This window comes from Pseudomonas sp. JUb52 (assembly GCF_004341115.1).
In the GTDB taxonomy this organism is placed as follows: domain Bacteria; phylum Pseudomonadota; class Gammaproteobacteria; order Pseudomonadales; family Pseudomonadaceae; genus Chryseomonas; species Chryseomonas oryzihabitans.
Map to the genome: position 1 here is coordinate 1 of NZ_SLYS01000005.1, position 57671 is coordinate 57671.

Here is a 57671-nt window from a genome sequence, read left to right on the forward strand (position 1 = left end):
AGAAGTGAAACGATGCATCGCCGATGGTAGTGTGGGGCTTCCCCATGTGAGAGTAGGTCATCGTCAAGCGCCTAACACCCAGCACCCCCGCTCAGTTCATTCTGACGGGGGTGTTGTCTTTGGGGCGGGAAAAGTTTGGCTGAGGCAGGGCGCTGCTTTGATAGCCGATAGGCTGCGGAGTTGAGATTGCCCTCACCCTAGCCCTCTCCCGGGGGAGAGGGGACCAGGAGCGGTGCGGCTAGGGCTTGAGGATGCTTCCTAGATTTCAGGGGCTGCTTTGAGTCTGCAAAAGCACAAGAGCCATAACAGCCCGGCTGCGCCGGGCTGTTATGTTTTAAGCTGAGGACGTGTGATCGCACGTACGGATCAGGTCGTAGGTTGGCGCGAGTGCAGCGAAGCCCAACGAGGGAGATTCGCTCCAGGTATCAAGCGAACTGCGGAAGGATGCTGAGGGGCCGGGTTTGGATTTTGGATAGCGAGGCTCAGCCCAACCTACGACAGCGTTACGCGAGCAAGAAAAAGCCCGGCATGTGCCGGGCTTTTTGCGTTCTGGAGTGGGCTCAAGCGGGTTCGGGCAGGGCCAGGTCGCGTTTGGCTATGTACTTCCAGTCGGCTTCGTCGATGTAGATACCGCCGGGGCCGCTGCCGCCTTCGAGGTCGATGGCGACCTGGGCGCTGACCTGGGGTTTGACGCTGGCCAGGATGGGCACGAAGCCCAGTTGCTGGCTGGTCTCGATCAGCGCCTGCTGGTTGCGTTCGTCGATGTCGGCGGCTTCGTCCAGGTAGTAGGGCAGGCGGATCTTGGCGGCCTGCTCCCGGTCCATCAGGTGCAGCAACAGGTACATGTTGGTGAGCGCCTTGATGGTCATGGTGGTGCCGTTGGAGGCGGCGCCGTCGATATCGGTGTGCAGGATCGGCTGGCCGCCCTGCTTGGTGATCTCGAAGGCCAGCTCGAAGAGGTCCTTGAGGCCGAGCTGGTTGCCGTTGGCGGCTACCAGGCGTGCCAGGTATTCCTTGGCCTCCTCGTTCTTCTGGTCCTGGCTGCTGTCCTGGGTGAGATCGAAGACCGACAGGGTTTCGCCTTCCTCGTACTGACCGGCGCTGTGGATGATCTGGTCGATGTGCTTGAGCGCCTCCTTGTTCGGCGCCAGGACGATGCGGAAGCTCTCCAGGTTGGAGACCTGCTTGCGATTGATCTCGCGATTGAACAGCTGCAGCTGGTGTTCGAGGTTGTCGTAGTCGCTGCGGATGTTTCTCAGGGTCCGGGCGATGTCGGTGACGGCGGCGCGGCGGGCCTTGGCCAGGGTCAGGGCTTCGTCCTGGCGATGGGCGTAGGCGTTGACCAGCAGCTGCAGGCGGCGCTCGGGGTCTTCTTCGTTGTCGAACTTGGCGACGCCCTTAAGGCGGACTTGGGCATAGAGCGCCTCGATCTGGGTGTCGGCGCGCTGCAGGGCCTGCCAGGTGTCCTGGTAGTCGTTGAGCAGCGGCAGCAGGTTTTCCAGGGAATCGTCGACCGCTTCCATGAAGGGCGTGCCCTGGGGCAGGTCGGTAGGCAGCAGCTGGCGGCGGCGCAGGGCGTCGGCCAGGGTGCGGTCCTTGGCTTCCAGGTCGGCCAGCTGACGACCGATCAGCTGCAGCTTGGCGGAGAGTTGCTGGACGCGTTCGGTGAAGGCGTCGCCGGCGCGTCTCAGTTCATCCTGGGCGGCTTCCAGCTGGGCCAGTTGTTCGAGCTTCTCGTTTTCCTCGGCACCCAGGGTCTGGCAGCGACGGAAGTCTTCCAGGGCCTTCTGGGCATCCAGGACCTGCTGGTAGAGGGCCTCGGCCTGGGCCTTGCTGGCCTGGCGGTCGAGGCTGACGCCCTGCTGCGCCTTGAGTTGCTTGAGTTCGCGCTCCAGGCGGTCCTTCTGGTCACGCAGGGCGGCGCGATCGGCGAGGGCCTGCAGGGTCGGTGGCTCGATGCCCGACAGGTCGAGGGACAGACCCGGCAATTCGAGGCGATCGCCCTGGAAACGCGCCAGGATGCCTTCGAAGGTCTTTACCCAGTTGCCGTCTTCGCTCAGTTCGATGCCCTTGGGGCCGAGCGGCAGGCTGAACAGCTGGCCGTTGAACAGCCGCATCAGGCGGTCGACGTCGGCCTGGCTGAATTCCTCGCGCAGGCGGGCGTAGCTGTTGTTGTCGGCGTGGTCGAGTTGCTGGCGAATACCCTTGAGGCGCTGCTCCAGTTCGCGGACGCGCTGGTCGAGGTCTTCGCTGCTGAACTGACGCGCTTGGGACAGGGCGCCGGCCAGTTCGTCGTGGGCGTCCTTGGCGGCCAGCAGCTGGGCTTCGAGGGGCGCGGTGGACTCCACCAGGGCGAAGCGGTGCTTGAGCTGGGCCAGCTCGGCGAGCCAGCGCTGCAGGCCGCTGATCTCGCGCTCGCGGCGCATCAGTTCGCTGGTGCCGTCGCGCTGGCTTTGCTGCAGACCGTCCTGTTCCTGGCGGTAGTGTTCGGTCTGGGCCAGGAGTTCGTCACGGCGGTCGAGGGCGTAGTGCTGCCAGGTGCCGAGCAGACTGTCGAGCAGCGGCGAGAGGCGATGCAGCTTGCCCCTCAGGCGGTCGCGCTGCTCGACGCCATTGGCCAGGGCCTCCACCAGCGGGCCGGCGGCGACCAGCGACTGGTAGTCCTGCTCCATGCGGCGGACGTCGCGGAAGGCTTCCTCGCAGGCGGCAATGTAGTCGACGCTGCCGGATCTCAGGCTGTGCTCGAAGGCATCGAGAAACAGCTGCTTGAGCTTGGCCGCGGTGATCTCGCGCATGTGCAGCAGGTTGATGAACAGGGCGCGGAAGGTCTTGAGACTCTGTTCGCTGGTGGATCGCAGCGGGATCAGCGTCAGGTCCAGGGGAATGCTGGTATGGCCGCCGACCAGCAGGCGGCGTAATTCCTCGGGTTTGACCTCATAGGCCTTGAGGCCGGCACGCTCCAGGCTGGCGAAGAGTTCGCGCTGGCGCAGGCAGGCGCCGTCGCGCTGGTAGTGGGCCAGGTCCAGTTCGCCAGCATAGGCGAAGAACTGGTGGCCGAAGCCACCCCCCGGGCCGCGACCGGCCACGCCGATGACGTGGGGGCCGTGGGCCAGGCGCAGTTCGATGAGGATGTAGCTGGTGTCGGTGGCGAAGTAGAACTTGCGCGACTGCTCGTTGCTGTACTTGCCGAAGCTCATGTCGGAGAGCCGCGCCAGGATGGGGAATTGCAGGGCGTTGATCGAGGCGCTCTTGCCCAGGTTGTTGGCGCCGTAGACCGACAGCGGCTGTTCCAGCGGGAAGAGGCCGAGGCTGTAGCCGGCGGTGTTGAGCAGGGCGAAGCGGCTGATGCCGTAGCGGATCATAGGTCGAACTCCCGTTCTGCGGCGATGGCGCGGGCCAGGGCGGCCTCTTCGTCATCCTCGTCGGCGCCTTCCTGCTCGCTGCCGTCTTCGTCGCTGGCGAGGGTCGGGGCCGGCAGCGGCAGGTCGCTGGCATGCAGGCCGGCGGCCAGGTCGCGATCCTGCTGCACGGTCAGGCAGACATCGAGAAAGCGGTGCATGGGCGGCAGGAAGCGGTAGGTGCCGTTGCTGTCCAGGGCGAAGCCGAGCTGGGTCAGGCGGCGCAGGATCTTTTCCTCCAGCTCTTCCTGGGTGGTGACCTCGGCCTGCAGGAAGAGGTCGCGGTACTTGTCCAGCAGCGCCGGCAACTCGTGCCGGCCCAGGGTGCCGCCGTCGAGCACCGCCAGCGGGTCGCGGCCCTGGTCGGCCAGGTGCTCGACCAGGATGAAGGTGAACAGCGCCAGGCGCTGGGCGGTCTTGTTGACCTGGGCGCCCATCTGCTCGGGCACGAAGTAGTAGAAGCCGCGCGGATCGCAGACCAGTTCGAAGCCGAGGGCGCGGAACAGGGCGCGGTACTGGTCCTGCTGCTGGCTGAGCTGGGCGTAGCTCTCGGGCTCGCTGCGGGACAGGTGATAGCCCTTGAACAGCTCGCGAAAGATGGGCGCGAGCTGGGTCATTTCGTTGAGATCAAGTTGCATGGGCGTCGCTCGCGAGGGATCGGGCGGTCAGCGCGTAGGAGCACAGGCTGACGCGGTGTTCGAGGGTGTCGTAGTGGCGGCGGTCCAGGCGCTGGCGCTGGAAGCGCGTATCGCGGGACAGGCGCGAGAACCAGTAGAGCAACTCATCGGTGTCGCCGGCCGGTTCCTGCTCCAGCAGCCAGGCCATGAGATCGGACAGCGGCAGGGCGTCCTGGCAGAGGTCGAGCATCTCGCGGGCGGTGCGGGGCGCCGCCGGGCGCTCGCTGTCACGCGGGCGATTGCTCTGGCTGGGGAAGCGCGCCGGTTTGGGTTCGAAGCGCGCCAGGGCGTAGACATAGCTTTCCACCTGGGCGGTGGTGCCGAGAAAGACGCTCTGAGGCCGGCTGAACAGGGGCAGGGCGGCCTGGGGCACGGCGTCGAGGCCCTTGCGGCGGATGGTGGCCAGGGCCAGGGCGGCGCCGCGGGTCACGGCATTGTGCCGGCGCGCTTCCTCACGCAGCGGCAGCAGCAATTCGCGGGCACGTCTGAGCGCCAGCTGGGCGGCGTTGTGCATCTCCAGGATGCGCGCCTGGGTGCGCAGCAGCAGGTCATCGTCGACCAGCTGGCCGAGGCGCTGCTGTTCGCCCAGCAGGTGCAGGAGCACCTGCTCGACGCGGTGCACGCCGCGCTCGAAAGCGCCGTCGGCGGCCACCAGCTGGATCATCGGCTCGACGTATTCGTCCCAGGTGGCCAGCACCTCGGCATAGCGCTGGCGCAGGGGGATCTGGCGATCGCTGGTCTTGGCGCGCTCGGCGACGCCCTCTAGGGCATGGCCGTCGTTGGCCAGCTTCTTGAGGACATCGCGCACGCGCATGTCCAGCAGGCGCAGCTGGCGGACGAGGTCGGGGCCGTCGCGGTTGTCGAAGGCTTCGCGGATGTGGCCGGCGAGGCGCTCCAGGTGGCGCAGGTAGGCCTCGATCTCCAGGCACAGGCCCAGCCGGTGTTCGCGCCTGAGATAGCCGAGGAAATCGTGGATCTGGCCATTGAGTTCGAAGCGATTGGGACTTTTGGCCACCGGCACCAGGATGTCCAGGCGGATCCAGGTGTCGAGCAGGGCGGTGAGGTCGGCCGGCGTGCGCTCGGGCAGCTGCTCGGCCAGGCGGGCACGCAACTCGGCCAGGCCCAGGGTGCCGCTGTCGAAGTGGGCGCACAGCGGGTCGATGAGGTGCCAGTGTTCGGCGAGGGTACGCAGGACGCGTTTGGGGTCGATCATGGCGGGGACCGCACCAGACAAAAGTGCCATTGTACTCCAGACGCCAGAGCCTTCGATGTGACCGCGGTGGGACCGATGGGCAGGGCGGCCTTTCGATCCGGGGCGATCCGCGCGACAATGCCGCCCCGAATTATCCCGCCGCGTGTCCGAAGGATCCGCCCATGTCCGACCCCGTCACCGCCACCAGCCCCGCGCTTGCCGCCGAGGCGCGTCGTCGCGCCTATCTGCAGGCGTTGCAGCTGGATGTCTGGGTGCCGCGCACTGTGTTGCCCTTCGCTGCGCCTTCGCGGCCGGAAGCCCTGTGGGTCGAGGCGCCGGAAGAGGCGCCCGTCGCCGCCCGGGTGGTCCGCCCGGAGCCGGTGGCCAAGGCCGCGCCGGCCGCTGCGGCAGTCGAGGCACCGGCGGCGCATCGGCCGCGTATCGAGATCCCGCGACCCGCGGCGCTGAAGCCCGTTGCCACTCCGGTGGCCGAGCCGGAACCGGAGCGGGCGCCGCTGCCACCGCGGGAGCCGGCGCCGCGCTTCGCCCTGCAGCTGTTACAGGCCGGGCGTTGCCTGCTGCTGCTGGAGTTGCCCACCGGCGACACCCTGGGCTCGCGCGATCCGGCCTATCTGCTGCTGCGGGATCTGCTGCGCGCTGCCGGCCTGCCGGACACGCCACGGATCGTCAGCGAAGAGCCCATTCGCTGGCCGCTGCTCAACAGCGGCCAGCTCGACCAGGGCCCGGCGGCGGCGGCCGAATTCGTGCAGAGCTTCGTCTCGGGGCACCAGGAGCGCCTGGGCGAAGGCCTGGGCCTCTGGCTGATCGGCGGCGCCGCACGGCGCTGCAGCGGCGTCGCGGATGCGCAGCTCACGGGAGCGGAGCAGGACACCGCCCTGGGACCGGCCTGGCTGGTGCCGGGGCTGGATATCTTGATGGAAGAGCCGGCCGCCAAGGCCGCGCTCTGGCAAGCCATGCGCCCGTTGCGGCGCCGCTGGATGGAACAGCAATGAACGATGCGGTGAGCTTTCGGCGGATGACCGAAGCCGATCTGAACACGGTATTGAAGATCGAATATCAGGCCTTCAGCCATCCCTGGACCCGCGGCATCTTCAGCGATGCGCTCAAGTCCTACGACTGCTGGGTGATGACGGCCGGCGAGCAGCAGGTGGGGCACGGGGTGATCAATGTCATCCTCGACGAGGCCCATCTGCTCAACATCACCATCAAGCCGGAAAGCCAGGGACGCGGTCTCGGCCTGCGGCTGCTGGAACACCTGCTGCAGGAAGCACGCAAGGCCAAGGCCAACGAGTGCTTTCTGGAGGTGCGCGCCAGCAATCAGGCGGCTTACCGGCTGTATGAACGCTATGGCTTCAACGAGATCGGCCGCCGGCGGGATTATTATCCCGCGGTCGGCGGCCGGGAAGACGCGCTGGTGATGGCCTGTACGCTGCTCGACTAGGCCTTCAGCGGTTTCAGTGATCGGCGCGCTTTTCGTCCAGGTCCAGACCGATGTCCCCGGCGAGTTCTTCGTCGTTGGCGTCCAGATCGGCGTAGCGGGCGTCCCTTTGGGTCTCGGCTTCGTTGGGTTCGTCGGCTTCGCCGTCCCAGGCCTGGCCGTCCAGGGGATGACTGCGACCGAGTTCGGCTTCGTCCTGGCCGGAACCGCCGCCAATGTCGCTGTCCTCGACCACGCTCAGCTCCTTGTCGTTGGGCCAGGCATCGCCGTAGTCGGTCGGCGAGCGGGCGCCTGTCTCGTCCAGCAGGGTCTCGGGACTGGCGTCGTCCATGGTCGGCTGATGATCCAGGGTCTCGCCACCGGTCATGCCGGCCTGGCGCACGCGCTCTTCGGGAAACTGGCCTTCGTAGTCGCGTTCATCCATCTCGTCGCCGGCACGGCCCTGACGCTCGTCCTTGCGATCACTGAAGTCGAGTTCGCGCATGTCACCCATGCGGTCCTGGATGTCGTCGATCTCTTCGGGGGTCTTGGTGATTTCGGGCTTGTTCATGGTGGTCTCCAAAGGCAGGGCTGCTAGAGCATCTCCCTGAATCCGACTACGAGCCGGCAAGGGGAATTCCTCGCCACTGCCGGAAGGTGTGAACGAACCATACGGTGACCCGGCAGTCGTACCTACCATGATCGACCTCGACAGCCTCACCTCATCGGGCCAGCCGCTGGCCTTCTTCTTCGATCTGGATGGCACCCTGGCAGAACTGCAGCCACGTCCGGAACAGGTTTTCATTCCCGCCGAAACCCTCGCGGCGCTCGAGCAGCTGGCGCGCCACCATGGCGTCGCCGTGGTTTCCGGGCGACCGCTGGCGGAGATCGACGGATTCACCAAACCGTTGCAACTGCCGGCGGCTGGCGTACATGGCGCCGAATGGCGCGATCCCCAGGGCGAGATCCATCGGGTGACCCTGGACGCCACGGTGCTGGCGCAGGTCGGCACCCGCCTGGAAGCGGCCCTGGCCGACCATCCGGACCTGCTGCTGGAGCGCAAGAGCGTGGCCTTCGCCCTGCACTATCGCCAGGCGCCGGACAAGGAAGCCCTGGTGCGCGAACTGGCCGAAGGCATCGCCGCCGACCATCCCGAATTCAAGTTGCAACCGGGCAAGTGCGTCTTCGAACTCAAGCCCGCTGCGGCGAGCAAGGGCGAGGCCATCGTCCGTTTTCTCGAACTGGAACCCTTTGCCGGCTGCCTGCCGGTGTTTCTCGGTGACGATCGTACCGATGAAGAGGGGTTCACTGTCGTCAATGCGCGAGGCGGGCTGACCGTCAAGGTAGGAGAGGGGGAGACGGTCGCCAAGACCCGCCTGCCTTCGGTGGAAGCGGTAGCCCTCTGGCTGCAGCAGCTGAGCCGTGACCTCGCGCCACATTATAAGCAAGGAGATTAGGATGAGCCGTTTAGTGGTGGTATCGAATCGGGTGGCCCCGATCGAAGAAGGCAAGGCGACCGCGGGTGGTCTGGCAGTGGGCGTACTGGACGCCCTGCGCAAGTCGGGCGGCATCTGGTTCGGCTGGAACGGCGAGACGGTCAAGGAAAACGGGCCGGCCAAGACCCAGACCAAGGACAACATCGACTACGTGACCTTTGGCCTGACCAAGCGCGACTACGACCACTACTACCGCGGTTTCTCCAACGCCACCCTCTGGCCGATCTTCCACTACCGGATCGACCTGGCGCGTTACAACCGTGAAGAGTACGACGGCTATCGGCGTGTCAACATGGCCATGGCCGAGCGCCTGAAGCCCCTGCTCAAGCCCGATGACATCATCTGGGTGCACGACTATCACCTGATTCCCTTCGCCGAAGCCTGCCGCATGCTGGGCATCCGCAACCGCATCGGCTTCTTCCTGCACATTCCCTTTCCGGCGCCGGAGATCCTCACCGCGATCCCGCCGCACAACGAATTGCTCAAGACCCTGTGCTTCTATGACCTGATCGGCTTCCAGACCGACACCGACCAGCTGGCCTTCCAGGACTACATCACCCGCGAGGTGCGCGGCGTGCTGGAAAAGGACGGCAGCCTGACCGCCTACGGCCACAATTTCCGCGTGGGCGTCTATCCCATCGGCGTGATGCCGGACGTCATCCAGAAGCAGGCCGAGTCCTATCGCACGCGGCGCCAGTTCATCTCGCGTAGCATCGAGGGCGTGCCCTACAAAACCATCGTCAGCGTCGATCGGCTCGACTACTCGAAGGGGCTGGTGGAGCGCTTCCAGGCGTTCGAGAAGCTGCTGGAGCATTTCCCCGAGCATCACCGGGCGGTGCAGTTCGTGCAGATCGCGCCCTCGTCGCGGGCGGACGTGGTCTCCTACCAGAACATCCGCCGTCAGTTGGAGAGCCATGCCGGCCATATCAACGGCCATTTCTCCGAGCTGGACTGGACGCCGATCCGCTACCTGAACAAGAGCTATGACCGGCGCACGGTAATGGGGCTGTTCCGCTCCTCCGACGTGGGTCTGGTAACGCCGCTGCGCGATGGCATGAATCTGGTGGCCAAGGAATACGTGGCGGCCCAGGACCCGGAAAATCCGGGCGTGCTGGTGCTGTCGCGCTTCGCCGGGGCGGCGCGCGAACTCAATTCGGCGCTGATCGTGAATCCCTATGACCATGTCGGCATGGCCGAGGCGCTGGACCGGGCGCTGCGTATGCCGCTGGAAGAGCGCAAGTCGCGCTATGAGGACATGATGCGGGTGATCCGCCAGGCCGACTTGGCCTCCTGGCGCGACAACTTCCTGCGCGACCTGCGGGCCTTCAGCTCCAAGGCGCTGGTGCAGTCCATCGACACCCAGGACGCGGCGGCTGTGGAAAAGGTGGAGAGCAAGCAGAAGGTTGCCCTGTAAGCTGCTTGCGCGGTGATCGAGCCCGGCCTAGGCCGGGCTTTTTCATGGGCGGGGCTGAGGTCTGGCGTGACGGGGGCCCTCACCCTAGCCCTCTCCCGGGGGGAGAGGGGATCAAGAGCGGTGCCATCAGCTGGACTTTTTCGAGGGCAATAAAAAAGGGCCAGCTTACGCTGACCCTTGAAAATAGGTGGTGGCTACGCAGGGACTTGAACCCCGGACCCCAGCATTATGAATGCTATGCTCTAACCAGCTGAGCTACGTAGCCATCCGAGGCGCGCATTATTGGCAAGGCGCTGTTGCCTGTCAAGCCTTCTGCTCAAGAAATTTCTGTTTGTCGATCAAGCGTTTGCGCGGCGCCGTCTCAGCGTAGCCAATGCTTGTCTATGTACTTCTGAATCTCCTGACGCATGAAACGCCCCGACTCGTCGGCGCGTTCTTCCCAGCCGAACACGCAGGACGTGACGATGCCGTCAAAGCCCACCTTGGCCAGCGAAGAGAAGAAGAGGTCCCAATCGATTTCACCCTGGTACATGTTCATGTGCTGGTGCACGGTTACCTGGGCGCCCGGCGGATTGACGATATAGCGCAGGCCCGAGGAGGCCTTGTGGTTCCAGGTATCGGCGATGTGCACGTGGCCGATCAGGGAGCCGGCATCCGCGATCATCTGGGCCATGTCGTCGCCGAAATAGAAGGTGTGGGGCGCGCAGTAAAGAAATTTGACGTTGGCGGACCCGATGCTTTTGAGCATGTCGATGGCCGGATGCAACGTCTCGCACCAGTCTTCCGGATGCGGCTCCATGTTCAGGGTGATGCCTTCGCGCTCGAAGATAGGGACCAGCTCTTCCATCGAGCGCCACCAGGCAGCTTCACTGGATTCATGACTATGACTGCCGCCACAGCAACTGATCTTGTGACCGCGCTCGGGCGAGGGGCCACGACCGAATTCGGAATTCATGGTGTCGCAGCCTAGCTCCACCGCTACCTGGATGGCTTCCTTCCAGTAATTGACTGCGGCCTGGCGTTCGTCCTCGTGGGGACTGGCCCAGCGGTACATGGGCAGTAGCGAGGCGACTTGCAGGCCATGGTCCTTGAGCGCTTTCTTGAGTTCGGCGATGCGCTCCGAATGTGCCCGCGGACGCTTCCACCAGGGCAGGAAGTCTTCCCTGGGCGAGAGCTCCAGATATTCGAAGCCGGACTCCGCTACCCGCCGACAGGTCTCCGCGAGGCTCAGGTTGCGATACATGTAGGGATCAATGGCGATTTTCATGGCATGACTCCTGGATACGATGATCTTGAAGATGAATGGCGAGCAGTGGCGTCAGCCCAGCTTGCGAAAGTAGCGTTCGAGGGATTCCAGCGAGTGGCCGCGGGTCTCTGGCAGGTAGCGGAACACGAAGGTCAAGGCCACCAGCCCTAGCGCGAAGAACAGGAAGAAGGTGGTGGAGATGCTGAACCAGGCCACCAGTTGCAGGAAGAAGAAACCCACCAGGAAATTGACCAGCCACAGTACGAAGCCGGACATGCCCAGAGCGAAGCCGCGGATGCGCATGGGGAAGATCTCCGCCAGCATCAGCCAGGTCACTGGCGAGATGGCGCCTTGCTGGAAAGCCAGAAAGGCCACGGTCAGGGAGAGGATGGCGAAGCCGCGGGTAAGGCCCGGCTCGAGGATCAGGGACAGCACCCCGATCAGCAGCAGCGAGGAGGTGGTACCGAGCAGACCGATCAGCAACATGGGGCGGCGGTTGACCCGGCCCAACAGCCAGATGCCGACGAAGGTGGCCAGTACCGAGATGGCGCCATTGGCGACGTTGGCGATCAGAGCGCCCTTCGTTGCGAATCCGGAATCGGTGAGGATCTGGGTGCCGTAGTACATGATGGAATTGACCCCGGTGATCTGCTGGGTGACGGCGATGCCCAGGCCGATGAGAAAGACACGGCGGATCCAGGGGGTCTTGAGGTCGGCCCAGCCGCCTTCACCCTGGCGGGCATCGTCTTCGGCCTGCTGGCGAACTTCACGAGCCTCAGCTTGAGCGTGGTGCTCCTCGCGAATCTGTCGCAGGGTACGCAACATCTCGCCGAAGCGTCCCTTGGAGGCCAGCCAGCGTGGGCTCTCCGGCACGCTGAGCATGCCGATCCACAGCACGATGGCGGGAAGGGTGGCGATCACCAGCATCCAGCGCCAGGTGTGGTCGCCGTCGTAGAAATTGGCGATCAGGGCGTTGTTGGTGAAGGCCAGCAACTGACCGGTGACGATCATCAGCTCCTGACGGGTAACCAGCTGCCCGCGTAAGTGCTTGGGGGCCATCTCGGCCAGGTAGACCGGCACGGTGACCGAGGCGCCGCCCACGGCAAGACCAAGTACGAAGCGGGCGAGCACCATCGCGGCGGTGTTGGGCGCAAAGGTACAGCCCAGGGTGCCGAGCATGAAGATGAACGAGAGCAGCAGAATGATGCGTCGGCGGCCATGGGCGTCGGAAAAACGCCCGCTGACGATCGAACCCAGGGCTGCACCGAACACCAATGAGGAGACCACCAGGCTTTCGGTGAGAGGGGTCAGCTGCAGATCATTCTTGATGAAGGGCAGGGCGCCGTTGATGACGCCGGTGTCGTAGCCGAACAGCAGGCCACCAAAGGTGGCGATGGTGGTGATGACCTGAAGTTTGCGACTACTGGGGGTGGCACCGGCGGGCGATGCGGTGCCGGCCAGAGCGATCTTGCTGGTTTCCATGGGAAGAGCCTCGACGAGTCGTGAAAAGAGGGGGACTAGGCGAGGGCTGAGGGCGGTCGACCGAGCGGAAGGGCTTGGACTGACAGCGTGCAGTGAGGGGGCATGGGCATGAGGACTCCTTGTTGTTTTTGTCGACCGAGGCGCGGGAGTGATCGGCCATCGAAATGCTTGGCCTCATCCTAGGCACAGGTCGTCGCTCATGCAATTAAAATATCGTTTGTATACTTTTAGAAAATATTTTCCAAAAAAGTGGGTGGGGCTTCTTCACGGGCGCAAGGTCCGCTCTGGCCCGCCCTTATCAAGCTAGTCGTCCTCTTCCTGAGTCAGCTGAATCTCATCCATCTTCAACTCCAGGCGATAGCCTAGAGCCAGGAACAGCGCCTGACAGAGGCACAGGGTGGCACTCAACGAGCGGAAGGCGAAGGCACTGCCTTCATTGACCAGCAGCAGAGCGCTGGCGCGCTTGGCCAGGGGCGAGAGGTTGCTGTCGGTGATGATCAACGTCTTGGCCTTGTGGTGCTGGGCAATGCGCACGCATTGCTGACTTTCCTTGCCATAGGGGCTGAAGCTGATGGCGATCAGCAGGTCGCCCTGGGCGATGCTGCGCATCTGCTCGCGATAGCCGCCGCCCAGGCCGGTGATGAGGTGGATGCGCTTGTTGGTGTGCTGCAGGTTGTAGACCAAGTAATCGGCCACGGCGAAGGAGCGCCGCACCCCCACCACATAGATGTTTTCCGCATTTACCAGCAGATCGACGGCCTTGGCGAAGGCGGCGTCGTCTAGTTCCTCGGCCAGTCGATCCAGGCCCGAGCGGGTGGCATTGATGCACTCGCGAGCCAGATCGCCGCTACTGGCCCGCTGGCTCTTGTTGGCGATCATGTTGCGGATGCGCTGCTGGTAGTTCTGCACCGGCGTGGTCTTGTGGGTGTAGGCCTCGCGAAACAGTGCCTGCATCTCGCTGAAACCCTTGAAGCCGAAGCGCTGGGAGAACCGCACGATGGCTGAAGGATGGACTTCGCACTGGCTGGCAATGTCGCTGATGCGATCGACCATGACGCGATCGCTCTGCTGGCTGACATAGGCCGCGACGCGCTTGAGCTGGCGTGGCAGGGCGTCGTAATCGCGGGTGATACAGGCTAGCAGTTGCTCGACATTGCCAGGCGGATCGGCCAGCGGAGCGCTGCTGGTAACGTCGTCGGCCAGGGAATCAGAGGGCATGGGCAATCTCACGATGGGATTCTTATGTCGGCAACTTAACCCATTCGGCAGGTGGCGTCGAAGCCAGGTGCCGGTCTAGGTACCTTCCAGATATGGAAATTAAATTCCATAAAAACTCATGTGGAATTTTTGTTGATTTGTTGGTGGCGGCGTTCTAGCCTGAGCTCACTTCAAAACGTATTCGGCCCTCGGGTACGAACGGTCGGCCGATAACAATAAGCAGGAGCCACCAATGGGTGACAATTTCTTCGCCAGTGGACGCCAGTTCGACGTGATCTGCCTCGGGCGGCTGGGCGTCGACCTCTATGCGCAGCAGATCGGTGCGCCGCTGGAAGACGTCAGCAGCTTCGCCAAGTACCTGGGGGGATCCTCCGCCAACATCGCTTTCGGCACCGCGCGTCTGGGGCTGAAGTCGGCGATGCTGACCCGGGTCGGCGACGACCACATGGGTCGCTTCCTGACCCAGACGCTGGCGCAGGAAGGCTGCGATACCCGCGGCATCCAGGTGGATCGGGAGCGCCTCACCGCCATGGTGCTGCTGGGCATCAAAGACCGCGAAACCTTTCCCTTGGTGTTCTACCGCGAAAATTGCGCCGACATGGCGCTGGGCGTGGACGACATCGACGAGGCCTTCATCGCCAGCGCCAAGGCGCTGTTGATCACCGGTACCCACTTCTCCACCGAGGGCGTGTTCCAGGCCAGCAGCCGAGCCTTGGACTACGCCGAGCGCAATGGCGTGAAGCGGGTGTTGGACATCGATTACCGGCCGGTGCTCTGGGGCCTTACCGGCAAGGCTGACGGTGAGACCCGCTTCATCGCCAGCGCCGAGGTCAGCGCCCATGTGCAGCGCATCCTGCCGCGCTTCGACCTGGTGGTGGGCACCGAGGAGGAATTCCAGATCGCCGGGGGCAGCGAAGACCTGCTCACCGCCCTGCGGCGGGTACGCGAGGTGACGGCGGCGACCCTGGTGGTCAAGCTCGGCGCCCAGGGCTGCACGGTGCTCCACGGCGCCATCCCGGCGCGTCTCGAGGAGGGCGAGATCCATCGCGGCATCCGTGTCGATGTGCTCAATGTGCTGGGCGCCGGCGATGCCTTCATGTCCGGCTTCCTGCGCGGCTGGCTGACCGGCGGCGACGATGCCGAATGCTGCCGGCTGGCCAATGCCTGCGGCGGACTGGTGGTGTCGCGCCATGGCTGCGCCCCGGCCATGCCGACCCTGGCCGAACTGGACTACCTTCACCACAGCCCGGTGCCCATCACCCGGCCGGACCTCGATCCCGTGCTCACCCGGCTGCATCGGGTCAGTGTCCGCCGCCGCACCTGGCAGCCGCTGTTCATCTTCGCCTTCGATCACCGCTACCAACTGGTGGAAAGCGCCCAGCAGGTGGGCGCCGATCCGGCGCGCATTCCGCAACTCAAGCAGCTGTTCGTCCAGGCCATCGCCGAGGTTGAGCAGGCGCTGGCGCGCCAGGGCGTGGCGGCGGATGTCGGGCTGCTGGCCGACGAGCGCTTCGGCCAGGATGCGCTGAATGCCGCCAGCGGCCGTGGCTGGTGGGTGGCCCGGCCGGTGGAGCTGCAGAATTCGCGACCCCTGGCCTTCGAGCACGGGCGCTCGGTGGGCAGCACCCTGCTGAGCTGGCCGAACGAGCAGATCATCAAGTGCCTGGTGCAATTCCACCCCGATGACGAGCCGCTGCTGCGCCTTGAGCAGGAGGCCCAGCTCAAGGGGTTGTATCAGGCGGCCCAGGCCAGCGGTCATGAACTCCTGCTGGAGGTCATCCCACCGAAAAACCATACGTCCACCCGGCCCGACGTGCTCTACCGCGCCATCAAGCGGCTGTACAACCTGGGCATCTATCCCGAGTGGTGGAAGATCGAGGCGCAGCCGGCCGGTGTCTGGCAGCAACTCGATGCCCTGATCGCCGAACGCGATCCCCATTGCCAAGGCGTAGTGCTGCTGGGCCTCAACGCCCCGGCCGAGGAACTGGCCGAAGGCTTTCGGCAGGCCAGTGCCAGTACCCGCTGCCGCGGCTTTGCCGTGGGCCGGACCATCTTCGGCCAACCGAGTCGGGCCTGGCTCGCTGGTGAGATCGACGATGCCGGGCTGATCGCCCAGGTGCGCGCCACCTTCGAATTCCTGATCCAGGCCTGGCGCGCCGCTCGTGCCTGATCGCTATCCAATGAGTAAGGCTGACATGACTGCACAACAACAACTCAAGATCGGCATCAACCCCATCTCCTGGGCCAACGACGACCTGCCGGCCCTGGGCGGCGACACCCCGCTTGCGACCATCCTGCGCGAGGGCAAGGAAATCGGCTTCCAGGGCTTCGAGCTGGGCGGCAAGTTTCCCAGCGAGCCCAAGGCCCTGGGCGAGGTGCTGGGTCAGTATGACCTGGAGCTGGTGTCCGGCTGGTATTCCAGCGGCCTGGCGCACCGTGATGTCGAGGCCGAGATCGAGGCGATCCGTCCACACTGCCGGCTGCTGGCCGAGAACGGCGCCAAGGTGCTGGTCTATGGCGAGGTGGCCGGGTCGATTCAGAGTCAGCGGGTGCCGCTGATCGAACGGCCGCGCTTCCACAACGACGCCGCCTGGCAGGCCTATGCCGAGAAGCTCGATCGGCTGGCCGCCTTCACCCTGAGCCAGGGCGTGCGCCTGGCCTATCACCACCACATGGGCGCCTACGTAGAGTCGCCTGAGGACATCGCCCGGTTGATGGCACTGACCTCCCCGGACGTCGGCCTGCTGTTCGATGCCGGTCACTGCTACATGGGCGGTGGCGATCCGCTGAGCGTGCTGCAGCAACATATCGACCGGGTCTGCCATGTGCACTTCAAGGATGTGCGCAAGGCCGTGGTGCAGCTGGCGCGCAACAATCAGTGGAGCTTTCCGGATTGCATCCTCAACGGCACCTTCACCGTGCCTGGGGATGGCGATATCGATTTCTCGGCGCTGCTCAAGGTGCTGGTGGCCGCCGGCTACCAGGGCTGGCTGGTGGTGGAAGCCGAGCAGGACCCGGCCGTGGCGCCGGCCTACGAATACGCCAAGAAGGGCTACGACCATCTGCGCCAGCTGGTGGCGCAGGCCACTGCCTGAGGAGACCTGTGATGAATCTGCTCGTCAAAGCCGACCGGAGCGCCCGCGACATCGTCAGTGTCCCGGCCGGTGCCCTGGACTATGTCGGCTTCGCTGCCCATCGCCTGCAACCGGGGGAATCCCTGCCGGTGCTGGCGGGTGACCTGGAAGTCTGCATCGTGCTGCTCAGCGGCGGCGCCAGTATCGAAGGCGGGCATCCGCAGCTGGGCGACTTCGCCTGGCGCGGACTGGTTGGTCGCCAGAGCGTCTTCGAGGACGTCTCGCCCTATGCCGCCTACCTGCCGCCCGGCAGCGAGGCGCGGGTGACCGCCGACAGCACCGCCGAAATCGCCGTCTGCACCTCACCGGGCAATCCGGTGGTTGAGGAGCGGCTGCCGCCGCGGCTGATCGAGCCGGCGAGCATGCAGCGATCCACCCGCGGCAAGGGCGCCAATACCCGTTATGTCTGCGACATCCTGCCGGACACGGCGGCGGCCCATTCGCTGCTGGTGGTGGAGGTGCGCACCCCGTCCGGGCATTCCTCCAGCTATCCGCCCCACCGCCATGACCGCGACAACCTGCCGGCGGAGAGTTTGCTGGAGGAGTCCTACTACCACCGCATCGATCCGGGACAGGGCTTCGTTTTCCAGCGCGTCTACACCGACGAGCGCGACCTGGACCAGGCCATGGCGGTGGAAGACCACGACGTGGTGCTGGTGCCGCGCGGCTATCACCCGGTCAGCGTGCCCTATGGCTACGAATCCTATTACCTCAACGTGATGGCCGGTCCCCGGCGCGTCTGGAAATTCCACAACGATCCGCAGCACGAGTGGCTGCTGGAGCGGTAAGTCCCCCTTCATCAGCCGCACGGCGGTTCAGACACAAGGATGCAGCACATGAGCGAGACCCCCGTCATCGGGCATTACATCAACGGCGAGATCGTGGCCCAGGCCGAGCGCTTCGGTGACGTCTTCAATCCAGCGCAAGGCGTGGTCCAGGCCCGTGTCGCCCAGGCTACGGCGCAGACCGTCGAGCAGGCCGTCGCGGCGGCCAAGGCGGCCTTTCCTGCCTGGTCCGAGCAATCAGCCTTGCGCCGTTCGCGCATCCTGTTCCGCTTCAAGGAGCTACTCGACCAGCACCACGAGGAACTGGCGGCGCTGATCACCCGCGAGCACGGCAAGGTGCTGTCCGACGCCATGGGCGAGGTGACCCGTGGCATCGAGGTGGTGGAATTCGCCTGCGGCGCGCCGCACCTGGCCAAGACCAGCTACAGCGACAACATCGGCGGCGGCATCGACAACTGGAATCTGCGCCAGCCGCTGGGCGTGTGCGCCGGCATCACCCCCTTCAACTTCCCGGTGATGGTGCCGCTGTGGATGATTCCCATGGCGCTGGCCACCGGCAACACCTTCATCCTCAAGCCCTCCGAGCGCGATCCCTCCGCCAGCCTGCTGCTGGCCGAGCTGCTCAAGCAGGCCGGGCTGCCCGATGGCGTATTCAACGTGGTCCAGGGTGACAAGGTAGCGGTGGACGCGCTCCTGCAGCACCCGGACGTGGAAGCCATCTCCTTTGTCGGCTCCACCCCCATCGCCGAGTACATCCACCAGGAAGGCACCCGCCGCGGCAAGCGCGTCCAGGCTCTGGGCGGCGCCAAGAACCACATGATCGTGATGCCCGACGCCGACCTGGACCAGGCCGCCGACGCCCTGATCGGCGCCGGTTTCGGCTCGGCCGGCGAGCGCTGCATGGCCATCTCCATCGCCGTGGCGGTGGGCGAGGTGGGCGATGCCCTGATCGAGAAACTGCTGCCGCGCATCGACGCCCTGCGGGTGCGCAACGGCGTGGAAGCCGATGCCGACATGGGCCCGCTGGTGACCGGCCAGCACAAGGCCAAGGTCGAGGGCTACATCACCAAGGGAGTGGAGGAGGGCGCCAGGCTGCTGGTCGATGGCCGCAACTTCCAGGTGCCCGGCGCCGAGAACGGCTTCTTCGTTGGCGCCACCCTGTTCGATGGCGTGACCCCGAACATGACCATCTACAAGGAAGAGATCTTCGGCCCGGTACTGGGCATCGTGCGGGTGCCGGATTTCGCCAGCGCGGTGGCGCTGATCAACGCCCACGAATTCGGCAACGGCGTCTCCTGCTTCACCCGCGACGGCGGCATCGCCCGCGCCTTCGCCCGCACCATCAAGGTAGGCATGGTCGGCATCAACGTGCCCATCCCGGTGCCCATGGCCTGGCATTCCTTCGGTGGCTGGAAACGCTCGCTGTTCGGCGACCATCACGCCTATGGCGAGGAAGGCCTGCGCTTCTACACCCGCTACAAGAGCGTGATGCAGCGCTGGCCCGACAGCATCGCCAAGGGTGCCGAATTCAGCATGCCCACCGCCAAGTGACCCCCATTTCAACGCCTATGGAGTACAAGAACAAATGAGTCAGCCGCTGCGTTTCGCTTTCAATCGAATTGTTGCCCCCTCCCTGGATCTTTCGGCGTTCATCCGCTTGACCAAGGCCATGGGCAGTGACGCCATTGAAATCCGTAACGATCTCAACGACGTGGAAATCGATGATGGCACTCCCCCTGAGCGGGTCCGTGACCTTTGCCAGGGCGAAGGGATCCGCCTGTTGTCCATCAATGCCCTCTATCCCTTCGACGTCTGGAACGACGAGCGCCGGTCCCAGACGCTGAAACTGGCTGCCTATGCCAAGGCCTGTGGTGCCGAGGGGCTGGTGATGTGCCCGCTCAACGACCGTGGCGACAGCCGCGATGCCGCCCAGCGTGCCCGTGACCTGCGTACGGCCCTGAGCGAGTTGGCCCCCATTCTGCGCGACCACGGCATTCTTGGCTTCGTCGAGCCGTTGGGCTTCGAAGAGTGCTCGCTGCGCCTCAAGCGCCAGGCCGTGGAAGCCATCAAGGCGGTCGGGGGGCTGGACGTGTTCCGTCTGGTGCATGACACCTTCCACCATCATCTGGCGGGCGAGACCGAATTCTTCGCCGAGCTGACGGGCCTGGTGCACATCTCTGGCGTCGAGGACACCAGCCTGCCGCTCAACCAGATCCGCGACGCCCATCGAGTGCTGGTGGGGGAGGCCGACATCCTCGGCAACGCGCCGCAGATCGAGCGTCTGCTGGCTGACGGTTATCGCGGCTATCTGTCATTCGAACCCTTTGCCGCCAGCGTCCATGGCCTCACCGATGTGCAACCCGCCTTGCGGCAGAGCATCGCCCTGCTGCAGGAGCAGGTAGCCACCGAGGCGGTGGCGGGCTGACGGCGCTGCCCGGGCCTCGGCCCGGGAGCTTCTTGATCGAAGAGGTGAATCCATGAGCACCCAACGTTTGACCATGGCCCAGGCCCTGGTGAAATTCCTCGATAACCAATACCTCAGCGTCGACGGCGTGGAAACCAAGTTCGTCGCCGGCGTCTTCACCATCTTCGGTCACGGCAACGTACTGGGCCTGGGCCAGGCCCTGGAGCAGGATGCCGGTGACCTGGTGGTGCACCAGGGCCGCAATGAGCAGGGTATGGCCCACGCCGCCACCGGTTTCGCCAAGCAGAAGCTGCGCCGGCAGATCTATGCCTGCAGCTCCTCGGTGGGTCCGGGCGCGGCCAACATGCTGACCGCTGCGGCCACCGCCACCGCCAATCGCATCCCGCTGCTGCTGTTGCCCGGTGACGTCTATGCCAGTCGCCAGCCCGATCCGGTGCTGCAGCAGATCGAGCAATTCCACGACCTGTCGATCAGCACCAACGATGCCTTTCGCGCGGTGAGCAAGTACTGGGACCGCATCAATCGGCCCGAGCAGCTGATGAGCGCGGCGATCAACGCCATGCGCGTGCTGACCGATCCGGCCGAGACCGGCGCCGTGACCCTGGCGCTGCCCCAGGATGTCCAGGGTGAGGCCTACGACTATCCCGACTACTTCTTCGCCAAGCGGGTGCACCGCCTGGATCGCCGGCCGCCCGTGGCTGCCGCCATCGAGGAAGCGGTTCAATTGCTCAAGCGCAAGCGCAAGCCGCTGCTGATCTGCGGCGGTGGCGTGAAGTATTCCGGCGCCGCCGAGGCCCTGCAGCGCTTCGCCGAGCGCTTCGAGATTCCCTTCGCCGAGACCCAGGCCGGCAAGAGCGCGGTCGTCTCCAGCCACGAACTCAATGTCGGCGGCATCGGCGAGACCGGCTGCCTGGCCGCCAACCTCCTGGCCAGGGACGCGGATCTGATCATTGGCGTGGGCACCCGCTACACCGATTTCACCACCTCCTCGAAGTGGCTCTACCAGCATCCCGAGGTGGAATTCTTGAACCTCAACGTGGCCGCCTTCGACGCCGGTAAGCTCGACGGTCTGGCCGTGGTGGCCGATGCTCGTGAAGCCCTCCAGGCCCTGACCGAGGCCTTGGGCGCTGCCGGTTATCGCGCCGATTGGGGGGCTCAAGTGGGCGAGGCCCGTGAGCAATACCGCCAGGAAATCGATCGGGTCTACGCCGCACGCTACGACGCGGCCGACTTCGTACCGGAAATCGACGACGACTTGCCGCGCGCGGTGCTGGAGGATTTCGTCCGGCTGACAGGTTCTTCGCTCACCCAGAGTCAGGTACTCGGCCGCCTCAACGCACGGCTGGACGACGACGCCATCATCGTCGCCGCCGCCGGCAGCCTGCCCGGTGACCTGCAGCGCGCCTGGCGCAGCAAGGGCGTCAATACCTACCACCTGGAATACGGCTATTCCTGCATGGGCTACGAGATCAACGCCGCCCTGGGCGTGAAGCTGGCTGAACCCGAGCGAGAGGTCTACGCCCTGGTCGGTGACGGCTCCTACCAGATGCTGCACTCGGAACTGGCCACCTCTATCCAGGAGCGCCGCAAGATCAATGTAGTGCTGCTCGACAACATGACCTTCGGCTGCATCAACAACCTGCAGATGGAACACGGCATGGGCAGCTTCGGCACCGAGTTCCGCTTCCGCAATCCGGAGACCGGCAAGCTCGACGGTGACTTCGTGCCGGTGGACTTCGCCATGAGCGCTGCCGCCTACGGCTGCAAGACCTATCGCGTGAAGACGCTGGAAGAGCTCGATGCCGCCCTGGCCGATGCCCGCCAGCAACAGGTCTCCACCCTGATCGACATCAAGGTGCTGCCCAAGACCATGATCCACAAGTACCTGTCCTGGTGGCGCGTCGGCGGTGCCGAGGTTTCCACCAGCGAGAAGATCGCTGCCGTCTCGCAGATGCTCAAGGAGAAGACCGCCCAGGCTCGCCAGTACTGATCGCTTTCGTCCCCGGCTTTCTCGCGTAACAACAATTTCAATCGGAGAACAGAAGTCATGACCTTGAACATCGGTGTTATCGGTACTGGCGCCATCGGCCGCGAACACATCCGTCGTCTCAGCCACAAGCTGCTGGGCAGCCGTGTGGTGGCGGTAACCGACATCAACCTCGAACAGGCCGCCCGGGTTGTCCAGGAGGAAGGCATTACCGCCGAGGTCTATCCGGATGGCCACGCCCTGGTCGGCGCGGCGGACGTCCAGGCGGTAGTGGTCACCTCCTGGGGTCCGACTCATGAAGAATACGTGCTGGCCGCCATCGCCGCCGGCAAACCGGTGTTCTGCGAAAAGCCACTGGCGGTGACCGCGGAAGGTTGCAAGCGCATCGTCGACGCCGAGCAGGCCCATGGCAAGCGTCTGGTCCAGGTGGGCTTCATGCGTCCCTACGACGCTGGTTATCGCCAGCTCAAGGCGGTGATCGATGGCCAGCGGATCGGCGAGCCGTTGATGATCCATGCCGCACACCGCAATCCCAGCGTGGGTGAAGGCTATACCACCGACATGGCCATCACCGACACCCTGATTCACGAGATCAATGTGCTGGCCTGGCTGCTGGACGATCAGTATGTGTCGGCCCAGGTGGTCTTCCCACGCAAGACCTCCAAGGCCCTGGCGCACCTCAAGGATCCCCAGGTGGTCCTGCTGGAGACGGCCAAGGGGGTACGTATCGACGTCGAGATCTTCGTCAATTGCCAGTACGGTTACGACATCCAGTGCGAGGTGGTTGGCGAGCATGGTATTGCCCGCCTACCGGAGCCCTCCTCGGTGCAGCTGCGCAGCGACGCCAAATTGTCCAACGAGATCCTGGTGGACTGGAAGCAGCGTTTCCTGCTGGCCTATGACGTGGAGCTGCAGGCCTTCATCGACGATCTCAAGGCCGGCCAACTGACCGGGCCGTCCTCCTGGGACGGCTACATCGCTGCGGTGACCGGTGATGCCTGCGTCAATGCCCAGCGCAGCGGCACCATCGTGCCCATCACCCTGCCGACTCGGCCAGCCTTCTACGGCTGAGTCCCGACCCCCGCTGGCGCGCTGCCTGCGGGGGTTTTTCTTTGCTGCACGAGGAGAATCGAACCATGCGTATCGGATTGGTCGGCTATGGCCTGGGTGGCCGTTTCTTCCATGCCCCTCTGATCGCCAGTACCGCAGGCGCGCGGCTGGTCGGCGTCGTCACCCGTTCCCCGCAACGGCGTGCCGAGGTGGCTCAGGATCATCCCGGGGTGGCCTGCCACGATGACCTGGCCAGCCTGGTCGCCGCCGGGATAGATGCCCTGGTGATCTCAGCGCCGGTCGCCGAGCGCAAGGCCCTGGTCCTGGAGGCGATCCAGCACGGCATTCCCGTGGTAAGCGACAAGCCGTTCGCGCTCAATTTTCAGGATGCCCAGGACATGGTGCAGGCGGCCGAGCGTGCCGGCGTAGCCCTGACCGTCTACCAGAATCGTCGTTGGGACTCCGATGTACTCACCGTCGCTAAATTGCTACGCGAAGGTACTCTGGGTCCGGTGCGGATCTTCGAGTCGCGCATCCAGGTAGATGAGCCGCACAAGGCCGGCGCCACCAGCGGTGGGGGGCTGCTGCGCGATCTTGGCAGTCATCTGGTGGACCAGGCGCTGACGCTGTTCGGGCCGGTAACTCAGGTGTATGCCGAGGTGCTTTTCCATCAGGGCGATCCCGAGCGGGACGATGAATTCTTCATCTCCCTGAAGCACCAGAGCGGCGTGGTCTCGCATCTTTCCGGCAGTTGTCTGCAGGGCTGCCCCTGGCGTCTGCGGGTAGTGGGCGAAGAAGGCGTCTACACGGTGGAGGGACTGGATGGACAGACTCAGGCGCTGTTGCAGGGCCTTTCGCCGCGTAGCGAGAAAGGCAACTGGGGGGCTGAAGAGCATCAGCGCTGGGGTTGGCTCAGTCGGGGCGAAGAACGCGAGCGGGTGCCCAGCGAACGCGGTCGCTGGGACCTTTTCTATACCCGGTGGCTGGCGACGCTGACCCAAGGCAGTGCGCCGCCGGTCTCCACCCGCGAGGCGTTGGCCTGTCAAGCCGTGCTGGATGCTGCGCGCCAGAGCGCCCTGCATGGGCAGGCGGTGAAGGTGGCGTCCATCCCTTCGCTGCCTGACGCTCAGACATTCGAGCGGGCGTCGTGAAGCTCGAAACAAGACCTAGATAGCTGTTTGTGTGGACTTTGAATTCTATTTTTACCTTGTTATGGAATTAAATTTCCAATAAAGTCAGATGCAGTTGCTGTAACGAGTCACCAGGGTACTGCGCACGTCAGGTGCGTCCCGACAACAATAATGACAGGTGCCGCGACATGAACTCCTTCGCACACTCCACTCATCTTCCGCTCTTCGCCGTTCACCGCCTGCGCATTCGGCGGGATTCACGGCTGCTCGCCTTGCTGGGTCGGCTGTTCTGCCACGAGCGCCAGGGCGTGGTGCTTTGCGCCTCGCCAGGAGCGGCCGTGCTCTTCCGCGCGAGCTGACCTGGGCGGCCTGCGGCCGCCTCCCAATGCCTTGTCTCGATAGCCGCGTGCCTGGCCACAGGCGCGTGGGCATCCGATCGCCAGCAAAAAGCCTTACCACCGCAATAAAACAATAACGACTGGAGCTATCTCGATGCGCATGAAAATCCGTTTTGCCTCCCTGGCGCTGTCCCTACTCGTAGCCAGCACGTCCGCCTTGGCCGATCTCAAGGTTGGCGTGAGCATGTCGCAATTCGACGACAACTGGCTGACCTACCTGCGTGAGTCCATGGCCAAGAAAGCCAAGAGCGAGCACGTCCAATTGCAGTTCGAGGATGCCCGCGCCGATGTCGTCAAGCAGTTGAACCAGGTGCAGAGTTTCATCAGCCAGAAAGTGGATGCCATCATCGTCAATCCGGTCGACACCGCGGCTACTCGCAACATCACCGAGGCGGCGGTCAAGGCGGGCATTCCGCTGGTCTACGTCAACCGCCGACCGGATGAGCTCAAGCTGCCTGAAGGTGTGGTCACCGTAGCCTCCAACGATCTCGAGGCCGGCACCCTGCAGATGCAGTATCTGGCGGAGAAAATGGGCGGCAAGGGCAGTGTCGTCATCATGCTGGGCGATCTGGCCAACAACTCCACGCACAACCGCACCAAGGGCGTGAAAGAGGTCCTGGCCAAATATCCGGACATCAAGGTGGTGGAAGAGCAGTCCGCGGTCTACCTGCGCGACAAGGCCATGGACCTGATGAGCAACTGGCTGCTGGGCGGCAAGGAATTCAATGCCGTGGCGGCCAACAACGACGAGATGGCGATCGGCGCGGCCATGGCCCTGCAGCAGGCCGGCAAGGCCAAGGGCTCGGTCTTGATCGGCGGCGTCGACGGCACCCCGGATGGCCTGTCAGCAATCAAGCGCGGCCTGCTCGCGGTCTCGGTGTTCCAGGATGCCAAGGGCCAGGCCAATGGCGCGGTCGAGGCAGCGATCAAGCTGGCGAAAAAGGAGAAGGTCGAGCAGAACGTCTGGGTGCCTTACCAGCTGATCACCCCTGAGAACGTGGACAGTTTCCAGCAACGTCTGAAGGACTGATAGCCCGCCTCGCTCCAGTCGCTCCAAACCCTTACGCCCTAGCCACCGCCGCGAGCACGAGTCCTGGACCCGTGCTCCGCGAGCGGCTGGGTGGCGTTTGGCTTCCGGGCCGGCAATGGCTCGCTCAGACAGGCGCCCCGCGGTGCGCCGGTACGTTTCACCGCATAAATAAAAAATAGAGAGAGCATGATGAACAGAGCTATCACCAGGGTCATGTTGACGGGCCTGCTGGGCGGCGCCCTGCCGCTGGCGCACGGCCTGGATTTTTCCGGCTACCTGAGGGGCGGTCTGGGGACATCCACGGGGTCGCAGTCCCAGCAGTGTTTTCAACTGCCAGGAGCGTCTTCCAAGTTTCGTCTGGGCAACGAATGCGAGCAGTTGGCCGAACTCGCCTTGTCCCACGATCTGCTCAGACTCGACGACGGCTCGCGCCTTGGGCTCTATGGCATGGTCCAGCTATACAACGCCTATGACCATACGCCGCGCTTCGACGGCGACTTCGGCAGGACCCGTCTGGTCCAGGGCTATGCCTACTGGAACGGCGTACAGGCCCTCAACGGCGGTGCGGTCTGGGCGGGGCGCCGTTACTACAAGCGCAACTCCATCGATATCTCCGACTTCTTCTACTGGAATCAGAGTGCTACCGGCGGCGGTCTGGAAGACATTCCCATTGGGGATCTCAAATACAGCCTGGCCTTCTCTCGCAAGGACAACTTCGACCAGACACGTTATATCAGCCGCTACGATTTCAACGTGGCCGGTTTCAAGACCAACCCCAACGGCCTGTTGGAACTGGGGGCCAGCTATATCGACAAGCCGTCGAACATGCAGGATGCACACAGTGGCTGGTCGGTGACAGCCCAACACAAGCAGCAGAACTTCCTGAATTGGAGCGGGGTGAACACCCTGGCCCTGCAATACGGCGAGGGGCCTGGGGTAGCACTGGGTTCCACCGGTGACATCGGCACCCGACGCGACTCAGCCAGCTATCGCCTGGTGGAGTTCTTCGACTGGCAGATCGGCCCGCGCTGGGGTGGTCAGTTGCAATTCGTCTACCAGACCGACAAGCGCGATACGGGTGAACAGCACTGGTTGTCCACCGGCGGCCGGACCGTTTATGGCTTCGCCGAGCAGTGAAAGCTGGCGACCGAGCTTGGCTACGACCAGGTCCAGGCAACCGGGGGGACCCGCAAACTGACCAAGCTGACCCTCGCGCCGACCTGGTCGCCGCGAGGGTTGACCTTCAAGAACGCCCATCCCGAAGTGCGTTTCTACGTGACCTATGCCAAGTGGAATCGCGCAGCCCAGGATGCGGCCAACCTGCTGGCGGCGGGGTCGGCGCTTTCCGATACCGGCAGCTTCGGTTCCTCGCTGGATGGCGCCAACCTCGGCGTACAACTCGAGCATTCCTGGTAGATCAGGATACGAGCGGTCGACGCCAGCTATTAAAATTCCAAAATGTATTGATGTGGAATTTTTTTTCTAATAGATTGCATTCGTTGACCGCCAAGGCGGGCACGGGTCGCCGTGTACCGCCGCTCCAATAATAAGTAGGTGATGTCGATGTTTCAGAGCCCCGCTGTCCGTCCATCCATTTTCCGTCGTCTGCTACTCGCCCTGGTTCTGGCCTCGCTGCCAGGCCTATCCCTGGCGGAGCTGCGCATCGGCGTTACCGTCGGCAATCTCGACAATTACATCGCCTATCTGGTCCGCGCCATGCAGGACCGTGCCAAACAGGTAGAGGGTGGCGCCTCCCTGCAGGTCGAAGACTCCGCCAGCGATGTGGTCCGTCAACTTGGCCATGTCGAGAACTTCATCGCCCAGAAGGTCGATGTGCTCATCGTCAATCCGGCTGATACCGCGGCTACCCGCAAGATCACCCAGCGTGCCACTGCCGCCGGCATCCCCTTGGTCTACCTCAACAGCCGCCCGGAGGTGGAGAGCTTTCCCGCCGGGGTGGTGTTCGTCGGCACCGACGAGCGCGCTATCGGCCAACTGCAGATGGAGTATCTGGCCAAGCAGATGGGCGGCAAGGGTCACCTTGCCATCCTTCTCGGCCGCCTGGCCCATGACGACACCCGCAAGCGTACTGCCGGCGTCAAGGACGTACTGGCCAAGTACCCGGATATCAAGGTGGTGGAGGAGCAGTCCGGCGACTGGCAGCGCGAGAAAGGGCTGGACCTGATGAACAACTGGCTGCTGGGCGGACGCGAGATCGACGCCGTGGCGGCCAACAACGACGAGATGGGCATTGGCGCGGCCATGGCCCTGCAACGCGCTGGTCGTCAGGACATTCCCGTGGGCGGTATCGACGGCACTCCCGATGGCCTTGCCGCCATCGCGCGCAAGCAGCTTGCCGTGACGGTGCTGCGTGATCCTGTGGCCATGGGCAACGGCGCCGTGGACGCTGCCGTCAAGCTTGCCCAGCACCAGGCGCTGCAGGGTGATCTCTGGATCCCGGTGCATCTCGTTACCCCGGACAACTATCAGCAGTTCCAGCGTCAATGACCTAAACCGTCGGCCGGCTCAGCACGGCCGGCGAGGAGATCGTGATCATGCTCAGTTCCGCCACCCCTGCCACAGCTCCCGCCCCCGCGGCCACGGCCGCGCCCAGCGAATACCTGCTGGAAATCGTCGACGTCACCAAGGAGTTTCCCGGCGTCAAGGCGTTGTCCCACGTGCAGCTGCGGGTGCGTCCCGGCACCGTGCTGGCGCTGATGGGCGAGAACGGCGCGGGCAAGTCGACGCTGATGAAGATCATCGCCGGCATCTACCAGCCCGATGCTGGCGAGGTGCGGCTGCGCGGCGTGCCGGTGCGCTTCGAGACGCCGCTGCAGGCGCTGCAGTCGGGGATCGCCATGATCCACCAGGAACTCAACCTGATGCCCTTCATGACCATCGCCGAGAACATCTGGCTGGGTCGCGAGCCGCTCAATGCCCTGCACCTGGTGGACCACGGCAAGATGCGTCGCCAGACCCAGGCCCTGCTGGATCGGCTGCGCATCGCCCTGGATCCGGAAGACAGCGTGGGCAGCCTGTCCATCGCCGGGCGGCAGATGGTGGAGATCGCCAAGGCGGTGTCCTACGACAGCGATGTGCTGATCATGGACGAACCCACCTCGGCCATCACCGAGACCGAGGTGGCGCACCTGTTTTCGATCATCGCCGACCTCAAGGCCCAGGGTAAGGGCATCGTCTACATCACCCACAAGATGGACGAGGTGTTCCAGATCGCCGACGAGGTCGCGGTGTTCCGCGATGGCCAGTACATCGGCCTGCAGCGCGCCGACAGCATGAACGGCGACGGCCTGATCGCCATGATGGTGGGGCGCGAACTGACCCAGCTGTTTCCGGAGCGCACCGCACCGCGTGACGAGGTGCTGCTGTCGGTGCGCGACCTGGGGCTGGACGGGGTGTTTTCCGGCGTCTCCTTCGACCTGCGCGCCGGCGAGGTGCTGGGCATCGCCGGGCTGATGGGCTCGGGGCGCACCAACGTCGCCGAGACGCTGTTCGGGGTGACCCCGGCCACCGCCGGCGAGATCCGCATCGACGGCCAGCCGGTGCGCATGAACGATCCCTGCCTCGCCATCCAGAAAGGCCTGGCGCTGCTTACCGAAGACCGCAAGGACACCGGCATCTTTCCCTGCCTGTCGGTGGGGGAAAACATGGAGGTGGCGGTGCTGAACGGCTTCGCCAGCGGCGGCTTCGTGCAGCAGCAGCGCCTCGATCAGCTCTGCGAGGAGCTGCGCCAGCAACTGCGGGTGAAGACGCCCTCGCTGGACCAGTGCATCGCCAACCTCTCCGGCGGCAACCAGCAGAAGGCGCTGATCGCCCGCTGGCTGATGACCCGCCCGCGCATCCTCATCCTCGACGAGCCTACCCGCGGCATCGACGTCGGCGCCAAGGCCGAGATCTACCGGCTGATCGCCAAGCTGGCCGCCGAGGGCCTGGCGGTGATCATGATTTCTTCCGAACTGCCCGAGGTCCTGGGCATGAGCGACCGGGTGATGGTGATGCACGAAGGCACCGTCACCGGCTTTCTCGATCGCGGCGAAGCCACCCAGGAGCGGGTCATGCACCTGGCCTCGGGCAATCCCGTACTGCACTAGCGCGCGTCACGCGCGGCGGGTGCCTGCCCGCCGCCTCCGGCCTACAACGAGGTAGAACAAGATGAGTGCCCTCCTGGACAAGAAAACCGCCGAGCTACCCACCGCGCGCCCGCGGCGCCGCATCCCCACCGAACTGGGCATCCTGCTGGTGCTGCTGGGCATCGGCCTGGCCTTCGAGGCCTTCGGCTGGGTGCTGCGCGACCAGAGTTTCCTGATGAATTCCCAGCGCCTGGTGCTGATGATCCTGCAGGTCTCGATCATCGGCCTGCTGGCCATCGCCGTGACCCAGGTGATCATCACCACCGGCATCGACCTCTCCTCCGGCTCGGTGCTGGCGCTGTCGGCCATGGTGGCGGCGAGTCTGGCCCAGACCTCGGACTTCGGTCGCGCGGTGTTTCCCTCGCTGACCGACCTGCCGGTCTGGGTGCCGGTCATGGCCGGCCTCGGGGTCGGGCTGCTAGCCGGCGCCATCAACGGCAGCATCATCGCCGTCACCGGCATCCCGCCCTTCATCGCCACCCTCGGCATGATGGTCTCGGCCCGCGGCCTGGCGCGCTACTACACCGAAGGCCAGCCGATCAGCATGCTGTCCGACAACTACACCGCCATCGGCGCCGGGGCCATGCCGGTGATCATCTTCCTGGTGGTGGCGGTGATCTTCCACATCGCCCTGCGCTACACCAAGTACGGCAAGTACACCTATGCCATCGGCGGCAACATGCAGGCCGCGCGCATCTCCGGCATCAACGTCAAGAAGCACCTGATCATCGTCTACAGTATCGCCGGCCTGCTGGCGGGCCTGGCCGGCGTGGTGGCCTCGGCCCGCGCCGCCACCGGCCAGGCCGGCATGGGCATGTCCTACGAACTGGACGCCATCGCCGCGGCGGTGATCGGCGGCACTAGCCTGGCGGGCGGGGTAGGGCGCATCACCGGCACCGTGATCGGCGCCCTGATCCTCGGCACCATGGCCAGCGGCTTCACCTTCCTCGGGGTCGATGCCTACGTCCAGGACATCATCAAGGGCCTGATCATCGTGGTCGCCGTGGTCATCGACCAGTACCGCAACAAGCGCAAGGCCAAGCGCTAGGGCTGACGCTTTCCTTCTCCCTGGGAGAGGGCCGCGCCTGCACCCTACCGCTCTTCCCCCTCCCTCTGGGGCGGGCGCCGAGCCAACACCCGACCGCTTTTCCCCCTCTCCCTCCGGGAGAGGGCCGGGGTGAGGGCGAGCCTGTACCCACCCTCCCTTTTACCCGGCCGGCTACTGGCTTGGCCGGCCGGGTCTTTCCATACCTCTGACGGAGAACGACATGCGCGACATCGGCATCGGTCTGATCGGCACCGGCTTCATGGGGCATGCCCATGCCCAGGCCTTCCATCACGCGGCGAGCAGCTTCAGTTTGCCGGTCCGTCCGCGGCTGGTGGCCCTGGCCGACGCCGATCCGGAACGCGCCGCCCGCTGCGCCGACGCCTGGGGCTTCACCCGCAGCTGTGACTGGGAGCGCCTGATCGCCGATCCCCAGGTCGAGCTGGTGGCCATCACCACCCCCAACCTGCTGCACGCGCCCATGGCCCTGGCCGCCCTGGCGGCGGGCAAGGCGGTCTACTGCGAAAAGCCCCTGGCGGTGAGCCTGGAGGAGGCCACGCGGATGCGCGACGCCGCGCGCCAGGCCGGGGTGGTCAACCGGGTCGGCTACAACTACCTGCAGAATCCCATGCTCAAGCAGGCGCGCGAGTTGATCCAGAGCGGCGAGCTGGGCGAGATCGTCAGCTTCAGCGGCGAATTCAGCGAGGACTTCATGGGCGATCCCCTGGGGCCCTTCACCTGGCGCTGCGAGACCCGCCAGGCCGGCGGCGCCCTGGCCGACCTGGGCAGCCATATCCTGTCGCTGGCGCGCTTTCTGCTCGGCCCGGTCGCGGCGCTCTGCGCCGATCTGCACACCGCCCACGGCCAGCGGCCCACCAGGGCGGCACCCGCGCGGTGGAGATCGACGACCAGGCCCATCTGCTGCTGCGCTTCGCCAATGGCGCCCGCGGCACCCTGACCACCAGCTGGCTCAAGCACGGGCGCAAGAATCGCCTGGCCTTCGAGGTCTGCGGCACCCGCGGCACCCTCAGCTTCGACCAGGAGCGCCTAAACGAACTGCGCCTCTACCAGGTCGGCGACCGTCCGGGCCTGGGCGGTTTCCGTACCCTGCTGGCTGGTCCGCACCTGCCGGACTACGCCGCCTTCTGCCCGGCCCCCGGCCACCAGCTCGGCTACAACGAACTCAAGACCCTGGAGGTCCGCTCGCTGCTGGAAGCCCTGGGCGGCAACCCCGATCACACCGGCGTCGACTTCCAGGAAGCCTGGGAGGTGGAGCGCTTGGCCCAGGCCGCGCGGCAATCGGCATGGGAGGAGCGCTGGGTCGGACTCTAGTCTGGGGTAGGATGCCGGGATCATCCCGCGCGAGGATTGTCCCCTTTCCATGACCACACTCTCCGGCGACGGCCTCACCCCGGTCCGACGCATGAAGCTCATCGCGCTGCTGCTGCTGTTCCTGGCGGCGGCGCTCTACTGCCTGGCCACTGCCCTCGAAGCCCGCCATCCGGCCTGGGGCTACGCCGCCGCCTTCGCCGAGGCGGCCATGGTCGGCGCCATCGCCGACTGGTTCGCGGTGACCGCACTGTTCCGCCATCCACTGGGCCTGCCGATTCCCCACACCGCGATCATCCCGCGCAACAAGGCCGGGGTCGGGCGCAAGCTGTCGGACTTCATCTGCCTGCACTTCCTCGCCACGCCCCAGGTGCTGGCCAAGCTGAAGGAACTGGACGCCGCCGGGCGCCTGGCCGGCTGGCTGCGTCAGCCGGACAACGCCGCCGCGGTGGCCAGCCAGGCCACCGGCGTCGCCCGCTATTCCCTGGAGGCCCTGCGCGAGGTGCGGGTGCAGGCCTTCATCCGGCGGGTGGCGGTGGAGCGGCTGCAGCGCCTGGACGTGGCGGCGCTGTCCGGCGAACTGCTCGACATGCTGACCGCCGACGGCCGCCACCAGGCGGTGCTCGACGAGGTGCTGCAGGAGATCGATCGCCTGCTGCAGGACGAAGACACCCAGGCGCTGATCGCCCGCACCATCGGCGGCGAGTTGCGCACCCTCAAGTACCTGGGGCTGGACGAGCGGGTCGGGCGCTGGTCGGCGATCAAGGTGGTGCAGGCGGTGTCGCGGCTGATCGGCGAGATCAGCCATGACCGCGAGCACGAATTGCGCAGGCATTTCGATGGCTATCTGGTCGGCTTCATCGAGCGCCTCAAGCAGGACCCGGCCTTTCGTCTGCGCGGCGAACAGTTGCGCGACCGGCTGCTGGAGCACCCGGCGCTGGCGGGTTATCTGCAGGAGCTGTGGGACGAACTGGTGAACTGGCTGCAGGCGGATCTCGCCGCGCCGGATTCGCGCATCCGCCGGCGCCTGGGCCGGCTGCTGGCCGAGCTGGGTGAGACCCTGAGCCGCGACGAGGCCATGAGACGCTGGATCAACGAGCAGCTGATGGCGGTGGCGCCGCCCTTCATCGACCGCAATCGCCAGCGCATCGGCGACTACATCGCCGAGCGGGTAGCCGCCTGGGATACCGACGAACTGGTCCAGCAACTGGAGCAGAGCGTCGGCAAGGACCTGCAATTCATCCGCATCAACGGCACCCTGGTGGGCGGCCTGGTGGGGTTGGTGCTGCATGCCCTGACGCAGTGGTTCGGGCCGGGGTAGGGCAGCCCGAGCACGCGTGGAAAAGGCTGCGCCGTTTTCCACCCTACACCTGACCTTCCGTAGCGTGGAAAACCGCAAAGCGTTTTCCACTGGCTGCCTACTGCGCTGAGGATGCAGGCCCATCCCGGACCACCCCCTCTCCCCGTGGGAGAGGGCTGGGGCGAGGGCAGGCCCAGGCACCACATTTCCAGGTGACACCCCTCCACCCATCACCCCACCCGCACCCAGGCGGCGCCGCGCGGACTAATCCCTAGAGTCCCTGACCCGAGCGTCCCATGTATCGAATCGGCTTTGCCTGCATGTACCGTCACCCTGAGCGCAGCCTGTCGCTCAAGGAACTGGAGCAGGTCGAGCGGGCTTTCAACACCCGCACCACCACCCTGCGCTGGCTAGGCAGCGTCGAGCGCGCCGCCGCCGAGGCCAAGTTGCTGGACGTGGTCACCCACAACCTCGATGCCCAGCTGAGATTCGTCGAGCACGTCGCCGACCTGTCCGACAATCTGCGCATGCTGCGCCTGAGCAGCGACCTGCTGCCCTTCTACAGCCACGCCGAATTCGCCTACTTCTATCGATCCCAGGAATTGCAGGCGCTGCTGGAGGATCGCTTCGGCCGGCTGGGCGAGCTGGCCCGCCGTCGCGATGTGCGGCTGTCGCTGCACCCCGGGCAGTTCTGCGTGCTGGGCTCGGATCGCCCGGAGGTGGTGGAAAACAGCCTGAGGGAATTCGAATACCACGCCGACATGATCCGCCTGATGGGCTACGGCCAGACATTCCAGGACTTCAAGTGCAACGTGCACATCGCCGGCCGCCTGGGCGTGCCCGGCATCCGCGCGGTCTGGCCACGTCTTTCCAGCGAGGCGCGCAACTGCATCACCTTCGAGAACGATGAAAAGACCTATGGCGTCGATGACTGCCTGCAACTGGCCGATCTCGCCCCGGTGGTGCTGGACATCCACCACTGCTGGATCCACGAAGAGGCCTACATCGATCCCTGGGAACCGCGGGTGGCGCGCATCATCGACAGCTGGCGCGGGGTGCGTCCGGCCATGCACTACTCCCAGCCGCCGGAGGCGCTGATGGAAATGGGCGTCTCGCCCAGCGAGCGCATCGACATCAAGTTCCTGTTGCAGCAGATCAGCAAGCGGCTGCTCTATGCCCACAGCGACATGATGTGGAACGACTGGTGCAACCGCTACGCCTGCCAGTTCCTCGACCGCTTCGACATCATGTTCGAGGCCAAGCACAAGAACGTCACGGTGCGGGATTTCTACGACCGCTACCTCGGCGGCGATGGCAGCCTGCCGCCGGCGGATCACGACATTCTTGCAGGACAGGATGCAGTCAATCCGTAGCGTGGAAAACCGCGCAGCGTTTTCCACTGGCAGTCGGAGCTAACCAGTGGACAAGGCTACGCCGTTGTCCACGCTACGGGAGCCAGCACGTACGTTGGGTTGAGACGGCTCCTCTGTCGAAGTCCAACGAGGGATGTTCGACCCCGGGCACTGTTGGGCTTCGCTGCGCTCAACTCAACCTGCGAGAGCGCCGCAACATGCCGCAATGAGCCCGGCGCGCGATCGGCTGGAAGAACCGCTTAACTCAAGGGTCACCTTTCCGAATCCGATCGTCGCGAGGCCCGCCATGCCGACCCGTCGCCATTTCCTGCAGACCACTACCGCCCTGGCCGCCGCCGTGACCGCTGCGCCCTGGTTGTGGCAGAGCGCCCAGGCCGCCGAGCCGTTGCTGACCCGCAAGATCCCGCGCTCCGGCGAGGCGCTGCCCGTCATCGGCCTGGGCACCTCGGGCAATCTCGATGTCGACCTGAACGACGCCGCCCTGGCGCCGCTGCAGGAGGTGCTCAAGGCGTTGCTCGACGGCGGCGGCACCCTCATCGACACCGCGCCCAGCTATGGCAACTCCGAACGGGTGGCCGGCGAGCTGGTCAGGCGGGCCCAGGCCCGCGACAAGGTCTTTCTCGCCACCAAGATTTCCTCCACCGGACGCGAACGCGGCGCGGCGCAACTGGCCGCCAGCTTCAAGGCCCTGCAGACCGAGCGCCTGGATCTGGTCCAGGTGCACAACCTGCAGGACACCGCCAATCAGCTGGCCCTGCTGCGCGAACAGCAGCAGGCCGGCAAGGTGCGCTACGTGGGCGTCACCCACTATCGCGAGGCGGCGCTGGACGATCTGCTCGCGACCCTGAAAAAGGAGCAGGTCGACTTCGTGCAGTTCAACTATTCGGTAGGCGAGCGCGAAGCCGAGCGGCACCTGCTGCCCTATTGCCGCGACCAGGGCATCGCCGTGTTGATCAATAGACCCTTCCAGCGTGGCAATCTGCTCTCTGGCACCCGCGGCAAGCCACTGCCGCCGCTGGCCGCCGAACTGGGCGCGACCAGCTGGGCGCAACTGCTGCTCAAGTTCATCCTCGCCGACCCGGCGGTGACCGCGGTGATCCCCGCCACCAGCAACCCGCGCTACATGGTCGACAACCTCCAGGCCGGACGCGGGCGGCTGCCCGATGCACGCCAGCGCGAGGCCATCGCCGGGCTGTTCGCCTAGATGAGGGACTGGCTCGGTCGCGTCCTCGACGCCCGCGCCGGTGAGTCGTCCGCGGCCCTGGCGGGCTTCGCGCTGTTTCTCTGCCTGTTCGCCGGCTACTTCATGCTGCGGCCGATCCGCGAAGCCATGGGCATCGCCGGTGGGGTAGAGAATCTGCAGTGGCTGTTCACCGCCACCTTTCTGGTGATGCTGCTCGCCGTGCCGCTGTTCGCCTGGCTCAATTCGCGGGTGGCGCGGATCCGCTTCGTCGACTGGGTCTATGGCTTCTTCGCCCTCAACCTCCTGGCCTTCGCCGCCTGCTTCGCCAGCCTGGGCGACAGCGTCTGGCTGGCGCGCACCTTCTATGTCTGGATCTCGGTCTACAACCTCTTCGTGGTCTCGGTGGCCTGGAGTCTGATGGCCGATGTCTTCGACGGCGCCCAGGCGCGGCGGCTGTTCGCCTTCATCGCCGCCGGGGCCAGTGTCGGCGGGCTGCTCGGGCCGGTGCTGGCCGCCGCCCTGGCGCCCCTGATCGGCGAAGCGGGCCTGGCGCTGCTGGCCGCCGCCCTGCTGCTCCTGGCGCTCAGACTCAAGGCCTATCTGATGGGCTGGCGCGAGACCCGCGGTGCCGGACGCCCGGGTGCGCCGCCGACCGAAAGTCCGCGCCGCCCGGTGGCCGGCAATCCCTTCAGCGGCCTGACCCGGGTGCTGGCCTCGCCCTATCTGCTGGCGGTCAGCGCCTTCGTCATCCTGCTGGCCACGGTCAGCACCTTTCTCTACTTCGAGCAGGCGCGACTGGTGGCCGAGCTGTTTCCCGATCGCGCCCGCCAGGTGCAGGTGTTCGGCCTGCTGGACTTCGTGGTCCAGGCCGGCGCCCTGGCCAGCCAGGTGCTGATCACCGGTCGCCTGGCCCAGCGCCTCGGGGTGCGGGTGCTGCTGGCCGGGGTGCCGCTGCTGATGTGCATCGGCTTCCTGGGCCTCGCGCTGCTGCCCACCTTCGCCATGCTGGCGGGACTGATGATCGTCAGGCGGATCGGCGAATACGCCTTTATCCGCCCGGGCCGCGAGATGCTCTTCGCGCCGCTGGACGCCGAGACCCAGTACAAGGCCAAGAACTTCATCGACACCGTGGTCTATCGCGCCGGTGACGCCGCCAGCGGCTGGGCCAAGAGTCTGCTGGACCTGCTCGGCCACGGCGCCTGGCTGCCGGCGTTGGTGGGTGCCGGCTGCGCGGCGCTCTGGGCCTGGCTCGGCTTCTACCTGGGCCGGCGGGCAGACCAGGCGGCCCAGGCCGACGAGGCGGAGCAGCGCTGAATGCCGGCTGAATCGTTGTAGCCGGAAACACACCGGCGCTCCGAGGGGCGACCGGCGGGGTGCTAAGGTAAAGCCTTCTCCTCGCCTCAGAGCCCTCCATGTTCCGCTCCCGCGCCATGATGTATCTGGTTCTCTTCGCCCTGCACCTGTTCATCGGCCTCAGCGTCATCGGTGACCTCGGGCTGACGCCGGCCGCCCAGCTACCCTTCTGGGCCCTGCTGCTGCTGTCCTTCGTCCTGGTGCCCCTGGGCTTTCGTTCGCGGGACATGAACTCGCGCCTGCTGGCCTGGGCGGCGCTGATCGCCATGGGCGTGTTCTCCAGCCTGGCGGTGTTCAGCCTGTTGCGCGGTCTGGTGGTGGCCCTGGCCAGCCTCATCGGTCATCCGCTGGACGCCGCCTGGCGCGTCGGCAGTGCCTGGGCGGTGCTGGGACTGGTGCTGCTGGTGGCCCTGCGTAGTGTCTACAACGCCCGCCGCACGGCCAGGGTCAAGGAAGTGGAAGTGGCCTTGCCGAGCCTGCCCTCCGGCCTGGACGGACTGCGCATCGTGCAACTGAGCGACCTGCACATCGGCCCGACCATCAAGGCCGGCTATCTGCAGCGCATCGTCGACCGGGTCAACGGCCTGGACGCCGATCTGGTGGCCATCACCGGTGACCTGGTGGACGGCAGCGTGGCCGAGCTGCAGCACGAATTCCTGCCGTTGCAAGGGCTCAGGGCGCGCCTGGGCACCTACGCCATCACCGGCAACCACGAATACTATTCCGGCGCCGAAGCCTGGGTGCGCACCTGGCGCGACCAGGGCCTGACCGTGCTGCTCGACGAGCATCGGGTACTGCAGCACCAGGGCACGCCCTTCGTGCTGGCCGGCATCACCGACCACTCGGCGCCACTTTATGTGCCCAGCCACCGCAGCGACGCCGCGGCCGCCTTCGCCGGCACCCCGGAAGGCCTGTTCCGCCTGCTGCTGGCCCACCAGCCGCGCTCGGCGCCCAAGGCCGAAGCCGCCGGCGCCGATCTGCAGCTCTCCGGCCACACCCACGGCGGCCAGTTCTGGCCCTGGATGCACTTCGTGCGCCTGCAGCAGCCCTGGGTCGCCGGCATCCACCGCCTGGGCCGTCTCACCGTCTACATCAGCCGCGGCACCGGCTACTGGGGCCCGCCACTGCGTTTCGGCGCGCCGAGCGAGATCACCCTGATCAGGTTGCGGCGGGGGTAGCGCCAGCAGCAGGTCCACCAAGAACCCTGAGCCAGAGGCCCTCCTTTCGGCAGGGCCTGATCGCATGTGGCAAAAGGCTGATAGATAGCCTTTTGCCACTGCTTGTCCTCGGGGGACAGATCCTTATCCTCGTCCCTACCTTCACCCGGACGCGCCAGCGTTCAAGGACAAACTGCAACACGGATAAGGATGTATCGCCATGACGAGGACAGTGGCTTTCTTGCTGGTCCCCGAGGTGCTGATGCTGGATTTCGCCGGGCCGGTGGAGGTGTTCTCCATCGCCAATCGCTATCTGCCGGCGGCCGACCACTATCGCATCGTGACCATCGCCGCGGGGCGGCGGCGGACCCTGCGTTGTTCGAATGGCATGACGATACGCACGGAGCTCACCACCCAGCAGCCGCCGGGGGCCTATGACCTGCTGCTGGTGCCCGGCGGGCCGGGTGCCTATCTGGAGCCCCATCCCGACGTCGCGGCCTGGCTGCGGCAGGTGCCCGCGCAGTGCGCGCGCTACGGGGCGGTCTGCACCGGCACCTTTCTGCTCGGCAGCGCCGGTCTGCTCGATGGCCGGCGGGTGACCACCCACTGGAATTATCGCGAACGCCTGGCGCGGCGCTATCCCCGTGCCCAGGTGACCGCCGACGACATCTACCTGAGCGATGGTCCGCTGCTGACCTCGGCCGGGGTCACCGCCGGCATCGACCTGGCGCTGGCGCTGGTGGCCGAAGACCACGGCAAGGCCATCGCCCGGGAGGTGGCTAAGGTACTGGTGGTGGTGACCCAGCGGCAGGGCAAGCAGGCCCAGTTCAGTCCGCTGTTCGACGAGCCGGAGGCGACCACCGCCATCACCCGGGTGCAGCAGCATGTCGTGGCGAACATCGATCAGGCCTATTCGATCAGCCGGCTCGCCGAACTCGCCACCATGGGCACGCGCAATTTCGCCCGGGTGTTCAAGCGCGACACCGGCATGACGCCCCTGGAGTTCGTCCTGCGGGCGCGCATCGATCATGCGCGCGAATTGCTGGAGAACTCCGAACTGCCGCTGAAGACGGTGGCCTTTCGCAGCGGCTTCGCCAGCGATCGCTGCATGCGCGCCGCCTTCCAGAGCCATCTGGGGCTGACCCCGGCGCAGTACCGCTACCAGTTCAGCTGAACGCGGCCGCGGATGGCGGTATCACGCCCATCGATGGCAGCTTCTCGCCGTAGATCGTCATACACCTTGCCTGGGCAGCGGCCAGAATGGTCATACCTATCGGCAAGGAGAGGCGCTCACCGTCGAGGGTCTGCGGCGCCAGGTGCCCGCAGGACCCGCAGCGAGGGGCGCGACATGGTCATGCAAGAGCCCAAGTCCCTGGAAGACGCCAGTGCCTTCCGCTTCTGCGGCCTGGTCCTGGATACGCGCCGGCGCCTGCTGCTGGATGGCGAGCGGCCGCTGCCCCTGAGCGGGCGTGCACTGGACATCCTGCGGGTGCTGCTGGAACACCCCGGCGAGTTGCTCGGCAAGCCGACCCTGATGGCCCGGGTCTGGCCCGGCGCCGTCGTCGAGGACATCAATCTGCGGGTGCACATCTCGGCCCTGCGCCGGGTGCTGCGGCCCTACAGTGATCGGGACCCCATCCTCAGCGCCCGGCAGCGCGGCTATGGCTTCGCCCTGGCGGTGGAGCGCCTGGGCGAAGCGGACCTCACGCCACTGGCCGAGACGCCGCTGCCCCTGACGCCCCTGGAGGGACGCGAGACCAGCCTGGTCGAATTGCGCCGCCTGCTCGCGCAACGCCGCCTGGTGTCGGTGGTGGGCATCGGAGGGGTCGGCAAGTCGCTGCTGGTCCAGCACCTGCTGCCCACGCTGGCGGAAGACTTCACCGACGGGATCCAGAGTCTCGATCTCGCGGCGCTGGGCCACATGATGGCGCTGGTGGACCGTCTCGCCAGCGACCTGGGCCTGGCCGGCGGCAGTGGCCTGCCGGCGCTGCAGGAAGCGCTGGCCACGCGGCGCCTGCTGCTGGTGCTGGACAACGCCGAGCGCCTGGTCGAACCCGCGGCCTGGCTGGTGGAAAACCTGCTGCAGGGCTGTCCGCAACTCAGGGTGCTGGTCACCAGTCGCGAAGCCTTGCGGGTGGAAGGCGAGGCCGTGCTGCGCCTGGCGCCGCTGCCGGTCGCGCCGCCACCCGCGCGGCAGTTGCGCGACGCCATGCGCGAGCCGGCCTTTCGGCTGTTCGTCCGGCGTGCCCGGGCGCGCCTGCCGGGGCTGCAATTGCGGCCGGCCGAGGTGCAGCTGGTGAGCGAGATCTGCCGCCGCAGCGAAGGCGTGCCACTGGCGCTGGAGATCCTGGCCGAGCAGGTGGCGGCGCTGGGGCTGGCGGGGGTACTGGCGCAACTCGACGGCGGCTATTACCTGAGCGTGGCCGGGCGGCGCACGGCGGCGCAACGCCAGCGCAGCCTCGGCGCCATGCTCGACTGGAGTCTGCATAGCCTGAGCGAGTCGGAATTCGCCGTGCTGGCGACCCTGGCCGAGGCCGGCGAGTGTTTCAGTCGTCAGGAGGCCTTGCGGCTGGCGGCGCAGCGCGGGCTGGAAGAGGCGCTGTTCATTCCCCTGCTGGGGCAATTGGTGGACAAGTCGCTGATCCTGGTGGAAGGCAGTGGGGCGACCTTAGGCTACCGCCTGCTGGCCATGCTGCGGCTGCACCTGCGCCAGTTCCGTCAGCAACCGCCGCTCCAGGGCCTGCTGTTGCCAGGCCAACGGCGGGACCCCGACGGCGCGGGTGAACACCCGGCTCAGATGCGCCTGATCGAAGAAGCCGCACTCCAGGGCGATCGCCGCCAGGGGTAGCCGGCGCTCGGCGAGCAGGTGCCGGGCGCGGTCGATGCGTTGCTGGCGCAGCCACTCCAGCGGGGCAAGTCCGGCACTGAGCTTGAACTGGCGGGTGAAGTGACTGCGCGACAGGCCGCAGACAGAGGCGACCTGGCTGACGCTGATGCCGCGTTCCAGATGCTGCAGCAGGACTTCCTTGGCCAGCCGTTCCTGCCAGGCCGCCAAACCGACCAGTCGGGTACTGGATAGAGCCAGGTTGCTATCGACGGTCATGGACATGGGGCTCTCCCTATCAAGCCAGCCGCGTGGCGCGACCGCCTGGATGAGAATGATTCCGTGCAGTTGTCTGACGTGCGAGTTGGCTATCGTTAATTAGCGTTAAGACGGCAACCGGCTAGGCGCAATACTGTCGCGACGGACTTGGCCGAGCGTGCCGGCGGGCCAGCAGGTGCCAGCCCAGCAGGGCGAGACCGAGCAGTCCGGCGAGCAGCAGGGGCGCCGGGCCATAGGCCTGGAGTCCGTCGAGCAGGGCCAGGATGTGCGCCTCGAACAGCCGACCCAGGGCCAGACCGGAGCCGATCCAGAGGGTGGCGCCGCCCAGGTCGTAGGCCAGGAAGCGCCGCAGGGGCATGGCGCTGGCCCCGGCGCTGAGGGTGGCGAGGGCCGCGGCGCCGGGAATGAACTTGGCCACCAGCAGCAGGCCGGGCAGGCGGGTGGCGGCCGGGACATGACCCGGCAGATGGCGCAGCAGCCAGGCACCATGCCGCCGACCGGCCCAGTACCAGAGCAGATCGGCCACGCCGGTGACCGCCACGGTAGCCAGCAGCGCCAGGAGCAATTCGGCCTCGTCGGCCGCCGCACCCATCACCACCAGCGAGGGATAGGCCGGTACCGGCAGGCCCAGCTGTTCGCCAAAGACGTTCAGCGTCAGCCAGAGGGTGGCGTTACCGGCCACCAGGGAGGTCAGGGCTTGGGTGCTCATGGCGCGTTCTCGGCAAGGGGAGGCCGAGTGAGCGGCCTCCGGGCTTGGCGCCTGCTACTACCTAGGCGCAGACAGGGTCAGGGCATTTGCGGCAGTTCGTTGGGCCGCAGATCGAACACCAGCACCTCGGCGTCGGTGCCGTGGGCCAGCTGCAGCTCGCGCTCGCCGCGCAGTCTTGCGCCGTCACCGGCCTGCAGCAGGACGCCGTTCAGCTCCAGGCTGCCGCGGGCGACGTGCACATAGGCATGGCGCTCGGGGGCCAGTTGCAGGCGGGCGCTCTCGCTGCCGTCGAACAGCCCGGCGTAGACGCGGGCGTCCTGGCGCACTTCCAGCGAACCCTCGGCGCCGTCCGGCGAGATGATCAGGGCCAGGCGACCACGCTTGGCCGCGGCGCTGAAGTGCTGCTGCTGGTAGCGCGGTTCGGCGCGGCGCACGTTGGGCACGATCCAGATCTGCAGGAAGTGCACCCGCTCGCTTGCGGAGTGGTTGTACTCGCTGTGGCTGACGCCGCTGCCGGCGCTCATCAGCTGGACGTCACCGGGGCGGATCACCGAGCCGGTACCCAGGCTGTCCTGGTGCTCCAGGGCGCCTTCGAGCACATAGGAGAAGATCTCCATGTCGCGATGCGGGTGCTCGCCGAAGCCCTGGCCCGCGGCCACGGTGTCGTCGTTGATCACCAGCAGGTCGGAAAAGCCCTGTTCCGCCGGATTGCGGTAGCTGGCGAAGGAAAAGGTGTGGAAGGACTTGAGCCAGCCGTGGTTGGCGGCGCCGCGATCGGAAGCTTTACGAATGGCCAGCATGATGAGGCTCCTTGTCTGAAGGGGGCGCGGTCTGTTCCGACGCCATGGAAGTCATCCTACTGTGGCGCCGCGGTTTGATTAACGGGCTGGAAGGAGAATGGTCGTCCTATCCTGGTTGACGATGCTTCGGGCTGGCCGGCGTCAGATCCTGGTCTGCGATCACCGAACCGGGCGCGGAAGGCCAGGCCAGAGCCGTACCGCCAGGGCCAGCAGGGCGGTGGCCAGCGCCAGCCCGGCGACCCCGCTCCAGCCCAGCCGGGCCAGCAGCAGACTGCCCAGGGCGGCGCCGCTGGCCATGCCGATGAACATGCCGGTGAACAGCACCGCGTTGAGCCGGCTGCGCGCCTCGGGCTCCAGGCCGTAGACCTGGGCCTGGTGGGCGATCAGGGTGGCCTGGACGCCCAGGTCGAAGACCACCGTCGCCAGCGCCAGCAGGACCAGACCGGTCACCCCCGGTAGCCAGGGCAGCAGGAGCAGGCTGGCGAAGGCCAGGGCCGCCAGGCCGATGCCCAGGCGTGTCACCCATTCCGAGCCGTGGCGATCCGCCAGGCGGCCGGCCCAGGGCGCGGCCAGGGCGCCGGCGGCACCGGCCAGGCCGAAGGCGCCGGCGGCGGCGCTGCCCAGCTGGAAGGGCCCGGCGTGCAGATAGAGGGCGAGGGTCGACCAGAAGGCGCTGAAGCCGACCGACAGCAGTCCTTGCGCCAGGGTCGCCCGGCGCAGGGCGGCATGGCGGCCCCAGAGCGCGCCCAGGGAGGCGAGCAGGGCCGGATAGCTGAGCCGGGTGGTGGCGGCGAAGGCGGGCAGGCCGCGCCAGACCGCCACGCCGATGGCGGCGATGCTCAGGGCAGCGAACAGATAGACCGCCCGCCAGCCAAGCCACTCGCCCACCAGGCCGCTGACCACCCGCGACAGCAGGATGCCCAGCAGCAGGCCGGTCATCACCGTGCCGACGATGCGGCCACGCTCGGCCGGCGGCGCCAGGGTCGCGGCGGCGGGCACCAGGTCCTGGGCCACGGTGGCGGCCAGACCGGTCACCAGGCTGGCCAGCAGCAGCCCGTGCAGGCCCGGCGCCAGGCTGGCGCCCAGCAGCGCCAGCAGCAGCATGGCCAGCTTGGCCAGGATGATGCGACGGCGGTCGAAGCGATCACCCAGAGGTGCGAGCAGCAGCAGCCCCAGGGCATAGCCAAGCTGGGTGAGGGTGGGGATCAGCCCGACGTCGGCAGCGGGCGCGGGCAGGGCACTGGCCAGGGTGCCCAGCAGCGGCTGGCTGTAATAGAGGTTGGCCACGCTGAGGCCGGCGCCGGTGGCCAGCAGGCCGAGCAGGGCAGGGGACAGGCCGGTACGGTGCGCTGAGGTCTGGCTATGCGGAAGTGGAATGTCGGTCATGGCGGTTCATCCGGTGGGAAGACGATGAGCGCATTCTTCAGCAGAACCATCGCCCCCTGTAGCCGAATGCCAGGTACAGGGGGTATACGTAAGCCGTATGAACAGCACCTTTTCCCACGACCGTCTCGACCTGCTGGAGACCTTCGTCCGCATCGTCGAGGCCGGCAGTCTGTCGGCGGCGGCGCGCCAGCTCGGCACCACCCAGCCCACCGTCAGCCGACGGCTGCAGGCGCTGGAAGCGGCGCTGCAGGTGCGCCTGGTGCAGCGTTCGACCCACGCCTTGCGCCTGACCGAGGACGGCCAGCGCTGCTATCGCCAGGCCCAGCAGCTGCTCGGTGACTGGCAGGCCTTCGCCGCCGCCCTGCACGGCGCCCATGCCGAGCCCGAGGGACGGCTGCGGGTGGTGATGCCCCACGCCTTCGGCCAGGAACAGTTGCTCGATCCGCTGGAGACCTATCTGCGGCGTTATCCGGGCATGCAGGTGGATTGGGTGCTCAGCGACCGGGCGCCGAATTTCGTCGCCGATGGCGTCGACTGCGCCATCCGGGTGGGGGTGGTGGAGGATCCGGACACCGTGGCGGTGCGCCTGGGCGATGTCCAGCGCATCCTGGTGGCGGCGCCGGAACTGGCAGGCACGCTGAGGGCGCCCGAGGAGCTGACGGCGCTTCCCTGGATCGCCATGACCCAGTTCTACCAGACCGAATTGCGCCTGCAGCTGGGCGCCTCTGGCGAAAGCCGGCTGATCCCCTTGCGAGCGCGGCTGGCCACCGAGAGTCTCTTCGTCGCTCGGCATGCCGCGGTGCGGGGGCTGGGCTGCGCGGCGCTGTCGCACTGGATGGTACGCGAGGACGTCGCCGCGGGGCGCCTGGTGCATCTGCTCCCCGAATGGCAGGCCGCGCCCCTGCCGATCTATCTCATCTATCCCTATGCCCGGGTCTATCCGGCGCGATTGCGCCTGTTCCTCGAGCTGGTGCGCGAGGCCTGCGCCCGGATGCTGGATGTGACGGCGCCCGCCTGAACCCAAGGATCCAGGCGGGCGACACGAGCGAGGGCGATCAGGCCAGCCGCGCCTGCCGCGCCTGCCGCGCCGGCCGCCGGCCATCCAGGCTCAGGGCTCCGGCGCCGAAGGCGGCTACCTGCAGCAGGCCCCCGGCGATGGCGACGTTCTTGAGGAAGTGAATCAGCTGATTCTGGTCGGCGAAGTGGCTGTGGAACACCAGGGCGGTGACCAGGGTGAAGGCGGCCATGGCCAGGGCCACCGGCCGGGTGCGATAGCCGATCAGCAGCAGGCTGGCGAGGCCCAGCTCCACTACCAGGGCGCCCAGGTAGGCCAGGTCCGGGAAAGGCAGGCCCATGGCGGCGATGTAGCCCTTGGTGGCGGCCGGGGCGAGCAGTTTGCCTACGCCACTGAACAGGAAGAGGCTGGCGAGCAGCAGGCGGCCGGTGGTGGCGGTGAGGGCTTGGGTGTTCATGGGTGAGGGTCCTTTTCCAGATCCGGCATCCGGCTTGGATGCGATGGGGCTAGATTACTGTCCACTCCGTATTCGAATAAGTAGCGCTCGCGCGTTAAACAGTCCCTCTAAGGTTGACTATCCTGCCTTGGCTGTGACCTGAATCCTTTCAGCCCTACGCCACAGCACAGGCGTACAAAAATCAGCACAGACGTCCAAGGCCGCCAGCCGTCGTCCGGGCGAAAGTCCGCTCCATCGACGGCGCGGGGTCTTCTCGCGGCCGACTCTTTCTGCGGGAGGCTGGGCCATGGAACGTGTGCGACTGGATCTGGGACTCTTGTTCCTGCGCCTGGGTGGCGCCGGGCTGCTCCTGGCGGTGCACGGCCTACCCAAGGCGCTGCATTTCCGCCAGCAACTCGGGCTGATCGAGGACCCGCTGCACCTGGGCGCCTGGCCGACCCTGGGTTTCGCCGTCTTCGCCGAGGTGCTCTGCCCGCTGTTGATCGCCCTCGGCTGGGCGACGCGCCTGGCCTGCCTGCCGATCCTGGGGCTGCTGCTGATCGCCCTGCTGGTGGTGCATCCGCAGTGGTCGCTGGAAGAAGGCCAGTTCGGCTGGCTGCTGCTGGTGCTGTTTGGCACCTTGGCGCTCACCGGGCCGGGTCGCTACTCGCTGGAGGCGCGGCTGGCCAGGCGTCACGCCGCCCAAGGCGGTTTCGCCAGGGCGCTGTCATGAGCGCCGCACTCGGGCAGGGCCTGCACCAGGCGCACGGCCGCATCGTCACCCTGGTGATCCGCCACCAGCCCCTGGCCGGCCAGCACCAGGCCTACCAGCGCTGGTTGCAGCGCGCCGTCAGCGCCGCCCGCGCGGCCTGCGGTCATCTGGGCGTGGATGTCATCCCGCCGGCCGAGGAGGGCGCCGCCTTCACCACCCTGGTGCGCTTCGCCGACGTCGACCAACTCCAGGCCTGGCTGGCCTCGCCAGAGCGCCAGGCGCTGATCGCCGAGGTGGCGCCGCTGCTGCGCGAGGCCGATGCCCCCGAGGTGCATGCCGACGCCGAATTCTGGTTCAAGCCGCCCCGCCCCGGCGTGCGCCCGCCGCCGGCCTGGAAGCAGGCGGTGCTGACCTACCTGGTCATCGCGCCCCTGACGATGTTGATCCCGCCGCTGTGGCAGCCGCTGTTCGCGCGCTATCCGCTGCTGGCCGGCCCGGTGCCCAGCAACCTGCTGATCACCCTGTGCATCGTGCCGCTGGTGGTGTTCCTGATCATGCCGAGGGTGAGCCGCCTGTGCGCGCCCTGGCTCAACGCCCGCTCGGGCGCCTTTTCCACTCCCTCAACCGCTAGAGGCGAACAACCATGAGCACCTTTACCACCCGCGACGGCGTCGAGATCTATTTCAAGGACTGGGGCAGCGGCAAGCCCGTGCTGTTCAGCCACGGCTGGCCGCTGGACGCCGACATGTGGGAGTACCAGATGCACCACCTGGCCAGCCACGGCTATCGCGCCATCGCCTTCGATCGCCGCGGTTTCGGGCGCTCCGGCCAGCCGTGGAACGGCTACGACTACGACACCTTCGCCGACGACATCAAGGAGCTGATCGAGCACCTGGACCTGCGCGACGTCACCCTGGTGGGCTTTTCCATGGGCGGTGGCGACGTCAGCCGCTATCTGGCGCGCCACGGTTCGGCGCGGGTCGCCAAGCTGGCGCTGCTCGGCGCCGTCACCCCGCTGTTCGGGCAGAAGCCGGACTTCCCCCAGGGCGTCGACCAGGGCGTCTTCGACGGTATCCGTGATGGCCTGCTGAAGGACCGCGCCCAATTCCTCGCCGACTTCGCCCCGGTCTTCTATGGCACCAACCAGGGCCAGCAGGTCTCCGCGGGCGTCTTCACCCAGACCCTCAACATCGCCCTGCTGGCGTCGCTGAAGGGCACCCTGGACTGCGTCACCGCCTTCTCCGCGACCGACTTCCGCCCGGACATGGCCAAGGTCGACGTACCGACCCTGGTGATCCACGGCGATGCCGACCAGGTGGTGCCCTTCGAGACCACCGGCAAGCTCGCCGCCGAGCTGATCCGTGGCGCCGAACTCAAGGTGTACGCCGGCGCGCCCCACGGCTTCGCGGTGACCCACGCCGAGCAACTGAATCGCGACCTGCTGGCCTTCGTCGCCCGCTGAACCGTCCCGGGCGCCCTGCGCCCGGGCTTCTGATCCTGGTCCCGGAGGCCACATGCAACACGCCGATCTGATCCTGCACAACGGCAAGCTTCACACCGTCGATCCCGAGCGCCCCGAGGCGACGGCGGTCGCCATCAGGGACGGCGTCTTTATCGCCGTGGGCAGCGACAGTGACGCCATGGCCCATCGCGGTCCGGCCACCCAGGTGGTCGACCTGCGCGGGCGCCGCGCCATCCCCGGCCTCAACGACTCCCACCTGCACCTGATCCGTGGCGGCCTCAACTACAACCTGGAGCTGCGCTGGGAGGGTGTGCCGTCGCTGGCCGATGCCCTGCGTATGCTCAAGGACCAGGCCGAGCGCACCCCGGCGCCCCAGTGGGTGCGGGTGGTGGGCGGCTGGAACGAATTCCAGTTCGCCGAGCGCCGGCTGCCGACCCTGGACGAACTCAACCAGGCGGCGCCGGACACTCCGGTGTTCATCCTCCACCTCTACGAACGGGCGCTGCTCAACCGCGCCGCCCTGCGGGTCGTGGGCTACACCAAGGACACGCCCAATCCGCCAGGCGGCGAGATCCAGCGCGATGCCCGTGGCGAGCCCACCGGCATGCTCATCGCCCGGCCCAACGCCATGATCCTCTACGCCACCCTGGCCAAGGGGCCCAAGCTGCCGCTGGAGTACCAGGTCAACTCGACCCGCCAGTTCATGCGCGAACTCAATCGCCTGGGGCTGACCAGCGCCATCGACGCCGGCGGCGGCTTCCAGAACTACCCGGACGACTATCAGGTGATCCAGGAGTTGGCCGACGCCGACCAGCTCACCGTGCGCATCGCCTACAACCTCTTCACCCAGAGACCCAAGGAAGAGCTGACCGACTTCAATAACTGGACCAGCAGCGTCACCCTGCACCAGGGCACCGACTTCCTCCGCCACAACGGCGCCGGCGAGATGCTGGCCTTCTCCGCGGCCGACTTCGAGGACTTCCTCGAACCGCGCCCGGACCTGCCGCCCACCATGGAAGCCGATCTGGAACCCGTGGTGCGCCATCTGGTGGAGCAGCGCTGGCCATTCCGCCTGCACGCCACCTACGACGAATCCATCTCGCGGATGCTCGACGTCTTCGAGAGGGTCAACCGCGACGTGCCCTTCAACGGCCTGCCCTGGTTCTTCGACCATGCCGAGACCATCAGCCCGCGCAACATCGAGCGGGTCAAGGCGCTGGGCGGCGGCATCGCCATCCAGGACCGTATGGCCTTCCAGGGCGAATACTTCGTCGACCGCTATGGTGCCCAGGCCGCCGAGCAGACCCCGCCGATCCAGCGGATGCTGGCCACCGGCGTACCGGTAGGGGCGGGGACCGACGCCACCCGCGTCTCCAGCTACAACCCCTGGACCTCGTTGTACTGGCTGGTCAGCGGCCGTACCGTCGGCGGTCTGGCGCTCTATCAGGAAGGCCTGCCCCGGGCCACCGCCCTGCAACTGTTCACCCAGGGCAGCGCCTGGTTTTCCTCGGAGCAGGGCAAGAAGGGCCAGCTGCGAGTGGGCCAGTTGGCCGATGTGGCGGTGCTCTCGGCGGACTTCTTCACGGTCGAGGAAGAGGCCATCAAGCACCTGGAGTCGGTGCTGACCGTGGTCGGTGGCCGCATCGTCCATGGCGCCGAGGAATTCGATCGCCTGGGTCCGCCGCCCCTGCCGGTCACCCCGGACTGGTCGCCGGTGGTCAAGGTGCCCGGTCACTGGAAACCCGGTGCGCCCTTGCAGGCCGCCGTGCACCAGTGCGCCGGCGCCTGTTCCGTGCATGGGCATGGCCATGAGCGGGCGCGCCAGAGCCGGGTGCCGGTCAGCGACTTCAGTGGCTTCTGGGGCGCCTTCGGCTGCTCCTGCTTCAGCTTCTGAGGAGCGCCGCCATGACCGCCGCCGCCGTGACTCCCAACGCCGCCTCGCCCTGGCAACCGCTGCGCCAGCGCACCTTTCGCTGGCTGTGGCTGGCCAGCATCGCCTCCAACATCGGCACCTGGATGCACGAGGTGGGCGCCGGTTGGCTGATGACCTCGCTGTCGGCCAGTCCCCTGGCGGTGGCCCTGGTGCAGGTGGCGGGGGCGCTGCCGATGTTCCTGCTGGCGCTGCCGGCCGGCGCCCTGGCCGACATCGTCGACCGCCGCCGCTATCTGCTCGGCGTGCAGCTGTGGATGGCCGCGGTGGCCCTGGCCCTGGCCAGCCTGACCCTGGCCGGCTGGATGACCGTACCGCTGCTCCTGGGGCTGACCCTGGCGATGGGCGTGGGCACCGCGCTGATGCTGCCGGCCTGGTCGGCGCTGACCCCCGAGCTGGTCGACAAGAGCGAGCTGCCCGCGGCCATCGCCCTGTCCAGCCTGGGCATGAATGTGGCCCGCGCGCTCGGCCCGGCCCTGGCCGGGGTGCTGGTCAGCCTGGCCGGTCCCTGGCTGACCTTCGCCCTCAATGCCGTTTCCTTTTTTGCCGTGATCGTCGCGCTCCTGACCTGGCGACGCCAACCTGCAGCCGCCGTGCTGCCCGCGGAGCGCCTGCTGGGCGCCGTCCGGGTCGGCTTCCGCTATGCCCGCAGCTCGCTCCAGCTGCAGGTGGTGCTGGCCCGGACCGCCGCGTTTTTCCTTGGCGCCAGCGCCGGCATGGCCCTGCTACCGCTGCTGGTGCGCCAGGCCCTGCAGGGCACCGCCCTGGATTTCGGCATCCTGCTCGGCTGTGTCGGCCTGGGCGCCATCGGCGGCGCCATGCTCTTGCCGCGCCTGCGTGAAAGACTCTCCAGCGACCTGCTGGTGGCCGGCGCCAGTGCCCTCTATGCGCTGGTCCTACTCGGCCTGGCCTGGATCCGCGACTTCGCCTGGCTGCTGCCGGTGATGCTGGCCAGCGGCCTGGCCTGGATCGCCGTGCTCTCCAGCCTGCAGGTGGCGGCCCAGACCGCCGTACCCGCCTGGGTGCGCGCCCGCGCCCTGGCCGTCTACATCCTGGTGTTCTTTGGCACCAGCGCCCTGGGCGGCTTCCTCTGGGGCGCCCTGGCCAGTCATTTCTCCTTGAGCGTGGCGCTGAGCGCGGCGGCCGGGGTGCTGCTGGCCGGCATCGGGCTGACCTGGCGTCTGCGCCTGCCGGTCACCCCGGCGGCGGACATCGCTCCTTCGCTGCACTGGCCGGCGCCCATCCTCGACGACTCCCTGGATCGCGAGCGCGGCCCGGTGATGGTCACCCTGGAATACGACATCGCCCCCGAGCACGGCCCGGCCTTTCGCCAGGCCATGCAGGCGGTGGGCGCCATGCGCCGGCGCAACGGCGCCTTCTCCTGGGCCCTGCTGCAGGACAGCGCCGAACCGCGCCGCTGGCAGGAATTCTTCTGCGACGAATCCTGGCTGGAGCACCTGCGCCACCACCACCGCGTCACCCAGGGCGAACAGCGCCTGGAAGCGGCGGCGCGGCAGTACCAGACCCCTGGCGTGCCCATCGCCATCCGCCATCTCCTGGGCGGCGCCTAGCGCAGCCCGTCACCTCATCAACCACCACCCCCGAGGACTCCACCATGAGCAAGCCCTACAACCGTCTCGACAAGAACGATGCCGTCGTCCTGCTGATCGACCACCAGGCCGGTCTGATCTCCCTGGTACAGGATTTCACCCCCAGCGACTTCAAGAACAACGTCCTGGCCCTGGCCAACAGCGCCAAGTTCTTCGGCCTGCCCACCATCCTCACCACCAGCTTCGAGCAGGGCCCCAACGGCCCGCTGGTGCCCGAGCTGATCGAGCTGTTCCCCGAGGCGCCCTACATCGCCCGTCCCGGCCAGATCAACGCCTGGGACAACCAGGACTTCGTCGCCGCCATCAAGGCCACCGGTCGCAAGCAGCTGATCATTGCCGGCGTGGTGACCGACGTCTGCGTGGCCTTCCCGGCGCTGGCCGCCATCGCCGAAGGCTTCGACGTCTTCGTGGTGACCGATGCCTCCGGCACCTTCGACAAGACCGTGCAGCAGGCCGCCTGGGCGCGCATGAGCGCCGCCGGCGTGCAGCTGATGAACTGGTTCAGCGTGGCCTGCGAACTGCACCGCGACTGGCGCAACGACATCGAAGGCCTGGGCGCCCTGCTGTCCAACCACATCCCCAACTACCGCAACTTGATGACGAGCTACGCCAAGCTGGCCGCCAAGTAAGAGCCTATCCAAAGTCTGCTGCGCGTCGGCCAAACGGCGTTGAAGAGGCCCTGGGTCGCCAGCCCGGTCGGAATGCTCATTTACTATTTGTAAACTCGAGCGCGAGTCCGATCTGCTTCCTCAGGTGTCTTCGCGGGGCCGCCTAGGCCTTGTTTAGCTCTAGCTCGCGAGACTTTGAACAGACTCTAAGGTAACGACGGTCAGGCGCCTCTCCCGGCGCCTGGCCTTCGCGGAGGGATGCCGTGAACCGCAACGACCTGCGCCGCATCGACCTGCACCTCTTGGTGGTGTTCGAAAGCCTGATGCACGAGCGCAACCTCACCCGCACCGCGGAAAAGCTCTTTCTCGGCCAGCCGGCCATCAGCGCTGCCCTGGTGCGCCTGCGACAGTTCTTCGACGATCCCCTGCTGGTGCGCAGCGGTCGCGCCATGGAGCCCACGCCGCGCGCCCTGGCCATTCTCGAACGGCTGCGCCCGGCCCTGGACGGCCTGTCCAATGCCCTGAGCGAGGTCGACGACTTCGACCCCGGCGCCAGTCGCGCGGTGTTTCGCCTGGGCATGTCCGACGACGTCGAATGCGGCCTGCTGCCGCCGCTGCTGGCCCATCTGCGCGAGGTGGCGCCGCACTGCGTGCTGGTGGTGCGCAACGCCAACTTCCTGCTCTTGCCCGGGCTGCTGGCCAGTGGCGAGGTCTCCCTGGGCATCAGCTACACCACCCAGCTGCCGGCCAACGCCAAGTGCCGTACCCTGAGGCACATCCGCGCCCTGGTAGTGCGCGCCGACCGCGATCCCGCCCCCCTGACCCCGGACGACTATTGCGCCCGGCCCCATGTGCTGGTGTCCATGTCTGGCGATCTCTGCGGCAACATCGACGACGACCTGGCGCGCCTCGGCCGCAGTCGCAAGGTGGCCCTGGGCGTACCCCACTTCAACGGCCTCGGCGCCCTGCTGGCCGGCAGCGAATTGCTCGCCACCGTGCCCGACTACGCCGCCCGGGCGCTGGCCGCGGGCGGCAGTCTGCGCATCGAGGAACCGCCGTTTCCCATCGTCCCGGCCAAGCTGTCGCTGGTCTGGCGCGCGGCCCAGGACCAGGATCCGGGCGAGCGCTGGCTGCGCGGCGAGATCATCAGATTCATGGGCGAGAACCCCTAGCGCCGCGGCTATCAGCGCTGTCGATAAGCGCTATCCGCCGGTACGATTTATGGAGGAGGGGGTTGGCTTTCTAGGATGGCTGCATGTCTTCCGGAGCCCCTGCCATGAACCTCGCCATCCTCCGCAACGCCCTCCGCCTGCTGGCCTGCGCCGGCTTCCTCGCCCTGCTGGCCGGCTGCGCCAGCTCTCACAACGCCTACCTCAGAGATGGCAGCACGGCCTACCTGGTGCAGTGCAATGGGGTCTTCGGCAGCTGGTCCGGCTGCGCGGGCGAAGCCGCGGCGCGCTGCCCCACCGGCAGCTATCAGGTCCTCGCCCGCAACCACCTGGACGGCGCCAGCGAAGCCCAGGCCGAAGCCAGCGTCGCCGGCCAGTCCTACCCGGTGCGCAACCTGCTGGTGCAGTGCCAGGGCGAACAACTGGCCTGGCGGGTGGGCAACTTCGTGCGCCGACTGCCGGTCAGCGAAGGCTGAGGGCAGGTCAGCAGGTTGTCGAGCGTTCTGCCGCGGCTGAACACCGGCTCGGATAACCCCCTCTCCCTCCGGGAGAGGGCTGGGGTGAGGGTACTCCCCGCACAACGATGTCACTCCTGGAAAAGGCTGCGCCGTTTTCCAGGCTACGCTTCGGACCTACACAGCTATCGCGGCCATGGGCCGCTCCTACAGGAGCCGCCATTCCTGTAGGAGCGGCCGCATCGGCGGACCGCCATGGCCGAGACCAGAGAGCTCGCCAAGTCCTCAGTTCTGCGCCAGGAAATCAACAGCCTCCCACCAGGGTTGCGGACAGAGAAGCGCCTCACGCCCCAGGGGTTCGTCACCGGACCATACTTCGGCACGTAGCCCGCGCATATCGCCTCAACGGCTGTACGGCCGACCGATAAGCGAGGGCTAATCCGCCAGCGCCTCTTCCAGGATCTTGAGAAACTCCCGCGTCGCCGGCGTCGGCAGGGGCGGCCAGATGGCATGGACGTTACGCTGGGGTGCATCGCTGACCGGCACCCGGGCCAGGCCGGTAAAGGTGCTGGCGATACTCTGGGGCACCAGGCCGATCGCCAGGCCGCGGCGGACGAAGCGCTCCAGCAACTGCATGTTGCCCGTCTCGAAACGCACCCGATGGGGCAGGCCCAGGGCGGCGAAGGCTTCGTCGGTCTGCCGTCGGGCGCCGCAGGTCCACCAGCGGCAGATCCACCAGCTCGTGCAGCGACAGCCTGTCCCGTCCTGCCAGGGCGTGGGCAGCGGGCAACACCGCCACCAGTTCCTCGCTGAGCAGCAGGCGGCTGTCCACCGCCTCCAGGGCCACCTGGCGCGACAGCCCGATCAGGGCGAAATCCAGTTGCCGCTCGCGCACCGCCGCCAGCAGCGTCTCGCTCTTGTCCTGGCGCAGGCGGATGTCCACTTGGGGATGACGGGCATGGAAGGTGGCCAGCAACTCGACGATATCCAGGCGCGGCACCGAGGAGATCAGGCCCAGCGTCAGGGTGCCGCGAATGGCGCCGACCGCGGCGGCCACGTCCTGCTGCAAGCGCTCCACCGCTGCCAGCGCCTGGCGTGCATGCACCAGCAAGGCCTCGCCAGCGGGAGTAATGCGTACCTGGCGCGGCAGGCGCTCGAACAGGGTGGCGCCCAACTCCGCCTCCAGCCTGGCGATCTGGTGACTGAGCGCCGACTGCACCACGTGGCAGCGCTCGGCGGCGCGGGTGAAGTGGCGTTCCTCGGCCAGGGCGACGGCGAATTCCAGCTGCTTGAGATTCATGGCGCTATCTTGAAATGAGATCAAGGCCATCTTAACGATTCATTTAACCGATAGCTGCCGTTGTCCGATACTGACCAGCCCCTCTCTTGCCGGATCCTGCGGATGTCCAATCCCACGCCTCCTCTCAGCCGCTGGCTGACCCTGCTCATGGCCGTCGCCACCGGCATCGCCGTGGCCAGCAACTACTACAATCAGCCGCTGCTGCACACCATCGCCCAGCGCTTCGACCTCAGCTACACCCAGGCCGGCAGCATCGTCACCACCGCCCAGCTCAGCTACGCCGCCGGACTCCTGCTGCTGGTGCCCCTGGGCGACCTGCTGGAGCGCCGCCGACTGATCGTCACCATGAGCGTGATCGCCGCCGCCGGCCTGGCCCTGAGCGCCACCGCCACCAGTCTGACCTGGCTGCTGCTGGGCACCGCCATGACCGGGCTCTTCTCGGTGGTGGCCCAGGTGCTGGTGCCCTTCGCCGCGACCCTGGCCGCGCCGGAGCAGCGGGGCAGGGCAGTGGGCACGGTGATGAGCGGCCTCATCCTCGGCATCCTGCTGGCCCGCACCGTGGCCGGGGCGCTCTCGTCCCTGGGCGATTGGCGCACCGTCTATGCCGTGGCGGCCGGTCTGATGCTGGCTACCGCCCTGGCCTTGCGCCTGGCGCTGCCGCGCTATCAGCAGTCGGCGGGCCTGAGCTATCCGCGGCTGCTGGGGTCGGTGTTCGAGCTCTTGCGTGACGAGCCCCTGCACCGCCTGCGCACCCTGTTGGGCTGTCTGGGCTTCGCCGTCTTCGCGGTGTTCTGGACGCCGCTGGCCTTTCTGCTCGCCGCCGAGCCCTATGGCTTCAGCGACGGCACCATCGGCCTGTTCGGTCTCGCCGGCGCCGTGGGCGCCCTGGCCGCCAACCTGGCCGGACGCATGGCCGACCAGGGCAAGGGAGGTCTCGCCACCAGCATCGGTCTGGCCTCCCTGACCCTGGCCTGGCTACCCCTGGCCTTCGCCCAGCAGTCGCTGGCGGCGCTGCTGGTCGGCATCCTGGTGCTGGATCTCGCCGTGCAGCTCAGCCACGTCAGCAACCAGAACGTGGTCTATCGGCTGCGCCCGGAAGCCCGCAGCCGCCTCAATGCCGGCTACATGACCGGCTACTTCCTCGGCGGCTCCCTGGGTTCGCTGCTGTCGGCGCGACTGTACGAACACTTCGGCTGGCCCGGCGTGAGCCTGGCCGGGTGCCTGCTGGCGGCCACGGCGCTGGCGGTCTGGGGCCTGTTCCTGCTGCGCCAGCGTCAGGCGCGGGCCTGAACGCCATCATCAGCGCGGTCGATGATCGCTATCCCGAGGGACGATTTCTAGGCGCGGGGTGGGCTGGCGACAATGAGTCCACACCCACCCGACACAGGTACTCGCCATGAAAGCCCTCACCGCCCTCTTCGCCGCCACCCTGCTCACCACCGCCATCGCCCAATCCGCCCAGGCCGAGGAAAGCGCCTTGCGCCCCCTGGGTTCGCTGATCGAGAAACACCAGCAGCAGGATCGCGCCCTGGCCGAAAACGGTGCCGATCGCAGCCTGCAGCCGTCGATCCAGCGCCAGCAGCAGCGCTTGGACGGCCAACGCCTGGCCGCCGACGGCGCCGAGCGGACCCTGCAGCAGTGGCCCCAGCGTCAACCGACCCGCGGCGCCGTGGCGTGAGTCGGCCGGACCGTCAGGCGGTCGCGCAGATAGTCCGAGAACAGCTGGACGATGCGCGCCGACTGACGATGCTGGGGATAGACCGCATAGACCGCCGCGCTGGGCAGGGCGAAGTCTTCCAGCACCTGCACCAGCGCCCCTGAGGCCAGCGCCGCGCCGATGATGAAGGTCGGCAGCACCGCGATGCCCTGGCCGGCAATGGCCGCATCCCGCACCACCTCTCCGTTGTTGGCCCGGAGCTGACCCTGCATGGGCAGCACCAGCGGCTTGCCCCCACGCTGAAAGCGCCATTCCACCTGGCGACCATGGCCATAGAGCAGACAGCTGTGCTCGGCCAGATCCTCCGGCTGCAGCAGCGGCGGCACCTTCTGCAGATAATCCGGACTGGCGCAGGTCACCAGTTGCATCTCGGTCAGCCGCTTGGCGATCAGGCTGGAATCGGCCAGGGTGCCGATACGGATCGACATGTCGTAGCCCTCCGCCAGCAGGTCCACCGCCCGGTCGTTGAGATCCAGCTCCAGGCGGATCTGCGGATAGGCCGAGAGAAAATCCGGCAGCAGGGGACTCAGGTGCAGGGTGCCAAAGGTCATGGGCGCACTCACGCGCAGCACCCCCTGGGGCACCGTCCGCCGGCTGGAGAGCAATTCCTCGGTGTCGTTCACGTCTTCGAGGATCTTGACCGCCCGCTCATAGAGCAGCATTCCCAGTTCGGTCGCCTGCAGGCGTCGCGTGGTGCGATTGAGCAGCCGCACCCCCAGACTTTCCTCCAGTGCCATGGTCCGCCGGCTGACGAATTGCTTGGACAGCCCCAGCTTGTCGGCGGCGGCGGTGAAGCTGCCCTCGTTCAGGGTGGTGACGAACAGGCGCAGGTCTTCGAAGTTCATGGCGGCATCCAGGCAGCGGGAAGAGC

The 57671-nt window shown here is 66.6% G+C and carries 47 protein-coding genes, 1 tRNA gene and 4 pseudogenes; 37 read left to right on the forward strand and 15 right to left on the reverse strand.

Annotation, left to right across the window (positions count from 1 at the left end; genetic code table 11):
• Nucleotides 1-560: 560 nt before the first annotated feature.
• The 3 genes from mksF to mksB are packed head-to-tail and all read right to left on the reverse strand — an operon-like array spanning nt 561 to nt 5288.
• Complete coding sequence (gene mksF, locus EC839_RS09900) at nt 561-3362, reverse strand: Mks condensin complex protein MksF (protein ID WP_007161497.1); 2802 nt, start codon at nt 3360-3362, stop codon at nt 561-563.
• Nucleotides 3359-4036: an Mks condensin complex protein MksE gene (mksE, locus tag EC839_RS09905; RefSeq protein ID WP_007161498.1), complete on the reverse strand. Its 678-nt coding sequence runs from the start codon at nt 4034-4036 to the stop codon at nt 3359-3361. The genes mksF and mksE overlap by 4 nt, the downstream gene beginning before the upstream one ends.
• Nucleotides 4026-5288 (reverse strand): Mks condensin complex protein MksB, encoded by a 1263-nt coding sequence (gene mksB / locus EC839_RS09910; RefSeq protein WP_007161499.1) that lies wholly within the window; start codon nt 5286-5288, stop codon nt 4026-4028. The genes mksE and mksB overlap by 11 nt, the downstream gene beginning before the upstream one ends.
• A 161-nt stretch (nt 5289-5449) precedes the next feature.
• Here mksB and EC839_RS09915 point away from each other — a divergent pair, with 161 nt between their 5' ends.
• Complete coding sequence (locus EC839_RS09915) at nt 5450-6280, forward strand: hypothetical protein (protein ID WP_007161500.1); 831 nt, start codon at nt 5450-5452, stop codon at nt 6278-6280.
• Entirely contained in the window at nt 6277-6729 is a 453-nt protein-coding gene (gene rimI / locus EC839_RS09920) for a ribosomal protein S18-alanine N-acetyltransferase (RefSeq protein ID WP_007161501.1), read from the forward strand. Before EC839_RS09915 ends, rimI begins: the two co-directional genes overlap by 4 nt.
• A gap of 13 nt (nt 6730-6742) precedes the next feature.
• Here the strand turns inward: rimI and EC839_RS09925 are convergent, their stop codons facing one another.
• Complete coding sequence (locus EC839_RS09925; RefSeq protein ID WP_007161502.1) at nt 6743-7276, reverse strand: hypothetical protein; 534 nt, start codon at nt 7274-7276, stop codon at nt 6743-6745.
• Nucleotides 7277-7403: 127 nt separating this feature from the next.
• Between EC839_RS09925 and otsB the strand changes: the two genes are divergently transcribed.
• Complete coding sequence (otsB, locus tag EC839_RS09930) at nt 7404-8162, forward strand: trehalose-phosphatase (protein ID WP_007161503.1); 759 nt, start codon at nt 7404-7406, stop codon at nt 8160-8162.
• Nucleotide 8163: 1 nt separating this feature from the next.
• On the forward strand, nt 8164-9615 hold the full coding sequence (otsA, locus tag EC839_RS09935; RefSeq protein ID WP_007161504.1) for an alpha,alpha-trehalose-phosphate synthase (UDP-forming): 1452 nt from the start codon (nt 8164-8166) through the stop codon (nt 9613-9615).
• A 188-nt stretch (nt 9616-9803) separates the two neighbouring features.
• Here otsA and EC839_RS09940 read toward each other — a convergent pair.
• The 4 genes from EC839_RS09940 to EC839_RS09955 all read right to left on the reverse strand — a co-directional run bounded on the left by EC839_RS09940 (nt 9804) and on the right by EC839_RS09955 (nt 13561).
• Nucleotides 9804-9880 (reverse strand) — tRNA-Met (locus EC839_RS09940).
• Between the two features lie 96 nt (nt 9881-9976).
• The gene (locus EC839_RS09945) at nt 9977-10882 is read right to left on the reverse strand and encodes a sugar phosphate isomerase/epimerase (RefSeq protein ID WP_007161505.1); all 906 of its coding nucleotides are present in this window, start codon (nt 10880-10882) and stop codon (nt 9977-9979) included.
• A gap of 51 nt (nt 10883-10933) precedes the next feature.
• Complete coding sequence (locus EC839_RS09950; protein WP_007161506.1) at nt 10934-12343, reverse strand: sugar porter family MFS transporter; 1410 nt, start codon at nt 12341-12343, stop codon at nt 10934-10936.
• 303 nt (nt 12344-12646) lie between these two features.
• Nucleotides 12647-13561, reverse strand: coding sequence for a MurR/RpiR family transcriptional regulator (locus tag EC839_RS09955; RefSeq protein ID WP_007161507.1), 915 nt, complete (start codon nt 13559-13561; stop codon nt 12647-12649).
• 232 nt (nt 13562-13793) lie between these two features.
• On the opposite strand from EC839_RS09955, the gene iolC reads away from it, so the two are divergent.
• The 22 genes and pseudogenes from iolC to EC839_RS24915 all read left to right on the forward strand — a co-directional run.
• The gene (gene iolC / locus EC839_RS09960; RefSeq protein WP_007161508.1) at nt 13794-15731 is read left to right on the forward strand and encodes a 5-dehydro-2-deoxygluconokinase; all 1938 of its coding nucleotides are present in this window, start codon (nt 13794-13796) and stop codon (nt 15729-15731) included.
• 25 nt (nt 15732-15756) lie between these two features.
• A complete protein-coding gene (gene iolE, locus EC839_RS09965; protein WP_007161509.1) occupies nt 15757-16656 on the forward strand; it encodes a myo-inosose-2 dehydratase in 900 nt (299 codons plus the stop codon).
• A gap of 11 nt (nt 16657-16667) precedes the next feature.
• Nucleotides 16668-17483, forward strand: a complete 816-nt coding sequence (iolB, locus tag EC839_RS09970; protein WP_007161510.1) for a 5-deoxy-glucuronate isomerase — start codon at nt 16668-16670, stop codon at nt 17481-17483.
• 48 nt (nt 17484-17531) lie between these two features.
• Nucleotides 17532-19031: a CoA-acylating methylmalonate-semialdehyde dehydrogenase gene (locus tag EC839_RS09975; RefSeq protein WP_007161511.1), complete on the forward strand. Its 1500-nt coding sequence runs from the start codon at nt 17532-17534 to the stop codon at nt 19029-19031.
• Between the two features lie 34 nt (nt 19032-19065).
• The gene (locus EC839_RS09980) at nt 19066-19905 is read left to right on the forward strand and encodes a TIM barrel protein (protein ID WP_007161512.1); all 840 of its coding nucleotides are present in this window, start codon (nt 19066-19068) and stop codon (nt 19903-19905) included.
• Nucleotides 19906-19957: 52 nt separating this feature from the next.
• Nucleotides 19958-21895, forward strand: coding sequence for a 3D-(3,5/4)-trihydroxycyclohexane-1,2-dione acylhydrolase (decyclizing) (gene iolD / locus EC839_RS09985; protein WP_132832528.1), 1938 nt, complete (start codon nt 19958-19960; stop codon nt 21893-21895).
• 57 nt (nt 21896-21952) lie between these two features.
• Nucleotides 21953-22963: a Gfo/Idh/MocA family protein gene (locus EC839_RS09990; RefSeq protein WP_007161514.1), complete on the forward strand. Its 1011-nt coding sequence runs from the start codon at nt 21953-21955 to the stop codon at nt 22961-22963.
• Nucleotides 22964-23028: 65 nt separating this feature from the next.
• Complete coding sequence (locus EC839_RS09995) at nt 23029-24093, forward strand: Gfo/Idh/MocA family protein (RefSeq protein ID WP_007161515.1); 1065 nt, start codon at nt 23029-23031, stop codon at nt 24091-24093.
• Between the two features lie 167 nt (nt 24094-24260).
• Nucleotides 24261-24431, forward strand: a complete 171-nt coding sequence (locus EC839_RS24150; RefSeq protein WP_007161516.1) for a hypothetical protein — start codon at nt 24261-24263, stop codon at nt 24429-24431.
• Between the two features lie 133 nt (nt 24432-24564).
• Nucleotides 24565-25500, forward strand: a complete 936-nt coding sequence (locus tag EC839_RS10000) for a sugar ABC transporter substrate-binding protein (protein ID WP_007161517.1) — start codon at nt 24565-24567, stop codon at nt 25498-25500.
• Between the two features lie 213 nt (nt 25501-25713).
• A pseudogene (locus tag EC839_RS10005) lies at nt 25714-26916 on the forward strand (maltoporin).
• Nucleotides 26917-27063: 147 nt separating this feature from the next.
• Nucleotides 27064-28008, forward strand: coding sequence for a sugar ABC transporter substrate-binding protein (locus tag EC839_RS10010; protein WP_007161520.1), 945 nt, complete (start codon nt 27064-27066; stop codon nt 28006-28008).
• Between the two features lie 47 nt (nt 28009-28055).
• A complete protein-coding gene (locus EC839_RS10015) occupies nt 28056-29609 on the forward strand; it encodes a sugar ABC transporter ATP-binding protein (protein WP_007161521.1) in 1554 nt (517 codons plus the stop codon).
• Nucleotides 29610-29670: 61 nt separating this feature from the next.
• Entirely contained in the window at nt 29671-30696 is a 1026-nt protein-coding gene (locus EC839_RS10020; RefSeq protein WP_007161522.1) for an ABC transporter permease, read from the forward strand.
• A gap of 220 nt (nt 30697-30916) precedes the next feature.
• Nucleotides 30917-32025, forward strand: a pseudogene (locus EC839_RS10025) (Gfo/Idh/MocA family protein).
• A gap of 49 nt (nt 32026-32074) precedes the next feature.
• Nucleotides 32075-33343 carry a DUF445 domain-containing protein gene (locus tag EC839_RS10030; RefSeq protein ID WP_007161523.1) on the forward strand — a complete coding sequence of 423 codons (1269 nt, stop codon included), beginning with the start codon at nt 32075-32077 and terminating at the stop codon, nt 33341-33343.
• Between the two features lie 275 nt (nt 33344-33618).
• Nucleotides 33619-34695 (forward strand): UV DNA damage repair endonuclease UvsE, encoded by a 1077-nt coding sequence (gene uvsE, locus EC839_RS10035; RefSeq protein WP_007161524.1) that lies wholly within the window; start codon nt 33619-33621, stop codon nt 34693-34695.
• 286 nt (nt 34696-34981) lie between these two features.
• A complete protein-coding gene (locus EC839_RS10040) occupies nt 34982-35899 on the forward strand; it encodes an aldo/keto reductase (protein WP_007161525.1) in 918 nt (305 codons plus the stop codon).
• Entirely contained in the window at nt 35900-37192 is a 1293-nt protein-coding gene (locus EC839_RS10045; RefSeq protein WP_007161526.1) for an NTP/NDP exchange transporter, read from the forward strand.
• 98 nt (nt 37193-37290) lie between these two features.
• The gene (locus EC839_RS10050; RefSeq protein ID WP_007161527.1) at nt 37291-38409 is read left to right on the forward strand and encodes a metallophosphoesterase; all 1119 of its coding nucleotides are present in this window, start codon (nt 37291-37293) and stop codon (nt 38407-38409) included.
• Nucleotides 38410-38608: 199 nt separating this feature from the next.
• A complete protein-coding gene (locus tag EC839_RS10055) occupies nt 38609-39562 on the forward strand; it encodes a GlxA family transcriptional regulator (protein ID WP_177416711.1) in 954 nt (317 codons plus the stop codon).
• A 180-nt stretch (nt 39563-39742) separates the two neighbouring features.
• Nucleotides 39743-40609 (forward strand): annotated as a pseudogene (locus EC839_RS24915) (transcriptional regulator); the annotation flags it as partial.
• Between the two features lie 447 nt (nt 40610-41056).
• Here the strand turns inward: EC839_RS24915 and EC839_RS10065 are convergent.
• The 4 genes from EC839_RS10065 to EC839_RS10080 form a co-directional block, all read right to left on the reverse strand.
• Nucleotides 41057-41497, reverse strand: a complete 441-nt coding sequence (locus tag EC839_RS10065; RefSeq protein ID WP_007161530.1) for a helix-turn-helix domain-containing protein — start codon at nt 41495-41497, stop codon at nt 41057-41059.
• A 115-nt stretch (nt 41498-41612) separates the two neighbouring features.
• On the reverse strand, nt 41613-42200 hold the full coding sequence (locus EC839_RS10070; protein ID WP_007161531.1) for a DedA family protein: 588 nt from the start codon (nt 42198-42200) through the stop codon (nt 41613-41615).
• Nucleotides 42201-42277: 77 nt separating this feature from the next.
• Complete coding sequence (locus EC839_RS10075; RefSeq protein ID WP_007161532.1) at nt 42278-43000, reverse strand: pirin family protein; 723 nt, start codon at nt 42998-43000, stop codon at nt 42278-42280.
• A gap of 159 nt (nt 43001-43159) precedes the next feature.
• Nucleotides 43160-44386: an MFS transporter gene (locus tag EC839_RS10080; RefSeq protein WP_007161533.1), complete on the reverse strand. Its 1227-nt coding sequence runs from the start codon at nt 44384-44386 to the stop codon at nt 43160-43162.
• A gap of 97 nt (nt 44387-44483) precedes the next feature.
• On the opposite strand from EC839_RS10080, the gene EC839_RS10085 reads away from it, so the two are divergent.
• A complete protein-coding gene (locus EC839_RS10085; protein WP_007161534.1) occupies nt 44484-45404 on the forward strand; it encodes a LysR family transcriptional regulator in 921 nt (306 codons plus the stop codon).
• 37 nt (nt 45405-45441) lie between these two features.
• Here EC839_RS10085 and EC839_RS10090 read toward each other — a convergent pair whose 3' ends face one another.
• On the reverse strand, nt 45442-45858 hold the full coding sequence (locus EC839_RS10090) for a DoxX family protein (protein WP_132832530.1): 417 nt from the start codon (nt 45856-45858) through the stop codon (nt 45442-45444).
• Nucleotides 45859-46144: 286 nt separating this feature from the next.
• Here EC839_RS10090 and EC839_RS10095 point away from each other — a divergent pair, with 286 nt between their 5' ends.
• From EC839_RS10095 to EC839_RS10130, 8 genes are all read left to right on the forward strand, one after another.
• Nucleotides 46145-46570, forward strand: coding sequence for a DoxX family protein (locus EC839_RS10095; RefSeq protein ID WP_007161536.1), 426 nt, complete (start codon nt 46145-46147; stop codon nt 46568-46570).
• Nucleotides 46567-47196 (forward strand): antibiotic biosynthesis monooxygenase, encoded by a 630-nt coding sequence (locus EC839_RS10100; protein ID WP_007161537.1) that lies wholly within the window; start codon nt 46567-46569, stop codon nt 47194-47196. The genes EC839_RS10095 and EC839_RS10100 overlap by 4 nt, the downstream gene beginning before the upstream one ends.
• Nucleotides 47193-48011, forward strand: coding sequence for an alpha/beta fold hydrolase (locus tag EC839_RS10105; RefSeq protein ID WP_007161538.1), 819 nt, complete (start codon nt 47193-47195; stop codon nt 48009-48011). Before EC839_RS10100 ends, EC839_RS10105 begins: the two co-directional genes overlap by 4 nt.
• A 52-nt stretch (nt 48012-48063) precedes the next feature.
• Nucleotides 48064-49905, forward strand: a complete 1842-nt coding sequence (locus tag EC839_RS10110; protein WP_132832531.1) for an amidohydrolase — start codon at nt 48064-48066, stop codon at nt 49903-49905.
• A gap of 11 nt (nt 49906-49916) precedes the next feature.
• The gene (locus EC839_RS10115; protein ID WP_007161540.1) at nt 49917-51512 is read left to right on the forward strand and encodes an MFS transporter; all 1596 of its coding nucleotides are present in this window, start codon (nt 49917-49919) and stop codon (nt 51510-51512) included.
• A 44-nt stretch (nt 51513-51556) separates the two neighbouring features.
• A complete protein-coding gene (ycaC, locus tag EC839_RS10120) occupies nt 51557-52180 on the forward strand; it encodes an isochorismate family cysteine hydrolase YcaC (RefSeq protein ID WP_007161541.1) in 624 nt (207 codons plus the stop codon).
• A gap of 242 nt (nt 52181-52422) precedes the next feature.
• Nucleotides 52423-53331 carry a LysR family transcriptional regulator gene (locus tag EC839_RS10125; RefSeq protein WP_132832532.1) on the forward strand — a complete coding sequence of 303 codons (909 nt, stop codon included), beginning with the start codon at nt 52423-52425 and terminating at the stop codon, nt 53329-53331.
• 104 nt (nt 53332-53435) lie between these two features.
• Nucleotides 53436-53804, forward strand: coding sequence for a hypothetical protein (locus EC839_RS10130; protein ID WP_007161543.1), 369 nt, complete (start codon nt 53436-53438; stop codon nt 53802-53804).
• A gap of 414 nt (nt 53805-54218) precedes the next feature.
• On the opposite strand, the pseudogene EC839_RS10135 reads toward EC839_RS10130, so the two are convergent.
• A pseudogene (locus EC839_RS10135) lies at nt 54219-55113 on the reverse strand (LysR family transcriptional regulator).
• Nucleotides 55114-55185: 72 nt separating this feature from the next.
• Here EC839_RS10135 and EC839_RS10140 point away from each other — a divergent pair.
• Both EC839_RS10140 and EC839_RS10145 read left to right on the forward strand, forming a co-directional pair.
• Complete coding sequence (locus EC839_RS10140) at nt 55186-56373, forward strand: MFS transporter (protein ID WP_007161547.1); 1188 nt, start codon at nt 55186-55188, stop codon at nt 56371-56373.
• A gap of 106 nt (nt 56374-56479) precedes the next feature.
• Nucleotides 56480-56761 (forward strand): hypothetical protein, encoded by a 282-nt coding sequence (locus EC839_RS10145; RefSeq protein WP_007161548.1) that lies wholly within the window; start codon nt 56480-56482, stop codon nt 56759-56761.
• Here the strand turns inward: EC839_RS10145 and EC839_RS10150 are convergent.
• On the reverse strand, nt 56734-57645 hold the full coding sequence (locus EC839_RS10150) for a LysR family transcriptional regulator (protein ID WP_007161549.1): 912 nt from the start codon (nt 57643-57645) through the stop codon (nt 56734-56736). The two genes, EC839_RS10145 and EC839_RS10150, sit on opposite strands and share 28 nt — an antisense overlap.
• Nucleotides 57646-57671: the final 26 nt, after the last annotated feature.

Coding starts and splice junctions, on each gene's coding strand:
- EC839_RS10080 (WP_007161533.1), bottom strand. CDS start 44,386: ATGACCGACATTCCACTTCCGCATAGCCAGACCTCAGCGCACCGTACC.
- EC839_RS09955 (WP_007161507.1), bottom strand. CDS start 13,561: ATGCCCTCTGATTCCCTGGCCGACGACGTTACCAGCAGCGCTCCGCTG.
- mksF (WP_007161497.1), bottom strand. CDS start 3,362: ATGATCCGCTACGGCATCAGCCGCTTCGCCCTGCTCAACACCGCCGGC.
- EC839_RS10145 (WP_007161548.1), top strand. CDS start 56,480: ATGAAAGCCCTCACCGCCCTCTTCGCCGCCACCCTGCTCACCACCGCC.
- mksE (WP_007161498.1), bottom strand. CDS start 4,036: ATGCAACTTGATCTCAACGAAATGACCCAGCTCGCGCCCATCTTTCGC.
- EC839_RS10140 (WP_007161547.1), top strand. CDS start 55,186: ATGTCCAATCCCACGCCTCCTCTCAGCCGCTGGCTGACCCTGCTCATG.
- EC839_RS10110 (WP_132832531.1), top strand. CDS start 48,064: ATGCAACACGCCGATCTGATCCTGCACAACGGCAAGCTTCACACCGTC.
- mksB (WP_007161499.1), bottom strand. CDS start 5,288: ATGATCGACCCCAAACGCGTCCTGCGTACCCTCGCCGAACACTGGCAC.
- EC839_RS10090 (WP_132832530.1), bottom strand. CDS start 45,858: ATGAACACCCAAGCCCTCACCGCCACCACCGGCCGCCTGCTGCTCGCC.
- EC839_RS10045 (WP_007161526.1), top strand. CDS start 35,900: ATGAGGGACTGGCTCGGTCGCGTCCTCGACGCCCGCGCCGGTGAGTCG.
- EC839_RS10030 (WP_007161523.1), top strand. CDS start 32,075: ATGACCACACTCTCCGGCGACGGCCTCACCCCGGTCCGACGCATGAAG.
- EC839_RS10115 (WP_007161540.1), top strand. CDS start 49,917: ATGACCGCCGCCGCCGTGACTCCCAACGCCGCCTCGCCCTGGCAACCG.
- EC839_RS09950 (WP_007161506.1), bottom strand. CDS start 12,343: ATGGAAACCAGCAAGATCGCTCTGGCCGGCACCGCATCGCCCGCCGGT.
- iolD (WP_132832528.1), top strand. CDS start 19,958: ATGAGCACCCAACGTTTGACCATGGCCCAGGCCCTGGTGAAATTCCTC.
- iolB (WP_007161510.1), top strand. CDS start 16,668: ATGAATCTGCTCGTCAAAGCCGACCGGAGCGCCCGCGACATCGTCAGT.
- EC839_RS10105 (WP_007161538.1), top strand. CDS start 47,193: ATGAGCACCTTTACCACCCGCGACGGCGTCGAGATCTATTTCAAGGAC.
- otsA (WP_007161504.1), top strand. CDS start 8,164: ATGAGCCGTTTAGTGGTGGTATCGAATCGGGTGGCCCCGATCGAAGAA.
- EC839_RS10075 (WP_007161532.1), bottom strand. CDS start 43,000: ATGCTGGCCATTCGTAAAGCTTCCGATCGCGGCGCCGCCAACCACGGC.
- EC839_RS09925 (WP_007161502.1), bottom strand. CDS start 7,276: ATGAACAAGCCCGAAATCACCAAGACCCCCGAAGAGATCGACGACATC.
- otsB (WP_007161503.1), top strand. CDS start 7,404: ATGATCGACCTCGACAGCCTCACCTCATCGGGCCAGCCGCTGGCCTTC.
- EC839_RS09975 (WP_007161511.1), top strand. CDS start 17,532: ATGAGCGAGACCCCCGTCATCGGGCATTACATCAACGGCGAGATCGTG.
- iolE (WP_007161509.1), top strand. CDS start 15,757: ATGACTGCACAACAACAACTCAAGATCGGCATCAACCCCATCTCCTGG.
- EC839_RS10050 (WP_007161527.1), top strand. CDS start 37,291: ATGTTCCGCTCCCGCGCCATGATGTATCTGGTTCTCTTCGCCCTGCAC.
- EC839_RS10130 (WP_007161543.1), top strand. CDS start 53,436: ATGAACCTCGCCATCCTCCGCAACGCCCTCCGCCTGCTGGCCTGCGCC.
- rimI (WP_007161501.1), top strand. CDS start 6,277: ATGAACGATGCGGTGAGCTTTCGGCGGATGACCGAAGCCGATCTGAAC.
- EC839_RS09980 (WP_007161512.1), top strand. CDS start 19,066: ATGAGTCAGCCGCTGCGTTTCGCTTTCAATCGAATTGTTGCCCCCTCC.
- EC839_RS24150 (WP_007161516.1), top strand. CDS start 24,261: ATGAACTCCTTCGCACACTCCACTCATCTTCCGCTCTTCGCCGTTCAC.
- EC839_RS10065 (WP_007161530.1), bottom strand. CDS start 41,497: ATGTCCATGACCGTCGATAGCAACCTGGCTCTATCCAGTACCCGACTG.
- EC839_RS09915 (WP_007161500.1), top strand. CDS start 5,450: ATGTCCGACCCCGTCACCGCCACCAGCCCCGCGCTTGCCGCCGAGGCG.
- EC839_RS10000 (WP_007161517.1), top strand. CDS start 24,565: ATGCGCATGAAAATCCGTTTTGCCTCCCTGGCGCTGTCCCTACTCGTA.
- EC839_RS10020 (WP_007161522.1), top strand. CDS start 29,671: ATGAGTGCCCTCCTGGACAAGAAAACCGCCGAGCTACCCACCGCGCGC.
- uvsE (WP_007161524.1), top strand. CDS start 33,619: ATGTATCGAATCGGCTTTGCCTGCATGTACCGTCACCCTGAGCGCAGC.
- EC839_RS09945 (WP_007161505.1), bottom strand. CDS start 10,882: ATGAAAATCGCCATTGATCCCTACATGTATCGCAACCTGAGCCTCGCG.
- EC839_RS10070 (WP_007161531.1), bottom strand. CDS start 42,200: ATGAGCACCCAAGCCCTGACCTCCCTGGTGGCCGGTAACGCCACCCTC.
- EC839_RS10085 (WP_007161534.1), top strand. CDS start 44,484: ATGAACAGCACCTTTTCCCACGACCGTCTCGACCTGCTGGAGACCTTC.
- iolC (WP_007161508.1), top strand. CDS start 13,794: ATGGGTGACAATTTCTTCGCCAGTGGACGCCAGTTCGACGTGATCTGC.
- EC839_RS10015 (WP_007161521.1), top strand. CDS start 28,056: ATGCTCAGTTCCGCCACCCCTGCCACAGCTCCCGCCCCCGCGGCCACG.
- EC839_RS10055 (WP_177416711.1), top strand. CDS start 38,609: ATGACGAGGACAGTGGCTTTCTTGCTGGTCCCCGAGGTGCTGATGCTG.
- EC839_RS09990 (WP_007161514.1), top strand. CDS start 21,953: ATGACCTTGAACATCGGTGTTATCGGTACTGGCGCCATCGGCCGCGAA.
- EC839_RS09995 (WP_007161515.1), top strand. CDS start 23,029: ATGCGTATCGGATTGGTCGGCTATGGCCTGGGTGGCCGTTTCTTCCAT.
- EC839_RS10095 (WP_007161536.1), top strand. CDS start 46,145: ATGGAACGTGTGCGACTGGATCTGGGACTCTTGTTCCTGCGCCTGGGT.
- EC839_RS10150 (WP_007161549.1), bottom strand. CDS start 57,645: ATGAACTTCGAAGACCTGCGCCTGTTCGTCACCACCCTGAACGAGGGC.
- EC839_RS10040 (WP_007161525.1), top strand. CDS start 34,982: ATGCCGACCCGTCGCCATTTCCTGCAGACCACTACCGCCCTGGCCGCC.
- ycaC (WP_007161541.1), top strand. CDS start 51,557: ATGAGCAAGCCCTACAACCGTCTCGACAAGAACGATGCCGTCGTCCTG.
- EC839_RS10010 (WP_007161520.1), top strand. CDS start 27,064: ATGTTTCAGAGCCCCGCTGTCCGTCCATCCATTTTCCGTCGTCTGCTA.
- EC839_RS10100 (WP_007161537.1), top strand. CDS start 46,567: ATGAGCGCCGCACTCGGGCAGGGCCTGCACCAGGCGCACGGCCGCATC.